Here is a 55,093-nt window from a genome sequence, read left to right as displayed (position 1 = left end):
CCGTTTTCATCGACAGTGACGATCACGACCGTATTCGCCCATTGCGGGCCGCGCTGGATATGCTCGATCAGCGTCGCGATGTGACGGTCGCCCGATTCGACGTCGGCATAGCCCGCGTGCATATTCAGATCGCCCTGCGGCTTGTAGAACGTGACGGTGGGCAAGCGCCCCGCATCGATATCCGCGATCAGCCGGTTCGTCGACGCGTCGTTGCCGAGACCGCCGTCGCGCAGATGCCTGCGCCGCGCCGCCGTGCCCGGCGCGTAATTGGCGAAGTAGTTGAACGGCTGGTGGTGATACTGGAAGTCGGGCACCGCGCCAGTATCCTGGTGCTCCAAAGCGTATTGCCACGCGCCGCTGTACCACGCCCAATCGACGCCTTTGTCCGTCAACCGGTCGCCAATCGTCGCGTAGTTTTGCGGTTGCAGCACGCGCGGATTCGTGAGGTCCGAGAACGCTGGGTCGCCGCCTTCGGGCGCCCGCACGTTGCTCGGCTGATAGGGCGGCGCCATCGTGTTGACCGCGTAACCGTCGGCGGTGAAGGCGCCGTCGTTGACGAATTTCGGCGGACCGTCGAGCGCGGACGCGGGCGAGTCCGCCGCCATCTTCAGGCGCGTGCCGGTCGGATCGTCGCCTTCTACCACCGACACCAGTTTCTTCGCCGGGCTGTTGTGGATGTCGGGATAGAACGGCGCCTGCGCCGAGATCAAAAAGATGTGGTTTAGCCACGAGCCGCCGAAAGCCGCCATGAAGAAGTTGTCGCACAGCGTGTATTGCTGCGCGAGATTCCACAGACGCAGCGAGTCGGCGGAATTGCGGTAATGCCCCATGACGAGTCCGCCGGAGTCGCCCCACGCGGCGAACTGGTTGTTGCGGCCGGTGTTGATCTGCATCTGGTTCTGATAGAAGCGATGCACCAGATCGCGCGTGATCACGCCGGTCGGCAGCGGCGCGCCGTGCGCATCGACGATGCGGAAAGGACGGTTGTGCAGATGGTCCAGATCGTTCTGGCCGATCATGAAGCGCCGGCCGTCCACTTCCTGCGCTTGTGGCACGAGCCCGCCCCAGATCGGGGGCAAGTGGGGCAACGGCGTTTTGCCGTCGCGGTCGAGTTGCAGATAGCGCTCGGCGCTCACCGCGTCGAGCGGATGCTGGACGCCGGGGAAGTTGCCGTACAGATTGGCGAAGCTGCGATTCTCCGCATAGATCACCACGATGTGTTTGACCTGATCGTGCAGCGCGGCGTCGAGGCGCATGTCGGCCGCACTGCGCGGTGTGCCGTCGCTCGCCGTGAGCTGACCGGTTTTGCAGCCCGTCAGCGCGAGGCCGAGGCCGACCGCCGCGAGCCCGGTGAGGACGCGGCGGCGGTCGGGATCGTCGGGGGTGTCGGCGGGGTTGTGAGCAGTATTGTCGGCGTTTGGCGGCAGGCTGGAATCGTGGTCGGTCATCAGTGAGTTCCGAAGTGGGCGTGACGGACGCATAACCGGCGCTCGGGGCGGCGCGCGGCACCGGTTTGCGGATTCGAGGAGGCGGGTGGCCTCGCGGGCTAAGGCAGTCGACGCTTCACGCGCCAACTATTGTGCGTTGCATCGACGGCGAGCAGCAGCCAATGCCGCGCATCCACGGGATGACGCCGTTGCGTTGCATAGCGGTCGACGTTCAATTCAAGCTCGTCATGCGAACGCCGGCGACACGTGGCATGCGCGCCCGAGCCGTCCGCAAATTCGACGATCGCAGCGGCCGCTCCGTCCGGCGCGGGCAGATGCGCGATGCTGACTGCGCAGCCCGGATAAAGATGCGAGTCCGCAACCTGGATCTGAATGGAATCGGACATGATCATGGCCTCCATACGCTTGGGCGGAGCGAGAGCGCCGCAGTGATGCTCAGCGCAATGGACCGGATCAAAGAATAGCACCGCGTAGCCGTTGCGCAATGGGTCACGGCGACGATAGTCGCGGCGCATCAAACCAGCGGCCGCCGCTCGTTAATGAGCGCCGCACGCTTCGCGCTATCATGCTGATCTGACCATGATGAACAGCATAAAACGGCAGCCCAAGATGGCAAAAGAAGAGCAGACAGGAGCGGGACGCAAACTCACGAAGCCGCGTAGCGCGGCAGCGTCGTCATCGAGCGTCGATGGCTCGGTTATGCGCTGAGCGAGGCGTCGTTCGAGCGTGGCATTTCGGTGGTGAGCGCGCCGGTGCGCGATCAGAGCGGCAAGATCGTGGCCGCGTTGACCGTCACGATTCCACGTTCGGATATTGGTAAAGCCGAAGAGCGCGAACCGCTCGTCATCGCCGTTTGCCAGGCGGCGCTCGAACTGTCCGAGCGTCTCAGCTATCGTCCCCGGCCGGATGATCCGACCGCGGCCCAGGCGCGTCGCAAGCAGGTCGCGGCAAGTTGAGTCAGCGCTGACGTTGCCGTCGGCGCTGGTTGGCAAGTCCCGTTGCGCGTGCAGCCGGACCGTGTAGTTCACATCACCCGCACCATCCGTTCAGCAGTTCAGAATGAATGATGGATGCCGGTCAGAACCATCGTCTGGTTCCGTCCGCTCGACACGCCCGCAGTGAAGAACGCGGCGTTGGTGTCCGAACCCGCGCGCTGATACAGCGCATTCACGTACACCTGCGTCGCCTTCGACAGCGCATAGATATCGCCGATCATGAACTGCGTCCAGCGATGCCCCGCCAACGTCGTCGTCGCGGCGCCGCCGGCTACGGTGTTGAACGGCGTGAACTGGTAATTCGCGCCCGCGTCGTAGCTCTGATACGTGTCCGAATGTCCCGCCGATTCCAGCTTCACACGTGTGTACAGCGCGTGCACCAGCAGCTTGCCGAACTGGTACGACGCGCCTGCGCCCATGTTCTGCACCTTGTCGGCGACGTGGTTGGCGGCGGGCACGCCCTGGAACGTGGTGACGCTGGTGCCGGAATCGCCGCGCTGGCTCGCCGAGCGCGATCGGATGGCCGATGCCGACGCCGCCGTGCATGCGTTCGAACGCGCCAGCAAAGGTCCGTTGCCGCCGGTGGTTCATGCGGCTGAGTTCGACGCGATGGCGAATCGTCATCCGAAGCGCCGCATGGCGGACCTGTTCGGCCCGGCTTATCTGAAGCGCACGCTGGCTGTGGCGATGCTGTGGATCACTTGCGGCTTCATTCAGTACGGTCTGTCGACCTGGCTGCCGACGATCTATCGCACGATTTATCACGCGCCGCTGCAACTCGCGCTGAATCTGGCGGTGGCGGCCTCGGTGCTCGGCGTGCTGGGATCACTGACCTGCGCGTTGCTGGTCGACAAGGTGGGACGCAAGCCGATCATCAACGTGTCGTTTATCGCGTGCGCGCTTTCTCTGGTGCTGGCAGGCGTGTTCCACGGCTCGTCGGTGTATGTGGTGGCGACGTTCTGCGCGTTGGCGCTGGGCTTCCTCGCGTGCGGTTTCATTACCGCTTACGTGTACACGCCGGAGCTGTATCCGACCAGCATCCGCGCGATGGGCTGCGGTGTCGGCGGCGCGTGGCTCAAGGTGGCGGCGATTTTCGCCCCGGCGATCGTGTCGAAGACGATGATCGGCGGCAACCTGCAGGTGGCGTTTTATATTCTCGCGGCAGTGCCGTTTCTGGCGGCGATGGCGGTGCATTTTCTCGGCATCGAGACCAAAGGGAAGGTGCTGGAGCAACTGGAGGCTTGAGAGGGTAACGGGTTGCGTGGGCGTTGAGGGGCGGCGAGGTCGTGTCGCGCTGTCCGGGCCCAAAGCCAGCTCGCCACTCCTCACAATGCTTTGCGATAGACCACAAACCCCGACTTATCCGCGACCCCGTCATAAAGCTTCATTGCCGTCTGATTCGTCTCGTGCGTTTGCCAATAGACGCGCTGCGCCGCATCCGCTTTGGCCCGCGCATAAACTGCTTCGATCAGCGCCCGTCCCACGCCCTTGCCGCGCTCGGATTCGAGCGTATAGAGATCTTGCAGATAGCAGACCGGCCCCGCCATCGTCGTGTGACGGTGATACAGGAAATGCACGATGCCGACCAACTGATCGTTGCGTTCGGCGACCATCGCATGCATCGGCTCATAGCCGTCGAAGAAACGTCCCCACGTGATGTGCGTGATTTCGCGCGGCAAGGCCGTTTCGCCGGAGCGGCCGTAGAACGCGTTGTAGGCGTCCCATAGCGGCAGCCAAGCGTCGAAATCTTCGCGGGTGACAGGGCGGATCTCAATCGAGTGCGACATCAGTGCGTTTCCTTGTTGAGTGATGGCAGCAAATGCTTGAGTCACCACGGCGTGAGCGCGGCTCGCGTCATCGCGGCTTCGTCGATCTCGTCGTGCTGCGGAATAAACAGGGCGTGGGCGCCGGACATCGCGATGGCAATCGAATCGCTCAAACCATCTCGGCTCTGAGCCAACGGGCGAGCGTTGTGTCGTCGTCGGTCGTCAGCGCTTGTGCGACGCGCCGGCCCACCGCCGCGCCGAATTTATAACCGTGCCCCGAGCACGCCGACACCACCAGCGTATTGCCGATGCGCCTCGAAAAGAAGCGCCTGTCAGCCGTGAATGTGTAGGCGCAGGTCTTTACTTCGGTCACCGTATATTCGTCGATGCGCCTGAACGGCGGCGCAAACAGCCGGCGTATCTGCTCGCCTTCGTCGAGGCATGCGGCGCGATCGGCGTCGGGGTCCGGCGCGCGCGCCTTATGGACGCCAGCGCCAAACTTCAGGCCGATGCCGTCGAGCGGCGGCAGCACATAGCCATCGTTCTGGCCGCCAATGTCGACGATCGCAGGCGCGTTCGACCACGCCTCTTCGAGATCCGCAGGCGGTTCCAGGTAGGCGACGGCGTTGCGGTACGTCATCAGGGTGTCGGCAAGCGCGGGAAACAGCTGCAGGGTCCACGCGCCGGTGGCGACCACCAGCCGGTCGGCGCGCACGATCGTGTCGTCGCCGAGCCGCACCGACGCCGTGCGCGGATCGACCGCAAGCGCCTTGGTATGCATGCGAATGTCCGCGCCGTGCATTCTGAGCCACGCCTTCATGTCGCGCGCGATGCGTTCGCTAAAGAGCGCGCCGCCGTCACGATCGAGGTACGCGTAGCGAAACGTATCGGGGTCGAGAAACGGATAACGCGCGGCCGCGTCGTGCGCGTCGAGCCGTTCGTATTCGAAGCCCATTCGGTCGAGGCCCGCGCGGAACTGTTCGGCGCCGTCGTCGGCGAATTGCGAAATGCCGAGCACGCCGCAGTTGGCATAGTGCGACACGCCAAGGTCGTTCCACAGCAGGTCCCAACTATCCAGGGCTTCGGCGATGCTGCGCGCGTAGCCGTCGGCATCGCCATATGCGCGACGGATCATGCGATGGCGGTCGCCCGACGCGCCGAGCGGATTCGGAATCGAGCCCTGCTCGATCAGGGTGATGTCGTGCCCGAGTTTGGTGAGCGACCACGCCGTACTCAAGCCCGCGATACCCGCGCCTACGATTGTCACGCGCATTCAGATCCCCCGAGTCATGGTTCAGGCTCAGAGTCTAGCAGCGGGAAAATATCTTCGATACGCGTTCGCGAGAATCGGCGCGCAAGGCGAGGAGCCGATGCGAAACGTCGTCACAAGCGTCGTCACAAGCGTCGTGGTGAAAGGCGGTGGTCTCCGCACGCCACCGCGTCAATGTTTTTGATTCGAGCTACTGCGAAGCTGATTGCGGACCTTCTTCGCGGCGAATAGCGGCACGTAATCGAATACGCGCGCATCGAGCCGGTAATCGGCCAGCGTGTCCGCATACATGCGGGAAACTGTTTCGGTCGGCGTGTCGGTTTCTTCAGCGATGCTTCTCACCACTTCGTTGACATCAGGCTCGGGCTGCGACATAAATTTCTCCGGATAAGACCGATGGGTTGGACGGACGGAACGCGGACAGCAGGAAATTCATTACAGGATGCGATCCGCGTGCATGCCAATTGAATCGGTCTATCGTACGATCCGATTCACAGAGATTTTTTTCTTGCACTGCGGCAAGTGTCCGCGCAGCGGGGCGATGCGCGAAATCAACGGCTATGCCGATGCTTATGCGTCGCCGAATAACCGCTCGGACAGAAAATCCACAAACGCCCGCAGCTTCGGCGAGAGCTGGCGGTTCGACGGCCACACCACCGAGAACTGTCCCGCGTGTGCGAGATGCTCGGCGAGCACGCTGCGCAGCGTGCCCGCGCGGATCGCCTCGCGGGCCAGGAAGTCGGGCATGTACCCGATGCCGAGGCCGAGTTCCGCCGCGGCGCGCAGTGCTTCCATGTTGTTGCAGGTCAGCGCGCTCGGAAAGTGCGCGGCGGCATCGTCCGGCAAGCCGCGCAACGCCCAGGCTTGCAGCTTGCCCGAGGTCGGAAAGCGAAAGCGCAGGCACGCGTGCTGGGCGAGATCGGCGGGCATGAGCGGCACGCCGCGCCGCTGCAGATAGGCCGGCGACGCGCATAGCACGAAGCGGAACGGGCCGAGCCGCCGCGCCATCAGTTGCGAGTCGGGCAGCTCGCCGCTGCGGATCGCGGCGTCGAAGCCGCCTTCGATCACGTCGACGAGACGGTCGTTGAAATCCAGTTCGAGGTCGATCTCCGGGTAGCGCCCCGCGAATTCCGGCAGGATCGGCAGCAGGAAGCGATAGCCGATGGTCGGCAAGCTCACCCGCAGGCGCCCGCGCGGCGTGGCGTTGGCTTGCAGCATCATCGATTCGGCTTCGCTCAGTGCGTCGAGAATCTGCCGGCAGCGCTCGTAGAAACTTTCGCCGTCCTCGGTCAGGCTGACGCGCCGCGTGCTTCGCTGCAACAGACGTACGCCGAGATGCTGTTCGAGCCGCGCGACGCTTTTGCCGACCGCCGACGCCGACAGGCCGAGCCGCTGCGATGCGCCCACGAAGCTGGACGCCTCGGCCGTGTGGACGAATGCGACGATGCCGCTCAGGTTTTCCATGCGCTTGATTCAGGAGCTGAAGTCCGGAGTGCGATCAATGTAGCATTATTGGCGGGTTTTATTCCGTTATTCGCGCTGGGTTGGGCCGGTCGGTTATCCGGGTAAAAACCTCGGCAGGATCTTTGCGCGCGAGCCCGACATCAACGACGACACCTATCGCGCGCAGCTCGGCCGGCTGGATGCAATAGGCTACGACATGACGCGTTTCAGGCGCGTGCCGCAGCGCTGACGCACCACCCCCGCCGAAACAGTCAGAATACGCAGTTAAGCGTCTGGAGGAATAAAACGGCACACTGAGGCGTTAGCTTGATACCGGCTGGCGCGTTTGAACGTGTGACGTGCGACCGCACTGGATCTTCAGACAGCTTTCGCAGCAACGTAACGTAGTACTCGTGGACAAAACCACCATGAACACTCACGCCGATTCCCTGACCGATTCGACCGGCGCGCTGCTGCCGACGCGCTACACCCGCACGGCGATCACACTGCACTGGCTGATCGCGCTGCTGATGATCGGCAACGTCATGCTCGGCCTGAGCGCCGATTCATTGCCCGACGACTGGGTGCGTCCGGTGATCGATACGCACAAGTCGATCGGCATCACGGTGCTCGGTCTTGCGCTGCTGCGCATCCTATGGCGCGCGTCGCACAAGCCGCCGCCGTTGCCGCGCGAGTTTCCGTCATGGGAGAAGGTCGCCGCGCACCTCGCGCATTTCCTGCTGTATCTGCTGATGATTGCACTGCCGCTGTCCGGCTGGCTGCACGACTCCGCATGGAAAGACGCGGCGACGCATCCGATGCATCTGTTCAACGTGATTCCATGGCCGCGCATCGGCTATGTGATGAACCTCGATCCGGCGCTCAAGGAGACCTTGCACGACCGCTTCGGCACGCTGCATACGTGGCTCGGCTATGCGCTCTACGCATTGCTGGCGATGCATATCGGCGGCGCGCTCAAGCATCAGTGGATCGATCGCAAGTCGGTACTCCGGCGCATGGCGCCGTGAGGCTTCCAGGCGCTGTTTTCCTTTCCCGATAACCGCGGCATCGACGCACCCAAACCCGGCAGTCATTTTGAAAAACACTCTGGAACAGGCATTTGCACTCGCCTCGCCGCGCATCTTGCCGCGTCCCGCGACCTTGTCGAGCACGCTGATTCACTTCAGCGTCGTCGCCGTGTGGCTGCTGCTGTTCGCGCGCGCGTTCTTTCTGAAAGGGGCGTTGGCGTGGTCGACCGGGATTGCGTATGTCGTGTATGACACACTGCTGCTCGCGTTCGTCACGTGGAAGTCGCTGCCGCTGATGCGGCGCCCGGCGCCGCTCGAAGCCGACTACGAGCAGCGCCGTTTGCCGAGCATGGGCGTGATCGTCGCATCGCACAACGAAGCGGCGGTGTTGCCGGTGACGCTCGCCGCGCTGCTGCGTCAGACGCACGGCCCGGCGCAGATCGTGATTGCCGACGACGGCTCGACCGACGCCACCCGCGCGCTGCTCACCGAACGCTTCGGCCTCACGGCCGCCGCCGACGGCATGCTGAGCGCGGCGAGTTCGCTGCATCCGAACCTGTTCTGGCTGCGCGTGCCGCACGGCGGCAAGGCGCGCGCGCTGAACGCCGCGATCAGCGTGATGACGACAGACACCGTGATGACCGTCGACGCCGACACGCTGCTCGACGACGACGCCACCTACGCGATGCGCGCCGCGTTCGCGAGCGAGCCGAAGCTGGTCGCGGCGGCCGGCATTCTGGTGCCGGTCTGCGGCAAGTCGCTCTCGGGCCGCGTATTCCAGTGGTTCCAGACCTACGAGTACATGCGCAACTTCATCGCCCGTTTTGCGTGGATGCGCGCGGACAGTCTGCTGCTGATCTCGGGCGCGTTCGCGTCGTTCAGGCGCGACGCGCTGCTCGACGTGGGCGGCTTCGATCCGCAATGTCTGGTCGAAGACTACGAGCTGATTCACCGGCTGCGCCGCTATTCGGTCGATCGCGGCCTCGGCTGGGACGTGCGGGTGGTCGGCGATGCGCATGCGCACACCGACGCGCCGGACAACCTCGGCAGTTTTCTGCGGCAACGCCGGCGCTGGTTCGCGGGCTTCCTGCAAACGCAGTACTGGAACCGCGACATGACCGGCAATCGGCGCTACGGCACGCTCGGCATGCTGATGCTGCCGGTCAAGGCCCTCGACACGATGCAGCCGATTTACGGCCTGACCGCGTTCGCGCTGCTGCTCGGGTTTCTGTTCGGCGGGCATGGCGCGATTGTCGTGTCGATCTTCAGCGTGATCGGCCTGAAGACCGCGATCGATCTCGCGTTCTATTTGTGGAGCATTCATCTGTATCGGCGCTGGACCGGCGAGCGCACCGGCAACAGCCTGTGGATGGCGACGCTCGCGGCGATTGCCGAGCCGTTCACGTTTCAACTCGTGCGGCACGCCGGGGCGGCGCTCGGCTGGCTGCACTTTCTGCGCGGCGGACGCTCGTGGGGCGTGCAACGCCGCTCCGGCCTGGTGGCGCGCGACGAGAGCTGACGGCGCGCCGCCTGTGCGGCACTTTCGGCAGCGCGCGCTCAGGCGGGCGCGACGCGGCGTCGCGAGGCGCGGGGCGACCTCCTCCGACCCGGACGGCGGTCGCATCTAGTAGACTGGCGTCGATGCCGGCCTCAAGATATGCAGGGCGGCGACCTTCTATCTGCTGGTGCATGGAGGCTTCACGTATGCATGCTGTTCCCCCGCTCGAACAAGACACCGTCGATGCAACCGTCGATGCGGCGCCTGCTCAAGCAGCGCCGCAGAATGCCGCGCATGCGGCCGCTCCGGCAGCAGCCCACGCGCATGCGCCGGGCCACGCCGCCCACGACGCACCGGTGCGCGATCTGCGCCGCGTCGGCATTCACCCGGACTACTGGTATCCGCTCGCGTGGTCGCATGAAGTGAAGCGGGGCAAGACGCATGGCGTGACGTTCGCCGGCGATCCGATCGTGCTGGCGCGCGCGGAGTCCGGCAAGGTGTTTGCGCTGGAAGACCGCTGCGCGCATCGGCAAGTGCCGTTGCATCAAGGCGTGGTCGAGGGAGAGTCGATTCGTTGCGGCTACCACGGCTGGACCTACGACTGCTCGGGCAAGTGCACCGACGTGCCCTATCTCGGGCGCGACCGTTTGCCGAACGGCGTGCGTTCCTATCCGTGTCAGGAAGTCGAAGGGTTGATCTTCGTGTTTCCGGGCGATGCCGAACTGGCCGAACAGCGGCCGCTGCCCAAGCTCGGTTCGGTGGGCGACAAGAAGTACAAGACGCGCCGTTTCGGCCGTCCGGTGAACTGTCACTATTCGTTCATGCACGAAAATCTGATGGATATGAACCATCAGTTCCTGCATCGCAAGCAGATGGGACAGATGCGCGCGCGTTCGCTGGGGCGGCGTAAAGGCGAAGGCTGGGTGGAAGTCGATTACACGTTTGCGCGCATGGCCGGCCAGCAGCCGATCGGCGAAGCGATCGTGTTCGGCCAGAGCCGCAAGACCGGCGGCGACAACGACAAGGACGTGATGACGATCCGCACCGAGTATCCGTATCAGACGTTGCAGATCCGCACGTCCGAGCAGACGCTGGTGATGGACCTGTGGATCGTCTATGTGCCGCTCGATCGCGAACAGCGCACCAATCGCACGTTCGGTTTGCTGTCGATCCGCAAGCCCGGCATTCCCGGTGTGCTGAATCTCGCGTGGCCGCTGCTCGTGTGGTTCACCGAGCGCATCTTCAAGGAAGATCGCGAAATCGTCGAAGCCGAACAGCGCGCGCACGACTCGCAGGGCGCGGACTGGAATCACGAGGTGTTTCCGGTCATCAACGAACTGCGCGCGTTGCTGCGCGAGGGCGGCGCGGCCGATCAGGTGGTGGGCGCCGGCACCGGCGACACGTCGGTGATCCGCTTCTGGGATTCGCGTCAGGGCAATCCGTTGGCGAAGTCCTGAGATTCGGGCTGAGGTGCCGCGCACGTCGAGGCGCGGCGCATCGCATCAGTCATATCCGCCTGAGCGCGCTGATGGCTTGAGCCTGCGGCGCTAGCCGGAATTGCCGCCGCAGTCGCCCGACATGCGGGCACGGCGCCGCATTCACAGGACAAACCCGGCAAAACGCGCCGGCGCACGCTCGTTTCCCCTTCCCAGCGAATTAATCCATCTCCACCCGGTAGGCAATGCGGCGCGCGCGAGCGGCGATAATGTCGTCCGATACGCGCGGGTTTGCGCCAATCGGCATGAGCCGCGCTCACATCCGTGTACCATTTCGCTTTTTCCAACTTTCAAGAATCTCTAGTGACCACGCAACAAGCCTCCACCGCACCGCGTAAATCGCTCACCTTGATGCAATTGCTTGGCCTCATCGGCGCCGCCGGCCTGATCGCCTCCATCCTGCTGAATCATCTGATCTAGTTCCATCGCCCTCGCATCATGCGTGCGGCTCCACGCCGGCACTCGCTGCCGGCTTCATCGATATTCCGAGTGCCATGTACAAGAAGGGCGTAGCCGTAGAAATCCAGTTTTCACCCGAGCGGCTCAACGATGGCGCGGGCGATCCTTACTGGATCGATCTGACGCAGGACGAAGCGCGGCGCTTGCTGGAAAGCCTGCAGGCGCGCCTTGCCGCGGGCGGCGGCACTGTCGCGCCGCTGGTCGTGAGTCTTGATGAGACGCCCTCGCAGCCAGCTGTGGTAGGCGCGGCGGAGGCGTCTGGTCATGGCGTGTCGGCGGACGACTTCAAGCAGTGGGTCTGCGTGATCTGCGGCTGGGTCTACGACGAGGCGGCCGGCTTGCCGGATGAAGGTATCGCGCCGGGCACGCGCTGGGCGGACGTCCCGGCCGACTGGCGCTGCCCGCTGTGCGACGTCGGCAAGGAAGATTTCGCGTTGGTCGAGTTTTAAAAAAACCGGCCAACGGGTTTGAACGCATCAGACCGTTCAGGCCATCCATTGCCGCGGCATGGTCCCCGCTTCCGGCGTGATCAGGCGCTCCCCGCCGGATAATCCGCGCCCTCGGTCGTCGCTTTCCATGCGTCGAAGTCGCCGCGCATGAAGTCGAGCTTCTTGTACGCGAGCTCGAGCGCGATCTTGCCGAGCAGCAGACGCAGCGGCGGCTGGTCCGACAGCGCGGCGTCGATGATCGCCTGCGCGGCGCGCACTGGATCTCCCGCCTGCTTGCCGCTGCGCGCTTCGGTCTGCTGGCGGCGTTCGCCCGCCGTGCCCGCGTAGTCGTCGATCACGGTGGCCGACTGCTTCATCGACGGTCCCGCCCAGTTCGTGCGGAACGGGCCGGGTTCGACGATCAGCACGCCGATGCCGAGCGGCTTCACCTCGAGCGCCAGTGATTCGGACAAGCCTTCCACCGCGTATTTGGTCGCGTGGTAATAGCCGGTCGCCGCGAAACTCGCAATGCCGCCAATCGACGACACGTTGACGATCAACCCGCTGCGCTGCTTGCGCATGACCGGCAGCACCGCTTTCGTGATGTCGATCAAACCGAATACATTGGTCTCGAACATCGCGCGGACTTCGTCGTCCTCGCCTTCCTCGATCGCGGCCAGATAGCCGTAACCCGCGTTGTTCACGAGCGCGTCGATGCGGCCGAAACGCTGCTTCGCCTGTGCGACCACCTCTTCGATCTGGGCGCGGTTCGTCACGTCGAGCGGCAGAGCGAGCGCTCGCTCGCCGTGCGCCTCGGCGATATCTTTCACTTTCGACACATCGCGTGCGGTCACCACCGCGCGCCAGCCACGCTCCAGCACCAGCTTCGCCAGTTCACGGCCGAAGCCGGTGGAACAGCCGGTAATCAGCCAGACGGGGTTGTCTCGATTCATCATTTGGGAAACTCCTGTTGATGGGCTACGACGAGTGAAGAGTGCGCTACGGCACAAGGCGCGCCGTTCGCGTGCGCGATCGGTGCGCTAGTGGTGTTCTGGGTGTTGCGTGCGCGGCGTTGTCGGCGCAGGGCATCCGCGACGGCTCGCCCGAGTGTGGGCCGTGTGCCGGGCGGCGTCGTTATGGGCGCCGCTGTCCGGTATGGTTTTTCAATTGTAGCCGCAGCACGGCGGCTTCGCTTTGCAGCGCCTTGACGAACGCAGCGGCCAGCGGGTGGCCTGGACGATGCTCCGGATGTATCACGCTCACGCGGAACGGCAACGATACGGTGAGCGGCCGGATATGCAGATGGCGGTCCGCGAAATCGACGGCGGTCAGCGGATTGACGATCGCGATGCCGAGACGCTGGCGCACGAAGCTGCACACGGAAACAGCGGTCGGTGTCTCGATCAGCTGGCGGCGCGCGATGCCCGCTTGCGCGAACACTTCGTCGATCTGAAGCCGGTAGGGATCGCTCGACGACAGGCTGATGAAAGCCTGATCCGCGAAATCCTTCAACTCGATCGCGCGCTTCTTCAGCAACGGATGCCGGTCGGGCAACACGCACACCTCGTCCACTTCGAGCAACGGCGTCAGCCGCGTGCCGGGCGGTGGCGCGCCGTGTTCGGTCAGACCGAGGTCGTAGCGCTGCGCGCTCAGCCATTCTTCGAGGAACGGCGACTCCTGCGGCAATTCGCGCTGGTCGATGCGGGCTTCAACGACCTCGTGCGGCCGTCGTTGTACGGCAGCCACCACCGGATGAGCGTAGTGAAACGCGACGGCGTGCCGAGCGACGCGCCGCTTGACGCGTTCACGGTAGCCGGCCCGCTGTGCGAAGCCGGCGACGTGTTCACGCAGGCCGAAGGCGGCATTGTCACGAGCCGCTCGATGCCCGCGCCCGAAGTGGGTGACTTCATCGTGTTCCATGACGCGGGCGCGTACGGCGCGTCGATGTCATCGAACTACAACAGCCGGCCGCTCGCGCCCGAGGTGTTGCTCGACGCGGGCGAGGCGCGATTGATCCGGCGCCGTCAAAGCATCGGCGAATTGATCGCGCTCGAAACCGTGGCCTGACGCATCGACTGACATCGCGCCGAAGTCAGCGCGCCCGCACCGTGCGCGTGTATGACGCAATCATCGTCGCGAGTTCCTGTGCGGCGGGCGTGAGCGGGATCGCCGCGCGCTGCAGCAGGCAGACGTTCTGGTCGACCGCCCGCTCGCGCACGGCGATCGCCGTGAGCGCGCTGGCAAACGGCCCGCGTTTCGCCACGATCGACGACTCCAGCGACAGGCAGTCCGTCGCGCCGACCAGATGCAGCGTCTCGTACAGGCCCTCCACTGTGGCGATGACTTTCGGCGGCGGGAGGCCGTGGCTTTCGAACAGATGGCTCAGCCGGTTGACGTGCGGATCTTCGGTCAGATTCGGCGAGCGCGTCGCCACCCACGTGCAGTCGACCAGTTCGGCGAGCGATGTCGCCCCTGCTTTCGGATGACCCTGGCGGCACACGATCACCGGATCGGACGGATACAACGGCGTGACCGACAGATCGGCCGTGTCGGTATGCTTCGACACGAGCGCGACTGCGAAGTCGAGCGTGCCTTCGCGAATCCACGAAATCATCATGCGCGACGTGCCGGTGCGCAAATGCACCGCGACCCGCTCGAAGCGCGCGCGAAATTCCATCAGCACCGGCGCGAACGCGTCGACGAGCGGCTCGGTCGTCATGCCGAACGTGACCTCGCCGACATAGTCGCCGCGCACTTGCCGCACTTCCTGCTCGGCGCGCTCGCACTCGCCGATGATCGCGCCGGCCCGCTGCAACAGCCGCTGGCCGAGCGCGGTCAGCGCAATGCCGCGATTCGTGCGGATGAACAGCGTGGCGCCGAGCATCGATTCGAGGTTCTGCAACTGCTGGGTGATGCCGCTCTGCGCGATGCCGAGCGCGCGCGAGGCCGCGCGGATGCTGCCGTGCTCGGCGACCGCCGTGAAGGCGCGCAGCTGGGAGATCGTCAACGCCATGAGGGTTCCAGTTCGCTGATCCGGTGATCGGTAAAAGTGATCATGATAGTTCGAACGGGGCTTCTTGGAGGCGCGGCGGCGTCATACGATGGCACTGTCGTCATTCGTCCCCTCACACTTCGACTCCCATGAAAATTCCGCTGATGATCCTGAGCGCCGCGCTGACTTTCAGCAGCGGCGCGTTTGCCGCCGAAGCCGGCACGCTGCGCCTCGGCATCGATCCGAGCTATCCACCGATGGACGCCAAGGCGCCCGACGGCAGCTTCAAGGGTTTCGACGTCGATCTCGGCAACGAAATCTGCCGGCGCATTCACGCGCGCTGCCAATGGGTGGAACTCGAATTCTCGGGGATGATTCCGGCGCTTCAGGCGCGCAAGATCGACGCGATTGTGTCGTCGATGGCGATCACGGAAAAGCGCGAGCAGCAGATCCTGTTTTCGTCGAAGCTCTTCCAGTTCAAGTCGCGGCTGATTGCGCGTCAAGGCTCGCCGCTCGCGGGCGGTGTGAACGCACTGGCCGGCAAGCAGATCGGCGTGCAGTCGGGCACGCAGTTCGAAGGCTACGCGTTGAAGAACTGGGCGCCGCTCGGCGCGCACGTGACTGCGTACAAGAGTCAGGACGAAGTGTTCGCCGACTTGCAGAACGGACGGCTCGACGGCGCATTGCTCGGGTCGGTGGAAGGGGACATCGGCTTTCTGCGCACGCCGGCGGGCAAGGGCTTTGCGTTTGTCGGCGAACCGCTATCGATGGGCGATCGCGGCGTGGGCATCGGCTTGCGCAAGGACGAGACCGCGGTGCAGGCGTCGATCAATGCGGCGATTGCTTCGATGCTCAAGGACGGCACGTACGCACAGATCGCGAAGAAGTACTTCGACTTCGATCCGTACGGCAATTGATTCTTTTACTCCCGACTCTTCTTCCCCAGGCTTTCCCCTCATGAACAGGCAATCGATTCCGCTTCTTTCGCCGGCTATCGGCACGCACCGCGAACTGGTGTCGTTCCATTTCGGCCCGGCGAATAGCGGGCAGAAGATTTATATCCAGTCGTCGCTGCATGCCGACGAGACGCCCGCGATGTTGACGACCGTGTTGCTCAAGCGCCGCCTGCTGGAACTGGAGAAGCAGGGCGCGTTGAATGCGGAAATCGTGCTGGTGCCGGTGGCGAATCCGGTCGGGCTCGGTCAGTACGTGCTCGGTCAGTTTCTCGGACGCTTTGATCTCGGCAGCGGCAAGAACTTCAATCGGCACTTCCTGCAGTTCTCGAAGCTGGTCGCACGCGCGAAGGATGCGTTGGGTTCGGATGCGGCGGAGAACCGGCGCATCGTACGCGAGTTGATCGCGGCTGAACTGGCCGAGCAGAAGCCGTTGACCGAATTCGAGTCGCTGCAACTGGCGATGCTCAAACTCTCGTTCGATGCGGACGTCGTGATCGATCTGCATTGTTCGCTCGAAGCGGCGATGCATCTGTACACGAGCGAAGCGGCGTGGCCCGAGTTCGAGCCCTTGTCGCGCTATCTCGGCGCAGAGGCCTCGCTGCTCGCGACCAACTCGGGCGGCGAGTCGTTCGACGAAACGCATAGCCTGTTGTGGTGGACCTTGCAGCAAGCCATGCCCGCTAGCAAACCGGTGTCCACCGGCACGATTGCGGTGACGGTGGAATGCCGCGGTCAGCGCGACGTCTCGTACGAAGTGGCGCAACGGGATGCCGACGCGATAGTCGATTATCTTGCGTGGCGCAAGGCGATCCGGCTGGACGCGCGGCCTTTGCCGCCGCTGCTTGCGCCTGCGACGCCGCTCGCGGGCAGCGAGCAGTTTTACGCACCTGTCAGCGGGATTCTGATTCATCGCGCGAAGATCGGCGAGACGATTCGCGTCGGGCAGGCCCTGTTCGATATCGTCGATCCGCTCACCGACGAGACGACCACGATCACCAGCAGCACCGAAGGCGTGCTTTATATGCGTCGCGCGATTCGCTTCGTGACGGCGGGGGCGCCGTTGGGACGGGTGACGGGGACCAGGCCGTTCAGGACCGGCGTGTTGCTGGGGGCTTGAGTTTTTTCGCGGGCGGCGCGCACGCGTTGTTTTGTGCAGGGCCCTTGGGGGATACGCATGACGATAGTCTCCCTGCGCAGCGGAGTACTTTCGACAGGGCTCCGCCTCGACGGCGAAGCCCCGCTGCTTCACCTCACACCAACACCGGCGCAACCGCCGCCGGATCGCTGATACTCGGCCGCCCATTCTCAACGTGACCCGCAAAGCGGCGCGAGAAACTCGGATCGTCATTGCTCGTCACCGTCAGGTCGTACCAGTGATGGCTCGCCGCCAGCACCCACACCTCTTCGAGATGCAAGCCGGCCGGCACCAGCACCGGACGCGTGCGCGCCCCATACGCGTTATCCGTCACCGTCAAACGCGCGATGCCGCCACCGCTGTTGCTGAACTTCAGGAACACGTTGCCGTTTGCGACGTCGTATTGCGCGTTCACTTCGGGCAGCGCCGGCTTGTTGCCAGACAGGCCCAGACCGTGCGCGTTGTGCGTCTTCGTCGGCTGCGCATTGCCCGCGAACTTGCGCACGAAGCCGTTCGGCCCGAACACTTCGAACGCGTACACGCCGTTCGTCGTCGTCAGATCGAAGGTCTCGCCGAGCGATTTGCCCGCTTCGACGGTGTAACGCCACGGACCATCGGTGCGATTGCTCGAGTACACATAGAAATGCGCACCCTGGTCGCCCGTGTTGGCGATCGAGATCTCGAACATGTTGCGGTTCACATCCGCTTCGCCATTCACATGCAGTTCGTACGGCAATGCACGCGCGAAACGAATCCCGCTTTCCTGCGAATCGATCGCGCCCGGCGTCGCGGGCACGGTCGGCTTCGGCTGCGTTGCGCACTGGTTATCGGCGATGCTCTTGTAGTTGCTCGTGTCCGGCAGCGGCGGCACTTTCGAGTCCGGCGTGTGGAAGTCGAATGCGGTGGTCAGGTCGCCGCACACTGCGCGGCGCCACGGCGTGATGTTCGGTTCGTGAACGCCGAAACGTGTTTCGATGAAGCGAATCACCGACGTGTGATCGAACACCTGCGAGCACACGAAACCGCCCTTGCTCCACGGCGACACGATCGTCATCGGCACGCGGGGGCCGAGGCCGTACGGCAAGCCGTCGGCGGTATAACTGCCGCCGCGCGCGGGATTGACTACGTTGTGAATTTCGCCTTCGGTGCTGACCGTCGACTTGCCTTGCGCAGGCGTCGTCGCCGGTTGCGGCGGCACGATGTGATCGAAGAAGCCGTCGTTCTCGTCGTACATGATGAAGAGCACGGTCTTGCTCCACACCTCGGGATTCGACGTCAACGCATCGAGAATCTGCGACGTGTATTCGGCGCCGTATGCGGGCGTATATTGCGGATGCTCGGAGTACGCGGCCGGCGGGCACAACCACGACACTTGCGGCAGCTTGTTCGCGAGCACGTCGGCCTTCAGGTCGTCGATGGTGCGCACGGTTTGTGCGCGCTCATACAACGGCGAGCCCGGCTGCGCGTTGATGAAGTTCGTGAAGTTCTGCAGGATGTTGGTGCCGTAGTTGCCGTTCAACGGATCGGAGCCCGTCGTACCCTGCTGGTACACCTGCCACGAAATGCCAGCGGCTTGCAGGCGCTCCGGATACGTGGTCCACGAGAGCAACTGGTAATTCGGCGGACCGTCGCCGTCGACGAAATCGTTGTTGTCGAGGAGCGGTCCGCCGAGCGTGCCGGTCGGATCGACCGTGCCGGTCATCAGATACGAGCGGTTCGGATGCGTGGGTCCGGGCAGCGAGCAGAAGTATGCGTCGCAGGTGGTGAACGCATCGGCCAGCGCGTAGTGAAACGGAATGTCGCTGCGCAGGTGATAGCCCATCGTCATGTCGGTCTTGTTGGCCGGCCACTGATCGTAGCGACCGCCGTCGATCGCGGCGTGGGTCTTGTACCAGGAATGGTCCAGATCGCCGACGCATTGCGCGCTGGTGGTCGAGGTGTCCAGATGGAACGGCAGCACCGGCTTGGTGGCGTCCGCTTTCGACGGCTGATACCACACCGGCTTGCCGTTCGGCAGCGGAATCGGGAAGCGGTCGTTGTAGCCGCGCACGCCGCGCATATGGCCGAAGTAGTGGTCGAACGAGCGGTTCTCCTGCATGAACACGACGATGTGCTCGACATCGCGGATCGTGCCCGTGCGCGAGAACGCGGGCACGGCCAACGCATTGCGGATCGACTCGGGCAGCGCGGTCAGGGCGGCGGCAGCGCCGGCGGAAGAAGCCACGGTCTGCAGGAAACGGCGACGGCTAGTTGATGTCATCGAATATCACCTTCTGCGGGGGGAAAGAATAGCGCGCCTCTGCGCGCCGTGAAAAGCAGGTCAGTTGTTGCTGGCGCTGTCGCTGGGGGCGTAGTGCATGACCGGTGCGACTTGCTGGCTGTCGGCAGCGAGACTGGCTTGCATGTTCTGCGTGATCGAATCGGACGCGGCGGCGGGGTTCGCCGCGAGCGGGGCGGATGCGTCGGGCAGCGCAGCCGACAAGGTCGCCGCACGTTGCGTGGCTTCGTCAGCGGTAGGCGCCGAAGACGTTGCCGTCGATGGAGAGTCATCCGCGCCGCAAGCGCTCGACCCAATAGTGGCGAGTGCGAGCAAGGCGGCGCTCGCGAGGCGTTTGTCTCTTCTCATGTCTGCATCCGGTTTGGTGAAAGCGAGTGCAGTCTCTGTTCCTTTCAAGAAATAATTGTGAAACGTTTGCGAGCAGCATAACTTTCGTTAATTCGTTTGTTTTTCGAAAGAAAGTGGAAAGCAACAAGAAGGACAATAGTCACCGCCATGCCATTTGCCTGATGCTTTTGGCATACCGAATGATTCACGGCTTTGCATAACGGTTAGTCCATGACACGCATCGAACGACCCTTCGACATTACGCGTCTCGAAGATGAATGGCTGGAAGCGGACGGCTTCGGCGGTTTCGCATCGGGCACCGTGGGCATGTCGCGCACGCGCCGTTATCACGCGTTGCTGTTGAACGCGACGCGCGCGCCGGGCGGCCGTGTCGTGCTCGTCAACGGTGTGGAGGCGTGGCTGGAAGCGGGAGGGCGGCGTTATCCGTTGAGCTCGCAGCGCTATGTGCCGAACGTGATCTATCCGGATTTGAGTGCGAGCCTCACCGGCTTCGATACTGCGCCGTGGCCGACCTGGCGCATTCAACTCGATACGTTGAACGTATTGATTGCCGAAGTGTTCGTCAGTCGAGCGACGCGAGAAACGGTTTTGCGTTGGCGGCTGGACAGCGCTGAGGTGGCAGGCGAAATGAGCGCGCGCGTGTTGAAGGTCAGGCCGTTGTTGTCGGGGCGCGATTATCACGCGCTGCATCATGAAAACGCGGCATTCAATTTCGACGCGCGGATCAGCGACGATCGCGCATGCGTCAGTTGGCAACCGTATGGCGACCTGCCGGTCGTTCATGCGGCGACGAATGGCGTCTATATGCACGCGCCTGACTGGTATCGGAACTTCTGCTACGTGCGCGAGCAGGAACGCGGTCTCGACTTCAGCGAAGATCTCGCGACGCCTGGGGTGTTCAGCTTCGATCTGGGCGACGGTGAAGCGGTGATGGTTCTCAGCGCGTCGAAGGCAGCGGGCGCGGCAGCGCCCACCTACGCAACCGCCACCCACGCAGCCGAGCTCGCCCACTTCGAACAACAACGCCGCAACGCACTGGGCTCGCGCCTGCAACGCTCCGCCGATGCCTACGTGGTCTCGCGCAACGAAGGCCGCACGATTCTCGCGGGCTTTCCGTGGTTTACCGACTGGGGCCGCGACACCTTCATCGCGATGCGCGGCCTGTTGATCGCTTCGAACCGTCTCGACGAAGCCGAGTCGATCCTGCTCGAATGGTCGGGCACGCTGTCCGAAGGCATGCTGCCGAACCGCTTCCCCGATTACGGCGACACGCCGGAATACAACTCCGTCGACGCGTCCTTGTGGTTCATCGTCGCGGTGTACGACTACCTGGCCACAGGTCATGCGGGCGCCGCGACCCGCGCGCGTCTGCAACAGGCCGCCGACGCGATCCTCACCGGCTACATGAACGGCACGCGCTTCAACATCCGCGCCTGCGCCGACGATGGTCTCCTGAGCGCGGGCGTCGCCGGTGTGCAACTCACGTGGATGGACGCGAAAGTCGGCGACTGGGTCGTCACACCGCGCATCGGCAAACCGGTTGAAGTACAGGCGCTGTGGAGTAACGCGTTGCGCATTGCGGCAGCATGGAACCCAAAGTGGCAACAACCGGCCGGGCGAGTGTTGCAAGCGTTTCGTGAACGCTTCGTCGATCCGTCCACACAGGCATTGTTCGATAACGTCGATGTCGATCACGTAAAAGGCGCGATAGATCGCGCGATCCGGCCGAACCAGATTTTCGCGGTGGGCGGCCTGCCGTTCCCGCTAGTCGACGGCGCGGCGGCGCGCGCGGTGCTTGACCAGGTCGAAGCGCTGTTGCTCACGCCGCTCGGTCTGAGAACGCTCGCACCGTCCGATCCCGCGTATCGCGGACACTACGGCGGCTCTCCCTTGCAGCGCGATGGCGCCTATCATCAGGGAACGGTCTGGCCGTGGCTGCTCGGGCCGTTCGTCGAAGCGTGGCTGCGGGTTCACGGCGCGACGGAGGAGACCCGCGCGCAAGCCAAAGCGCGCTTTCTCGACCCGCTCTACGCGCATCTCGATCACGCGGGTCTCGACCACCTCTCTGAAATCGCCGACGGCGACGCGCCGCATGCGCCTGCCGGCACGCCGTTTCAGGCATGGTCGCTCGGGGAGTTGCTGCGCATCGAGAATCTGCTTGCCCGGTTGGCGCCCATCGCCGCGTAAACCGCGCTACGATGTGTGTCCCACCGCCAGGCCCGAAGCAAGGACGACGTTATGCCACCGCTGCGCGCTGCCAATCTGCTCGCCACTCTCGAAGGCGCCCGCCTGCACTCGGCCGATTGCGCCCACTGGCAGCGCTGGGGCCCGTATCTGAGCGAACGTCAATGGGGTACGGTGCGCGAGGACTACAGCGCGGACGGCACCGCCTGGGACTCCTTTCCGCACGATCATGCGCGCAGCCGCGCGTATCGCTGGGGCGAAGACGGCATCGCCGGTTTTGGCGACGACAAGCTGAGCTGGTGTGTATCGCTCGCGCTATGGAACCGCAAGGACCCGATCCTCAAGGAACGCCTGTTCGGCCTCACCAACGCGCAGGGCAATCACGGCGAGGACGTGAAGGAACTGTACTTCTACCTCGACGGCACGCCGACGCATTCGTACATGCGGATGCTCTACAAGTACCCGCACGCCGCTTTCCCGTATGAAGATCTGGTGCAGGAAAACGCGCGCCGTGGCGGCGACATGCCGGAGTACGAGGTTTTGGATACCGGCGCGTTCGACGATCTGCGCTATTTCGACGTGCAGGTCGAATACGCGAAACACGCGCCCGACGACATCGTGATGCGCGTGACGATCGAGAATCGCGCGGACGAGTCCGCGTCGCTCGACGTGCTGCCGCAAATCTGGGCGCGCAATTCGTGGTCGTGGAAGGAGAACAAGGACAAGCCGTCGCTGGTCGCCGGCACGGACCACAACGGTGAGGCGCATTTGATCGGGCGTCAGCATGGCCAGGAGCCAATTGTCGTGACGGCTTGGTCGAAGGACGCGCCGCAGCTCGCGTGGCTTTTCTGTGAGAACAACACCAACGTCAAGCGTCTGTTCAACATGGACGGCACGGGCCCGTTCAAGGACGGCTTCAACGACTATCTCGTGCACGGCGACCAGCACGCGGTACGTCACGACGCCGGCACCAAGGCCGGCGCGCATGCGGCACTCGAATTCGGCCCGCACGGGCGTGCCGTGGTGTACCTGCGCTGGCGTGCGCAGTCGTCGCCCGACGACGGGCAGTTCGACGCGGAGGCGCTGTTCGCGCGCCGCATCGCCGAGGCCGACGAATTCTATGGCGCGCTGCAACACGAAATCGCCGATCCCGACGCGCGCCTCGTGCAGCGCCAGGCGCTCGCCGGCATGCTGTGGTCCAAGCAGTACTACCAGTACGACGTGCAACGCTGGTTCCAGGGCGATCCGCTGCAACCCGCACCGCCCGCGAGCCGCAAGCACGGCCGCAATGCGGACTGGCGGCACCTGTGCAATGCGGACATCGTGTCGATGCCCGACAAGTGGGAATACCCGTGGTACGCCTCGTGGGATCTCGCGTTTCATGCGGCCGCGTTTGCACTGATCGATCCGGCGTTCGCGAAGCGTCAGTTGCTGCTGCTGGTGAAGGACCGCTATCAGCATCCGAACGGGCAACTGCCTGCCTACGAATGGGCGCTCAGCGACGCCAACCCGCCGGTGCATGCATGGGCCGCGTGGCGCGTGTATGAGATCGATCGTGCGATGACCGGCAAGGCGGACCGTGATTTTCTCGAACTCGTGTTCCATAAGCTGTTGCTGAACTTCTCCTGGTGGGTGAACCGCAAGGACGCCGACGGCCGCAATATTTTTCAGGGCGGCTTTCTCGGGCTGGACAACGTCGGCATCTTCGACCGCTCGTCGCCCCTGCCGACCGGCGGCCACATCGACCAGGCCGACGGCACCGCATGGATGGCCGCGTATGCGCTCGACCTGATGCGCATCGCGCTCGAACTCGCGTATGCGAACCACGTGTTCGTCGATATCGGCGTGAAGTTTTTCGAGCACTTCCTGTATATCGCCGAAGCCGTGAGTTGCGACGACGGCTGCGATACGGGCCTGTGGGACAGCGAAGACGAGTTTTTCTACGACAAGCTGCGTCTGCCCGACGGCAGCAATGTGCCGATGCGGGTGCGCTCGATCGTCGGTCTGATTCCGCTGTTCGCCGTGCACGTGCTCGAAGAGCGTCTGCATGGCGAGCTGCCGTGCCTGCGCGAGCGGCTCGTGTGGTTCCTCGAGCATCGGCCGGATCTGGCGAGGCTGGTGTCGCGCTGGAACGAGCCCGGCAAGGGCAATGCGTTGCTGCTGTCGGTGCTGCGCGGCCATCGGATGAAAGCGTTGCTGCGGCGCGCGCTCGACGAAAGCGAGTTCCTGTCCGATCACGGTGTGCGGGCACTGTCGCGTTTTCATCGCGATCAGCCGTTCGTGTTCAATCACAACGGCAACAGCTTTTGCGTCAAGTATCTGCCGGCGGAGTCGGACACGCGCGTGTTCGGCGGCAATTCGAACTGGCGTGGTCCGGTGTGGATGCCGGTCAACTATCTGCTGATCGAATCGCTCTACGAATTTCACCGCTATTACGGCGACGAGTTCCGCGTCGAGTATCCGACCGGTTCGGGGCAAAAGTTCTCGCTGAGCGAGATCGCTGACGAACTCGCGCGCCGCGCGACCACGCTGTTCCTGAAGAACAAGGACGGCGAGCGGCCGGTGATGGCCGCGTATCCGCTGTTGCAGGCCGACCCGAAGTCGGCTGATCTGGTCCTGTTCCACGAGTATTTTCACGGCGATAACGGGCGCGGCGTCGGCGCTTCGCACCAGACCGGCTGGAGCGGGCTGGTCGCGTTGCTGCTGCAGCCGCGTGCGATGGCGGCATCGGGCAACGTGCCGCTGGCGGGCGAGCCGGAGCGGGCGCCGATCCCCGTGTCGGCCGGGGAGGCGGTTGGGGCCGCGGCACACACCGCCGCCCCGGCACGCGTGCTCAAGCCAGAACCCGCACCCGAGCCCGCGGTCGCAGTTCCCGTAACCAAGTAACGGGCCGCGGCCGACCCGCACGCGGCGGGTGACATTCGCCCTGCAACGCCGCGCGTCTTGCCATTGGCGTGATCGTTTTTGAACTGTGTGGGTTCAAGCGTGGTCTTTCATGTACCGCCACGTCCGTTCCATTGGCTTCCTCAAGTGAATCCCATGTCGACTACACCGAACACCCAGGCTTCAGATCACCCCGCCGCCGCTCAGGCGCCGAGCTGCAAGGTCAGCGCGAGTCCGCACGATGCGCCGGCGTCGCCACCCGGCAAGCGGCCCGCGCCGCCTTGCACGCTCGTGATCTTCGGCGCCGGCGGCGACCTCACCAAACGGCTGCTGATGCCCGCGCTGTACAACCTCGCGGTGGACGGCCTGCTCGACGGCGCGATGAAGATCATCGGCGTCAATCACGGCGAGCGCGAGACGCCCGAGTGGCGCGAAGACCTGCACAAGTCGCTCCAGCAATTCGCCGCCGACAAAGCCAGCACCTTCCATGCCGGCAAGCTCGACGACCAGGCATGGGACTGGGTCGCGCAACGCCTCGAATACATGGCGGGCGAATTCGAAACCGACGACACCTTCGCGAAGCTCAAGCAGAAGCTCGCGCAGTCGCCCGGCGGCAACGTGATCTTCTACCTCGCGGTGGGTTCGCGCTTTTTCAAGCCGATCGTCGAGCATCTCGGCAAAGCGGGCTTGTTGAAGGAAGGCGAGGGGAATGACGGCGCCGGCTTTCGCCGTCTCGTGGTCGAGAAGCCGTTCGGCACCGATCTCGCCTCGGCGCGCGATCTGAACGCGCACATCCTGTCGTACGCAAAAGAAGAGCAGGTGTATCGCATCGATCACTTTCTCGGTAAGGACACCGTGCAGAGCATTCTCGCCGTGCGTTTCGCGAATGCGCTGTTCGAACCGGTATGGCGGCGCGAATATATCGACAGTGTGCAGATCACTGCGGCGGAAACGATCGGCGTGGAAGGGCGCGGCAAGTTCTACGAACAGACCGGCGCGTTTCGCGACATGGTGCCGAACCACCTGTTCCAGCTGCTCGGCATGGTCGCGATGGAGCCGCCCAATTCATTCGACGCCGAAGCCGTGCGCGACAAGAAGGCCGAAATCTTCGACGCGATCCAGCCGCTCAAACCCGACGACGTCGTGTTCGGGCAATACGAAAAGGGTCCGGCGGGCGTCGGCTATCGTGAGGAGCCGGACGTCGCGCCCGGCAGCACGACCGAGACCTACGCAGCGGCGCGCGTGTTCGTCGAGAACTGGCGCTGGGCCGGGGTGCCGTTTTATCTGCGTACCGGCAAGCGCCTCGCCGCGCGCCGCACGGAAATCTCGGTGCAACTGAAGCCGGTGCCGTTCCGTCTGTTCCGCGATACGCCGGTCGACGCGCTCACGCCGAACGTGCTGACCTTGCGCATCGATCCCGCGCACGGCACGAGCTTCGACTTCAACGTGAAAACGCCGGGGCCGGTGATGCAGATCGGTGGGGTGCAGTCGTCGTTCAACTATGCGGACTTCTTCGCGGCGAGCGCGAACGTCGGCTATGAGACGCTGCTGTACGACTGCATGCTCGGCGACGAGACTTTGTTCCAGCGCGCCGACAGCATCGAAACGAGCTGGTGCGCGGTGGACGATGTGCTGCATCCGAAAGGCGGCGGCGCCATGCCAGTGCACGGATATGCGGCCGGCAGCGAGGGCCCCGCGCAGGCCGACGCGCTGCTCGCACGCGATGGCCATGCATGGCGGCCGTTGAACAGGAATCCAGTCGGGAAGAAGTAAGACCAACAGCGCACCAACTCAACGGGGGGGACACCGTGGCTAAACGTACGGCAGCAAGCAAGACAGCAGGCAAGACAGCAGGCAAGACAGCAGGCAAGACAGCCGGCAAGACGAAAGTGGCGGGCAGCGCCGAGCGGATTCTGGCCATCGACGTCGGCGGCACCGGCCTGAAGGCCTCGATCATCGACGCGGACGGCCAGATGAAAACCGAGCGTGTGCGAGTGGCCACACCGCATCCGTGCACGCCGGATCAGTTGGTGGATACGCTGGCGAAGCTGGTCGCACCGCTCGTCGACGAAGCGCCGCCCACGCTCATGTCGATCGGCTTTCCGGGCGTGGTGCGCAACAACCGCATTCTGACCGCGCCGCACTTCGGGCTCGAAGGCTGGCACGATATCCCGCTCGCCGACGCGCTCGCGCAGCGCCTGGGCGGCTTGCCGGTGCGCATGATCAACGACGCCGAGATGCAAGGCTTTGCCGCAATCGAAGGACATGGCCTCGAATTCGTGTTGACGCTCGGCACCGGCGCCGGCACCGCAATGTTCCGCGACGGCGAGTTGATGCCGCATCTCGAACTCGCGCATCATCCGGTCAGCAAGAAGGGCGTCGCGTACGACGAGTACATCGGCGAGGCCGCGCGCGCGAAGGCGGGGAATAAGCGCTGGAACCGGCGCGTTTACAAGGTGATCGGGATTCTGGCGTCGCTGGTGAACTACGACAAGTTGTGGATCGGCGGCGGCAACGCGGCGCGTCTCGACTTCGATCTGCCGTCGAACGTGGCGACCGTCTCGAACGATGCCGGTATCGAAGGCGGCGCGCGCTTATGGCATCCGCGCTCGGTGCGCGAAACGCGGCAGTTGCCCGAAGCGAATCAACGCAGCGGACCGTTCAAGTGATGCCGGGCCGAAGAAGCCCTGGCGAGGAGCGATTCACAATGAAGCAAAACGGCTTTGCAAGACATTTGCGCTGCGCCAGTGTCTGCGCAGTGTTCGCGTTGGCGAGCGCGCAGGCGTACGCGGCGCAAGCGTTCGCGGTCGCGTCGCCGGGTCTGGCCGACGGCGGCGCGCTCGATTCGAGCCATGCGGCAAGCGCCAACAATTGCGGCGGCGGCAACGTGTCGCCGGCGCTGCAATGGCGCAATGCGCCTGCGGGTACGAAGAGTTTCGCGGTCACGATCTTCGATCCCGACGGTGCGAAGGGGTTGGGCATCGTGCATTGGGTGCTGTACGGCATCGCGCCGTCGACGACGGGGCTGGCAGCGGGTGCCGCCATGCCGCCCGGCAGTATCGCCGGTACGAATAGCACGGGCGCTACCGGTTACCACGGGCCGTGTCCGCCGATCGGGGAGGTGCCGCATCACTACGTCGCCCAGGTCTACGCGCTCGATCTGCCGCCCGATGCATTGCCAACCGGCTTGACCCGCGATGCGTTGCTTGCGGCGATCAAGGATCACGTCATTGCCGCGACGAGCACGGTGCTGCGATACGGACGCTGACGCCGCCCGATTCGCGGTGTGGCGGCGCTGGTTCGCGCCGCCACACCGCCGCGAAACTGCAGTGAACTGGCGCCGCTTATCGGGCCGCATCCCCCCAGCGATATTGCACGCTGGCCTCATCGAGTTGCGTCTTGAGCTGCGTATCGAGCACGAGTTCGGATGCCGCGAGCGTATCGCTCAATTGCTCCGCGCGGCTCGCGCCGATAATCGCCGACGTCACGAGTGGATTGGCCAGCACCCACGCAAGAGAAACCCGCGTCAACGATTCGCCGGTCTGCGCCGCGATCGCCTTGAGTTGTTCGATCGTCTCGAACTCGCGCTTATGCCAGTACCGCTCCTGGTACATCGCGCCGGCCTTGCCGACGCTTTCGGTAAAGCGCCCGCTCGCCGGCGCGGCATCCAGTTGGTGCTTGCCTGTCAGCAAACCGCCCGCCAGCGGGTTGTACGGCATCACGGCCAACTGCTCCTCGGCGGCCAGCGGCAGCAGCTCCCGTTCGATCTGACGGAACAGCAGGTTGTAGCGCGGCTGGACCGACACGAAGCGCGCGACGCGCAACACGTCGGCGCGTCCTAACGCGCGCGCGAGCCGGTACGCGAGAAAGTTCGATACGCCGACATAGCGCGCTTTCCCTGAGCGCACGATCGTATCCAGTGCTTCGAGCGTTTCGTCGAGGGGCGTGTTCGCGTCGTCGGAGTGGAGCTGGTAGAGGTCCACGTAGTCGGTGCCGAGCCGACGCAGCGACGCGTCGATCGCATCGAGCAGATGCTTGCGCGACGCACCCTGGTCCCACGCCGACGGCCCCATCTTGCCCACTGCCTTCGTCGCGAGAATGAAGCGCTCGCGCTTGCCCTTCAGCCAGCGTCCGACGATCTCCTCCGTGCGCCCGGCAATCTGCTCGCCGCCGCCGAGCGGATAAACATTGGCCGTGTCGATGAAGTTCACGCCGGCGTGCGCCGCGGTGTCGAGGATGCGATGCGAGACTTCTTCCTCGGTCTGGAGGCCGAAGGTCATCGTGCCGAGGCACAGACGCGAAACGGTCAGGCCGGTGCGGCCGAATTGACGGTATTGCATGGATAACGACTCCGAAATGAACGGGATAGGAGGTGGGCAGAAAGCGTTGCAAAAAGGATAAACCGTATTGCAAATAAATGTTGACTGTGGGCGTCCACATTTTGTTATTAAATTGAAAGTATTCAATTGAAGACCAATAGGCATATTGGCTTGCTGTAGCTTGAAGTCCGCGAATGGTGAATTACATGTCGTAATAAAAGGCTATGCTCAGTGGAATAAAAATTACGAATTCCATACGTTCGTAAAAGACGGACACAATCCCATTACGCGAGGTAAGACCTCGCGCGATTGATGCGCGCTGGGACATATGGAATGATACTGATTCTCATTTAACGACCACCACTAGCCAGCAATCCCGTCACTGCTGCCTCAGTTCAGGCGACCGGAAGCCAGCCAAAGGCAGCTTGCCACTTATTCCATGAGAGACATGCGAATCGGGTAGGCGCACACCTGACGGGATTTCCAATGTTCAACCACACGCCGCTTGCGACTGCGTTAGCGCTAGCTTTTGCGATTCCTTTTGCGACACCGGCTGTCGCGCAGACTGCTCCTCAAACCGCGTCGCAACCGGCGGCCGATAAAAATCCGCCAAACGCACCCGCAAACGCATCGACCAACGCCGTCGCCGACAGCGGCACACTGCCGGCCATCGGCGTCGCGGCGCAGGCCGAGCAGCAGGACTTCCAGGCGGAACGTTCGACGGTCGGTGCGAAGACGCCGACCGCATTGCGCGATATTCCGCAGACCGTCACCGTCATCAATAGAGACCTGCTCGCCTCGCAAGGCGCGACGTCGTTGACGGATGCGCTGCGCAACGCGCCCGGTGTGACGATCGGCGCGGCCGAAGGCGGCCAGATCGGCAACAACATCAACCTGCGCGGCTTCACCGCACAGAACGACATCTATCTGGACGGCTTTCGCGACCGCAATCAGTACTATCGCGACACCTTCGATCTGGAGTCGCTCGAAGTGCTGTACGGCCCGTCGTCGATGCTGTTCGGCCGCGGCTCGACGGGCGGCGTGATCAATCAGGTGACCAAGAAGGCGCAGCTGAAAGACTTCGCGGAAGTCTCGGGCATGGTCGGCACCGACGACCGCTACCGCACCACCGTCGACGTAAATCACAAGCTCACGGATACCGCGGCGATTCGCCTGAACGCGTTCGGCCAAAGCCTCGGTTCGACGCGCGACGTGATGAAGAACAAGGACTTCGGCATCGCGCCGGAAGTCCGCTTCGGCATCGGCACGCCGACCGAGGTGACGCTGTCCGCGCTGATCCAGCATAACCACGACATGCCCGACTACGGCATCCAGGCGTTGAACGGCCGCCCGTCGCCGGTGCCGAGAAACACCTTCTACGGCCTGACCGACGACCGCACGATCCAGGACGTGCAGATCTTCACCGCCGGGATCAAGCACAAATTCTCGGACGCGCTCACGCTGACCAACCAGACGCAGTTCTCGCACTCGGAGACCGATGCGCGCGAAACCGCGCCGCAGGCGGTGCTGACGGGGCCGCTGTCGTCGAGCACCGCGTTGACCAACGGCAACTTCACGACGCTGTCGCCGTCGCAGCTGTTCATCAAACTGCAGAGCCATGACCGTGTGATCGAGAACCGCGCGATCTACAACGACACGATGCTCGAATACAAATTCAACACCGGGCCGATCAAGCACGACCTGATCGCCGGCTTCGAGATCGGTCACGACAGCTATTCGAACCAGGCATACACGCGCAACAACCTGCCGATCGTGCCGATGCTGAATCCGCCGATCATGGATACGCCGTCCAACGTGACGACCTCGGTCGGCAACCACGCCGACTCCGGCGCGACCGAAATCGGCGCGTACCTGAACGACACCGTCTCCCTGAACCAGCACTGGAAGGTGATTGGCGGCTTGCGCTGGGATCGTTTCCAGGCATCGATCACCAACTCGATCAACGCGCCGGGTTACGCCAGTCAGACCAACTTCTTCACGAGCGTGCGCGCGGGCGTGATCTACCAGCCGACCGACTGGCAGTCGTACTACGTCTCGTACGGCACGTCGTTCAACCCGTCGCTCGAAAACCTGACGGTGACGAACCTGACGCAAAACCTCGCGCCGGAATCGACCAAGTCGTATGAAGTCGGCGGCAAGTGGGATCTGTTCGGCGGCAATATCTCCGTGACCTCCGCGTTCTTCCGCGAGGAAATGGACAATGCCCGCACGCAGGTCTCGCCGACCGAGTACGAACTCGCCGGCGACATCCGCGTGGACGGTTTCCAGGCGGGCGTGACCGGCCACATCACCGACAAGTGGCAGGTGTTCGGCGGCTACACGTACATGGACGCGGTGATCCTCAAGGCGCTCGACGGCACGCAAGGCCACACCCCGGCCAACACGCCGCGCAACACGCTGACGCTCTGGACGACTTACGCGATCACGCCGCATTGGGAGATCGGCGGCGGCCCGATCTACATGTCGCCGCGTTATGCGTCGAACACCAACTACGTGCGGGTGCCGGGCTACACGCGCTGGGACGCGACCGCGGCCTATCACGCGAAAAAGTTCGACGTGCGTCTGAACCTGCTGAACCTGACCAACAAGGCGTACTTCGACGCGCTGATTCCGTCGGACGGTGGCCGCTCGGTGCCGGGTATCGGACGCACGCTGCTCGCGACGTTCGACTATCGCTTCTGATACGGACGGGGCGAATACGGTAGGCTTGGCGGTTTTTGCAAAACCGCCGAGCCCGACGCAAAGGAAACATCATGTTGCTGCAGATTCCGAAAGTACTGGACGCCGAACGCTTGCGCTTCGTGCGCGAACGGCTCGAGCAGGCCGGCGACGCCTGGGTCGACGGCCGCGCGACCGCCGGTTATCAGGGCGCGCCGGTCAAGCGCAACCAGCAGATCGCCGAGCACACGCCGGTGGCGCGCGAGCTTGGCGACGTGATTCTCGCGGCGATCGAGCGCAATCCGCTCTTCATCAGCGCGGTGTTGCCCAACCAGGTGTATCCGCCGCTGTTCAACCGCTACGAAGGCGGCATGCAGTTCGGCAGCCATGTCGACGGCGCGGTGCGCGTGCTGCCCAACGGCGTGAAGCTGCGCACCGATGTCTCGGTGACGCTGTTCCTTTCCGGACCGGACGAATACGACGGCGGCGAACTCGTAATCGAAGACACCTATGGTGTGCAGCAGGTGAAACTGCCGGCGGGCGACATGATCGTCTATCCGGCCACCAGTCTGCATCAGGTCACGCCGGTCACGCGCGGCGCGCGCATCGCCAGTTTCTTCTGGGTGCAAAGCCTCGTGCGCAACGATACGCAACGTGCGCTGCTGTTCGACATGGACACCGCAATTCAACGCCTGAATGCCACCCACGCCGACGACACCGCACGCCGCAGCCTCGTCGGCTGTTATCACAATCTACTGCGTACCTGGAGCGAAACGTGAGCGTCCCCGACACTATCGACAGACAATCGACGGCGGGCGTGGATCGCGCCGCGCGCGAGCCGCAACGGCTCGACAGCGGCGAACTGAAGTCGCGGCAGCAGCGCTCGCGCCGCGCGAGCTTCATCAAATGGCTGCGCAAGATGCATGGCTGGGTGGGTTTGTGGGGCGCGGCGCTCGGCCTGCTGTTCGGCACCACGGGGTTCTTTCTGAACCATCGCGGCGGCCCGCTGCGAGTGTCGACGGGCGAGCCGCAAGTGTCGGTGTTGCAGGTGCCGTTGCCGCAACCGGCGCCGGACACGCCGCGTGAGTTGGGCAAGTGGCTCAAGCACGAACTGAAGATCGCCGGCAACCCGGGGCGCGTGCAGAAGGAGCCTGCGCATCCGGTTGCGTGGGGCGAGCGCAGCGTCGTCCAGCCCGAGCGCTGGCAGCTGAATTTCGCATCCCCCATGAAAACACGTCGGCCGAATACTGGGTCGGCAATGGCTATGTGACCGTCAGGCGCAGCGAAAACACGTTCCTCGCAATGCTGACGAATCTGCACAAGGGCGTCGGCTTGAGCGTCGGCTGGGTGCTGCTGATCGACACGCTCGCGGGCAGCCTCATTCTGCTGTCGCTCACCGGCGTGCTGCTGTGGACGGAGTTGAACCAGCGCAAGACGGTGGGTGTGGTGCTGGTGCTAGGCTCGATTGCCGCCGCGGTGTGCCTGAGTTTGATGTGACGCAGGCCTTGCCTGTCTGAAGGAAGCTGAAGGAAACCGGTCGGGCGGCGCTCGCCGCCCGACCGTGAAGGCAGCCTTGGGCGCAGCCTGCGTCGGGGTACGTTTTGCCTACGTTTTACTGGCATTGCCCGCGCCGCATTGCATCATTGACCGATGCCATCCGCTGGCCGACCCATGCGTCGGCGCGCGGCGCTCAAACCTCCGCTGTTTCGAGTCCTGGCGCTCAGCTCTTCTTCCTCCGGCAACCCGCCGCATGCGAGAATCGCGCTACTACGAGTGCGCCGTCATCGTTAGTCATCCGTCGTATCGGGCACTGCTTTCGCAATAGCGGTCACACGCATTTTGACCTGCCGCGCCGAGGAGATCGCGTTGAAAGAGCCGGACCGCTTCCTGCCGGATGTACCGCACGCCGGTCCGGCCGCGCCGTCGTTTCTTGCCGGCGGCGGCGAACTCGGTGCGCTGATCCGCGCCTACGACTGGAGCCGCACCGCGCTCGGTGCGCCCGACACCTGGCCGCAAGGCCTGAAGATCGCGATCCGCATCATGCTCACGTCGCGGCAGCCGATCTGGATCGGCTGGGGGCGACGAGCTGCTCTATTTTTACAACGATCCGTCATGTTGCCGCCTCTGCCGGAATCCGCCGATGCCCACACCTGCCAATCCCGTCGAAGCCGCGCTCATGACGCGGCGTTCGATTCGCGCGTTTCTTCCCGAACCGGTGCCGCGCGCCGATATCGAGGCCATTCTCGAAGCCGCCAGCCGCGCGCCCTCGCGCACCAACACGCAGCCCTGGAAAGTGTATGTCGTGACGGGCGAGTCGCTCGCGCGTCTGTCGCGCGATCTGCTCGCCGCCTACGACGATCCGCAGCGCGACGCGCTGTATCACGAGGAATATCCGTACTATCCGCAGCGGTGGGCGTCGCCGTATCTCGACCGGCGCCGCAAGATCGGCTGGGATCTGTATGGTCTGCTCGGCATCGAAAAGGGTGACAAGGCGCGCATGCATGAACAGCATGCGCAGAACTATCGTTTTTTCGGCGCGCCGGTGGGTTTGTTCTTCACGATCGATCGCGTGATGGAGCGCGGCAGTTGGCTCGACTACGGCATGTTCCTGCAGGCGATCATGACGGCCGCGCGCGGGCGTGGTCTCCATACCTGCCCACAGGCCGCGTTCACGCAGTTCCATCGAGTGATTGCGGAGCATCTCGGCTTGCCGGAAGACGAGCAGCTAGTGTGCGGCATGTCGCTCGGTCTCGCCGACGAAGCCGCTCTCGTCAATACGCTGCGCACCGAGCGCGAACCGGTCGAACGGTTCACGCGATTTCTCGATTGATCGACAAATAAAAACGTCTGGTTAGCGTCCCCACTTTCCACCGGAACATCATGAAAACATCACGCCGCCATTTTCTGCTGCTGAGCGCAGGCGTCGGCTCATCGCTCGTGCTATCGCAAGCCGCTTTTGCCGACACCGTGAACCGGCTCGGGGAAACCGATCCCAAGGCACAAGCCGTGGGTTATGTGGAAGACGCCTCGAAGGTCGACAAAGCGAAATTCCCCGGCTTCGCTGCGGGACAAACGTGCGCCAACTGCTCGCTGTTCCAGGGCGCGGCGACCGACGCCTATGGCGGCTGCACGCTATTCGGCGACAAGCAGGTCGCCGCGCGCGGCTGGTGCAGTTCGTATTCGACTATGTGAGCACTTGAGCGTGCGGGTCGGTATGGCGCCGCTCACATCAGCGACTTCAACACCAGTTCGTATGAGCGGCCGATCCACACGGCCGCGTCGCGGTGATCGCGCAGCGCGTCGCCGGTATTCGGATGCAGGAAAACGTCGAGCGCGCCGTGATTCAGCGTGAGCCAGCCGACCACGTCGGCGAACTGCGCCTGCGTGAAGCCGAGCTGATACGACCACATCGGATGCGGGCCGACCGGGCGTTCGTGAAAGCGGCCGATCTGCAACTGGCCGCCCCAGCGCGCTTCGATCTGCTCGCGAAAGGTCCACGCAGCGTCGCGGCTGTTCGCATCGAAATAGATATGGGCGTGCCAGCTGTCGATGGCGGAGGTGTCGCGGAAGGTCATATCAGGGTCCATCACATAGAGTCGGTATCGGCCGGCATCAGTCTTTATCCGACATTCATTCTGCTTCGGTGTCCGTGCACGCGCGCACTGCGCGCCTCATGTAAAACTGTGCATCATCCTTGCCGACGATCTCGAAGCCGAGCCGATCGTACAGACGTCTCGCGGGATTGCCCTTGAGCACCTTCAACGCGACCGGCAACGCGTCGTTCTGAGCGGCGCGCAAGACCGTACGCAGCGCGCGTCCGCCGATGCCGCGCCCTTGCAGCGCCGGCGTGATCTGCAATTGCACGACCACCCATTCGGTGTCGGTGCGATGCGCCTTCAGCAGGCCGGCCGGCGCCCCGTCGATACAGATGACCCGCGCCGTGTCATACCGATGCAGCAGACGCGCGCGATGTTCGACGTCGTGCGTCGGTTCGCCGGCGCGCGCAAGGTGTTCCGTCATGGTGGCCTTGCGCAGTTCGAACAGAAAGCTCTCGTCGTCGCCAAGCGCAGGGCGCAGGGTCAGGGCAGGTTCTTGAACGGACATGTCGGTAACGTTGCCACGCGCACGTTTCCCGCGCGGGCGGTGAGTAAGAATGGTCGTGAATTGTCGCGCCAGCAGCGCTTTTTTACCACGCGGCTATGTTTTCGTCTTTCGACCTCCGTGATCCATGCGAACGCTCGCTCTTGCGGACAGGCGTTCGTCCGACTGGGAAGCGGGCTGGTCGAGCTGCGCTGTTTCAGGCGCGGCCGATGTTTGCGAGCCGACATGTTGGGCGCGCGCGTGGCGGGCCTGGATCGCTCGGCCGGCAGCGTGAGGCGGGCAACGGTGGTTGGCATGTGCTTTGCTTTTGTCTCATCCGCGTCATGCTGGCCCGAGCCGGTTCCGCTTCTCCCGGGGCAGGCGCCGGAACGCAGGGAAGCGGTGCCGGTTGGCATAAGAACGAAAAATGCGGGACCCGAAATCACACGCTGTCATGCGCGGAGTCGATGGCGAAGCCGTCACGTCCGTCTTTTGTCCTGACACAGGTTGTTTGCGCTTTGCGCAGACGTGTGGCGTTTGCCGCGAGCGGTGGTCGCCGCATGCATGACGGCTCGTCCGCCTGTTTATGGGCCGCTGTGATGGGTGATCACGTGCGGTGGCGGGTTTTCGTTTCATTCGGGTTTTTCGGTGACGTTCGTTCAATACGGCGAACGGTTTAACGAACTTTGCGAGGTGAGCCATGGAAGTTGTCGAACTTGAACCCAGCGTCTCTGCGGACGGACGTGCGGTGATTTTCCAGCTTTCGACGCGAGGACGGGACCTCGAATGCGCCGTCACGCGTGAGGCGTTGGAAGAGCATTTCTGGCTGCAACGCGGCGCGGCCGAGGCGCGCGTTCTGAAGACATTTGCGGACGGACGCAAACGCATCACAGCGGTCGCGGAGAGAAAACTGCTCGCGCGCCCCGGCGAAAAGGTGTTGTTGACGATCAGCGATTTTGCCGCGCGCGGTTGATGTTCTTCGAGTCGATCTCATGCGTGCGGTGCGGTGGCCTGCTTGGGAGCCCGCTTTGCGCGCGCGTTTGAACTGAAAGCGTGCGACGGCGATCGTGCCGTCGCACGTGTGTTTGTTGTCGTACTCCTTTGCGCCTGCCCGGTCCCATCGCTGCTGCCAGTCGCCGTCTGCGCCAGAGCGCCGACCGTCGCTTACCTCCGACGAAAACCCCCTGTTACATCGATTCGCCAAATTAGGCCGGCAAAGCCCCTCGCTTCGCGCAATTGCGTGCGGATGCACTCGCATACACTGTTTTCCATGGCGCGACAAAACACCGAGCCCATCGACGCGGTCATCCCCCGCGTTGTTTTGAACCGTACCGTTGATGGCAGTTTGCCGTGGTCGTCGAACGCGGCAGGGCAGTAAGGCAGTAGGCAGTAGAAGCAATGCAACAACGCGCAATCCGCACGATATGCGCGAAGCAGCAGGGGGTTTGCAGCCAGGAGTAGTCGAAGTCGAAGGACCGGGCTGTGATGCGGTAGTCGTTCAGACAGCATCAGCAGTGGCAGTGAAAGTCGCAGTGGAAACAACGATAGCAAAAGCAATAACGCTGGTGATTGGAGCGGCAGCATCCTGAAGTAACAGCGGTTCACGCAGCACCGGCATTGGCGGTAAGACAGCAATTTACGTAGCAACAGCTCTATAAGGTTTAGGTGGTTAGAGGTCGACAGGCATCCACGCGCATGTACGACTGTTCCATCCTGTCCGGCCCTGTTCCTTCACGGGAACAGGGTTTTTTTTCGCCGGTAGGCATCGCGCACTTGTATTTGCGGGCTTCGAACCGACATGCGGGCATTGCAGTTCGAAATGCAGTTCGCAATGCGGTTCGGCATCGGTCCGCCGCGCGTCGCGAGCCGCCGCGCGCAATCCGACGTAGGATTGCGGCACGTAAGACGAAAAGTTGCTTGCCACGATGGCGATGCAGACTCACATTAGAGCCTGTCGAGCCGCAAGCGCATCGGTGGTTGATGACCGGAGCGCGAGAATTCGGTGGCGAAGCGCGAAGTGAGTGAAGGAGGTTGAATCGATATGTCCAGTAAATCGCGAGCCCGCAAACACGCCCAGTCGCCCATGTCCCCGCTGTTGCGTGCGCTGACCTTTAGCCGTACGGCGCACGAACCGGTCACCGCGGCCATGCTGCTGCAGGGCTATGCGGCCCTCGACGCGTTCCGGCGCGGCCAGGGTTCGCGGGCGCTCCACACGACGTTGAGCCGGCATCTGCTGGTGTCGCAGGAATTGGCGCGTCTTGGCGTCGGCGAGGATGTGCTTGCGGACATCGAGAGCGCCCATGCAGCGATGGTTCGGCTCGACGCGCGCGAACGCGAAGGCGGTAAGTGGACTCTTGAGGACCACGAATACGCGCGGCTCTGTACGGCGCTGGCGATTCTCGACGGGCAACTGTCGGCTGCCTCGCTGAGCGAGATTGCGAGCGCGGAAGCAAGAATGATCGAAGGCTTGATGCGCTCCGCGCAGGCGCAGTTTGTGGCGGAAGCGGCGGTCTGAAAGTCGGAGACGCCGTAGCGCTCCCTGCAAAGCAGAGCACGGCACAGCAAAAAAAACGCCCCATGGGGCGTTTTTTGCATTCGGCAATTGCATTACCCTGCGCTCGACGCGCATCAGTCGTCGTACCTCAGATCTGCGTACGCGCTACCGCTCTGGCCGCTACGAGTCTCCGTAACGAGCACGCCGAACGGCGGTGTGCGCGGCGCATTCGGTTTGCGGGTGTCATCCGCGCTTGCTAGACTGGCTCTCCCCTCTTTGCCGCCAGCGCGTGTGTTGCCACCCGGCTCCCGCCGGAGGGTGCCGTGAGCGGTGTGATCAATCGGAGACACCATGTCTTACATGTTGCTCATCGTCGAACCCCCGAATCAGCGTGTCGAGCGCGGTGAAGCGGCGGGGCGCGAAGTCTATGACCGGATGGTGCATTTCGCCGCCGACCTCAAGGAGCGCGGCAAACTGCTCGCGGTCGAATCCCTCACTTCCCAGAGCGATGCCGTGCGCGTGCAGGTCCGTGACGGACAGCCGAAACTGCTCGACGGCCCGTTCGCCGAAGCGAAGGAAATGATCGGCGGCTTCTTCCTGCTCAATTGTGAAACCCGCGAAGAAGCGGTGGCGATCGCGCAAGCCTGCCCGGCGGCGTCGTGGTGTACGGTGGAAGTCCGCAAGCTCGGACCGTGTTTCATGTAATCGACAACGTCTCGCGCCTGCGTGGTGCCCGGGGTTTTCCCTGGAGTGTCGGCAACAGTGTCGATCTTGCCGCGTATTGCTCGTCGTGTGTGTAAGGAGCCGGCCATGCACAAGGCTCTTCACCCGACAAAAAAGGAGCAACGGCGATGCGATTCATGATCCTGGTTAAAGCGACGGCCGCCAGCGAAGCGGGCGAAATGCCGGAACCATCCTTGATGGCCGTGATGGGCGCGTATCACGAAGAACTCGCCAAAGCCGGTGTGCTGCTCGACGCCACCGGTTTGCAGCCCAGTTCCAAAGGCTGGCGGATCCGCTACAGCGGCGGCAGCCGCACGGTCGTCGACGGCCCGTTCACCGAGAGCAAGGAACTGATCGCGGGCTATACGCTGATCCAGGTGCGCTCGCGAGAAGAGGCGATGGAATGGGCGCGGCGTTTTCCCGCGCCGTTCGGCGAGCAGGCCGATGGTGAAATCGAAGTGCGGCAACTGTTCGAACTCGACGATTTCGAACCCGGTCCCGAGGTGGATCGGTTTCGTGATCTGGAAGCGTCGCGGCGCTGAGCCGCGAGCCGGCGTGCTTGCCGATCGGCGCGCCGCTCCTGTGCGAATTCCGCATCGAGCCGAACAACGCCTCCGAAAGGAACCATCATGCTCAAGAACTCGCCGCTCGTCGTGCTTGTGGCAGTGGCCCTGCTGCTCGCTTACGCGGCGACCCGGCCCGACAGCTTCCGGATCGAACGCAGCGTGCGCATTCAGGCGCCGCCCGAGCGGATCTATGCGCTGATCGACGACCTGCACCGGTTCAACCTGTGGAATCCGTTTCTGCGCAAGGACCCCACAGCGCAAGGCACGTACAGCGGCACGCCGGACGGCAAGGGCGCGCGCTATGCGTGGCAGGGCGAAAAGCTCGGCGAGGGGCAGATGGAAATCGTCGATACGACGGCCGCGTCGAACGTGACGATGAAGCTCGATATCATCACGCCATTCGAAGCGCACAACGTGGCCGAGTTCACCTTGAGGCCGGAGGGCGACGCCACCGAGGTGACCTGGGCGATGCACGGTCCCGCGCCGTATCTGTCGAAGCTGGCGCAGGTGTTCGTCAGCATGGACCGGATGGTCGGCAAGGACTTCGAGAATGGCCTGCGCCATCTGAAGACGCTGGCCGAGGCGAGCTGAGTCGAACGGGGCCGGCTGATTCGCTGCACTGGGCGGCCCGGTCCACAAAGCATTAAGAGGACTTCGTTATGCACAAGCAGATTTACGTGAATCTCGCCGTCGACGATCTCGAACGGTCGAAGGCCTTCTTCAACACGATCGGCTTCAGCTTCGAGCCGCAGTTCACGAACGAGCAGGCGGCCTGTCTGATCCTCGGCGACAACATCTACGCGATGCTGCTGGTCAAGGACCTGTTCAAATCCTTCACGCGCAAGTCGCTTTGCAATCCAAAGGAAAGCACCGAGGCGCTGGTGGGTCTGTCGTGCGAGAGCCGGGGCGAGGTGGATGCGCTGGTCGCCAAGGCACTCGCCGCCGGCGGCACGGTGCCGCGCGCGCCACAGGACTACGGTTTCATGTATGGGCATGGCTTTGAAGACATCGACGGGCATATCTGGGAGCTAATCTACATGGACCCGAACGCGCAGGCAGCGGGTTGAGGCCGTGACGACGCAGGCCACCCATCGTGCCATCGAGGCAGTCTGGCGGATCGAGTCCGCCAAGGTCATCGCCCACGTCGCGCGGATCGTGCGCGACGTGGGCCTTGCCGAAGAACTCGCGCAGGACGCGCTCGTGGCCGCGCTCGAACATTGGCCCGCTGCGGGCGTGCCCGACAATCCGGGAGCGTGGCTGATGGCGACCGCGAAGAACCGTGCGCTCGACCGCTTGCGGCAGGAAGCGCTGCATGCGCGCAAGCGCGAGGAGCTGGGCCACGATCTCGACGCGCGCGAGGCGCACGTCGTGCCGGATTTCGTCGATAGCCTCGATGCCGCGCGCGCCGACGATATCGGCGACGATCTGCTGCGGCTGGTGTTCACCGCGTGCCATCCGGTGCTGTCGACCGACGCGCGCGTTGCGCTCACGCTGCGCCTGCTCGGCGGCCTGACCACCGACGAAATCGCGCGCGCGTTTCTCGTGCCCGAGCCGACCATCGCCCAGCGGATCGTGCGTGCGAAGCGCACGCTGTCCGCGGCGAAGGTGCCGTTCGAGGTGCCGCAAGCGGACGCGCGCGCGCCGCGGCTTGCGTCGGTGCTGCAGGTGATCTACCTGATCTTTAACGAAGGCTATTCGGCCACGGCCGGTGACGACTGGATGCGTCCGGCGTTATGCGAGGAAGCGTTGCGGCTCGGACGCGTGCTCGTCGGGCTCGTGCCTGGCGAGAGCGAAGTGTACGGCCTCGTTGCGTTGATGGAGGTCCAAGCCTCGCGCACGCACGCGCGCACCGATGCGCAGGGCCGTCCGGTGCTGCTGCTCGATCAGGATCGCAGCCGCTGGGACCCGTTGCTGATCCGCCGTGGACTCGCCGCGCTCGACCACTCGCACGCGCTGGGCGGCGCGAGCGGTCCGTACGCGTTGCAGGCCGCGCTGGCCGCATGTCATGCGCGCGCGCGCCGCGCCGAAGATACCGATTGGGCGCAGATCGTCGCGCTATATGACGCGCTTGCACAGGTGGCGCCGTCGCCGGTGGTCGAGTTGAATCGCGCGGTCGCGGTGGGGATGGCGTTCGGACCGGCTGCCGGTCTTGAGATCGTCGACGCGCTTGCCGCCGATGCGGCGCTCGCGAACTATCACTGGCTGCCCAGCGTGCGCGGCGATCTGCTGATGAAACTCGGGCGCGTTGAAGAAGCGCGCGCCGAGTTCGAACGCGCCGCCGCGATGACGCGCAACGCACGCGAGCGCGACTTGCTGCTCGAACGCGCGCGCGGCCTCGCGCATTGAAACCGTATTGAAGCGTCGGCGAGCGGGCTAGCGGATCAACTGACGCACGCCCAGTGCAACGATCAGACCGCCGCACACTCGATCGACCCACGCCTTGCTGCGCCGGTATGCCGACGCGATTCGCGCATGCGACAGCGTCAGCGCGACAAAGCCGTACCAGCTGCTCGCGACGACGCACACCATGCCGAGCATCGCGGCAAACGTGCCGACGCTCACATGCGCGGGCGCCGCCGATGAGAACACCGCGGCGAAGAATGCCATCGATTTCGGATTCGCGATGTTGGTCGCGAAACCTTGCGCGAATGCCTGGCGGAAGCCGCCTGCCGGCGCATCCAGCGTGGGGGCCGGCTTGCCCGCCGACGCATTGACGATCAACCGTCCGCCGAACCAGATCAGGTAAGCGGCGCCGGCCACCTTGACCGCGAGCGCGAGCCACGGGAACGCGGCGAACACGATGCCGACGCCGAGGATCGCGCAAGTCGCCCAGAACAGATTCACCAGCACGATGCCGGCGACTACAGCCAGCGCCTCGAGACGCGTAGCTGACGCGGCCTTGTGCGCGACCGCGACGAAGTTCGGGCCGGGAATCACCACGCCGGCGATGTACACCGAGAAAACGCCGAGAACGGCGGAGCCATCAACCATACGACACTCCCGATTGCGCACCTGTGGCACGGCGCGCTGAGCGAACCACGCGCGCGCGGCGCAGGCCCGTGTGTAGTTCAAGCTGCCAGAAATGCGACGCCGGCAGTCACCACACCCGCCGCCGCCACGGCGAACGACAGATTGCGCAGCCAGTTCTTGCGCGTCAGCAAGGTGATCGCGGATAGCGCAATCGCCACCTGGATCAGCAGGGTAGCCTGCGCCCAGCGATGATGGCCGTGCAGCAGCGTTTCGCTTCGGCTGTCATTGTCCACGACCTCCTTTTCGATCGCTTCGGCCTTCTCGCGGATCGGCGCTTTCTGCTGCTTGTATTTGTCGACGTCGGCGAGGAATTTCGCGTGGGCGTCGCTATTGCCCGCCGAGAGCGCCGCGCCGAGTTCGGCGAGGTTCTGTTTCTCGCCCTTCGCCTGGTAGTAATTCCACTGGTTCGACGCTTCGGTCTTTTTGATCGCGGCTTCGTTCTTGTAGAACAGCGCCAGGTTTTCGCTGTTGCCGCTCTGGTACGCACACAGCGCGCCGATCGTCGCGAGGATCGCCGTCATCACGGCCATGCGGCTTGCAAACGGGTCCGCGTCGTGGCGGCCGGCGTGTTCGACGGCATGGTCGTGCGGGCCATGCACTTCATATTCTGCTGACATCCAGTTCTCCGGGGCAATCCCTTTCTTCGTCACCGGGCCGGGCGCCGGCGCAAGGGGCTCAATCTTAACGTGTGGCGCGCGGCGACGGAAAAGGGATGGGTGTCAGCACAGGCGCAAGCGCTCTAGTGAATACCCGACGCGAGCCACGTCCGCACGAGTGGAATCACATGCTCACCGCCGAGCATGCCGAGCAGCCCGACCAGCGCGACGGCCGGCGGCGCGGGCGACTTCACTTCCATCATGCTGTAGAGCAGCCCGACCACCACCCCGGCGGCGAGCGAGAGCAAATAGGCTTTCATGTCCGTTGTCCTTCTGTGGGAGGCGGGCCGCAATGGCGCTCACATGCGGATGACGACGCGGCCCCGCGTACCGCCGGCCACTGCCTGATAGGCTTCGCGCGCCCGTTCGAGCGGAAACTCCTGCGCGATGGCCGGCCCGGTCAGCTTGCCGCTTTCGAAGCCTTCGACGAGTGCCGTCATCAACGGCGCCGATTCCGCGACACCGAGCTTCGCGCTGTCCACACCGAGCAATTGGGTCTCGTTGTGATAGAAATCGATCAGATCGAACTCGACGCGACGCTTGCCCGTCCCGCTGATTTCCAGCACGCGGCCGCGCCGTTTGACGAGACTCAGCGCGGTCTCGAACGCGACGCCACCTACCGTGTCGTAGACCACGTCCGCGCCCGCGCCGCCGGTCAACTCACGCAGGCGCTCGGTGACGTGTTCGTCGAACGGCACGTAGTCGTCGCTCAGGCGGCCTGCCGGCGTGTTCGGGTCGAGCGGATGACGATCGACGGCGATCACGCGCGCGCCGCGCGCTTTCGCGATCTGCGCCACCGCGCCGCCGACGCCGCCGCCCGCGCCGATCACCGCGATGGTTTCGCCCGCCTGCAATTGCGCGTACTCGACGGTGCCGAGCCATGCGACCACGAAGTTCACGCCGATCGCGGACGCTTCGGCATGAGTCAGCGCGGTCGGTTTGCGCGACAGCCCGGCGAGCGGGATGCGGATGAACTCCGCGTGCGTGCCGTCGCGCGTGAAGCCGATGTCGCCGCCGGTGCCCCACACGTCGGCGCCGAGCCACGCCGGCGGACCATCGACCACCACGCCGCTGAAGTCGCGCCCCGGCGTGCGCGGCAGGACCGTGTGCTCGAAATGGCCTGACACGTTCTTGACGTCGCTCGGATTCACCGAGGCCGCCATGATGCGCACGACGGCGCTGCCTGCGTCGGCTTGCGGCGTCGGCAGGTCGACGTAGTCGAGCACCTCCGGATTGCCAAAAGACTTGAACTGAATCGCTTTCATCGTGGTTCGCTCCAGGTGGGTATTTACGCTGCGCCGTGCGGCGGGATGAGCGTAGTCTAGGTGACTGGCACGCGTGCGTCAGGACAAGCGCTTTCGAATTTCGGACAATGGGTGGTTGTGGTGGTGTGCAGGGCGCGGCCTCTTCAACGCTTGCTGTTGCCCGCCTCTTCCCGCGACTCCTCGGCTGCCGCCTCACTCAATGTCCCGCCAGGACCGAAGCCGGTCGGCGGTGCGCCCAGTTCACGCCGGAACATGTCGCTGAAGCTGCTTGGCTGGAATCCAAGCGAGCGCGCGATGCTGCTAACCGGGCGTCCCTCGGCGAGCCCCGACACCGCCACCGCCAGTTGCACCTGGCGCCGCCATTGCGCAAAGCCCACGCCGAGTTCACGCGTGAAGAGCCGTGCGAGCGTGCGCACGCTCGCGCCGACCAACGCCGCGTGCTGCTCGAAGCTGATCGCGATCGACGGGTTGTCGATCACCGCGCGGCATAGTGCTTCGAGCCGCCGGTCCGACGCATCGGGCAGCGCGATGCGCAGCGACGAGCGCGGCGCGTGCGCGAGTTCCAGCATGGCGAGACGGTAGGCGGCGTCGAGATAGGTTTGATCGCGCGCGCGGGTGCGCTCATGTTCGGCAATCGACGTGATCAGCTCGCGCAGCAGGCCGTTGACCTCGAACACGTCGCTGCGCCGGCTCAGATGACCGACATTGCGCTCATGCAGATAGAGGTTGCGCATCTCCACGTCGTTCATCATGTGGATCGAGTGGACCGTGCCGGCCGGCAGCCAGACCGCGCGCTGCGGCGGCACGACGAGCGCTTCGCGGCCGGCTTCGACCCACATCACGCCGGATACCGCATACAGCACTTGTGCCCACGTGTGCGAGTGCGGGTCGATGCGCAGGCCGCGCGGATAGTGACGCGCGAGCGAGCGGGCGTCGGCGTCGTCGTGGAGTTCGGGTGGGCGGGCTTTGGGCACGGCGGGTCGGGGAGGTCGCGCTTCGCGTGTCGGGATCGCGGGCCTGGCCGGCCCGTGTGCGAAGCATAGCGCGAGGTGGGGGCGAGGTGTACGTCGTCGCAGGAACCGCGTGGCGCCTGCCGGCGGGAGCGCGAGGGCGATAGCGTCGGCGTGTTGCGCTTAGGTGCGCGTGCCGCCGATCTGCGTACCAGTTGAGCCCGTGCTTCGATTGACGGCGAGCAGGATTCACGCGCCGTACGCTGCGGCTCAGGTGCGATGGCCCATCACCAGCAGCAGCAACGACAACGTCACCACCGACCCCACCGTCGATAGCAAAATGGTTCGCGACGTGATGTGCGCTTCACGCCGGTAGAACTCCGCGAGCATGAACGGTCCCGTGCCGGTTGGCAGCGCGGCCAGCACGACCGCCATTTCCACCAGCATCGACGATAGCCCGAACACACGCGCCGCGAGCCACCATGTCAGCGCGGGCTGCACCAGCAGCTTGACGCCGGTCAGCAGCAGCGAAACGCCGCCAGTACCAGCACCAGCACCAGCACCAGCACCAGCACCAGCACCAGCACCAGCACCAGCACCAGCACCAGCACCAGCACCAGCACCAGCACCAGCACCAGCACCAGCACCAGCACCAGCACCAGCACCAGCACCAGCACCAGCACCAGCACCAGCACCAGCACCAGCACCAGCACCAGCACCAGCACCAGCACCAGCGCCAGCACCAGCACCAGCACCAGCACCAGCACCAGCGCCAGCACCAGCGCCAGCACCAGCACCAGCACCAGCGCCAGCACCAGCACCAGCACCCGATGGCCGCTTCTCCGCGAGGAACAGGCCGAGGCTCACCAACGCGCACGGACTCGCCGCGCCGGCCAGCAGTTTCAGAAATGTCTCCGCGCTCGCCGGCATCGCGACGTGCAGGCTCGCAAACAGCACGCCCGCGATCGGCGACACGATCAGCGGATTGCGCGCGAGCGAGCCCAGCACTTTCAGGCCGAGCTTGTGCGGTGTGCGTTCGGTCTGCAAGCCGACTTCGATCAGCACGATCGCCAACGCGAACAGCACGCAGGCGACGAGAATCGTCGCGATCGTGGTCGGCGTCAGGCTCGCCTGGCCGAACGCGATCATGCCGAGCGGAAAGCCGATATAGCCGGTGTTCGGATACGACGCCGCAATCGCATCGACGCTGGCGTCGGCGAGATGCTGGCCGCTCAGCAGCCGCGTTGTGAGGATCAGCACGAACACGCTGACGCACGCAATCGAAAAGGTCGCGACGAAGGCGGGTTGATACAACTGCCGCCAGGTGGCGTGCGCCATCGTGTCGAACAGCAGGGCGGGCAGCGCGAGCCAGACGACGAAGCGATTCAGTTCCGACGCAGAGTTCGGTCCGAGCACGCCGCTGCGGCGGCATGCAAAGCCCGCGAAAATCAGGCCGAAGACGGGAAGCAGAATCTCGAGGGTGGCTAACATCGGTGCGGAAAGTGTGATCGGACAGACAATCCGCGAGCGTAGTGGCTCGCGTTGATACAATCCAATACTGTTTTCTGGCTCCGATAATACCTTTTTTGCATCGCCATCCGGCGGGAGTGCATCGTGATCGACATCAAGCCGCTGCGCTACTTCGTGACGCTGGCCGAGACGCGCCATTTCGGCCGTGCGGCGGCGCGTCTGAACCTGTCGCAGCCGCCGTTGAGCCGGCAACTGGCGGCGCTGGAGGCGAATCTCGGCGTGACGTTGATCGAGCGCAGCCCGCGCAGCGTCACGCTGACCGCGGCCGGCGAGCGCTTTTACGCCGACGCGAAGGCGATTCTCGCGTCGGTGGAACAGGCGGTCAGTAATGCGCAGGCCGCCGCGCACGGCGACGCGGGCAAGCTCTCGATCGGCTTCACGATGTGTTCCGCGTATAGCGTCGTGCCCGGCTATGCGCGGGTCTTCGGCGTCGCGTATCCGGAGGTTGCGTTGAATCTGCGCGAAGTCGTGTCGAACGATCTCGCCGCCCAGGTGCTCGCCGGTCACATCGACGCGGCCATCATGTTCCCGAACGTGCCCGACAAGGGCCTCGCCACCCGCACGATTCTCAGCGAGCCGTTGTGCGTCGCGCTGTCGCGCAGCCATCCACGCGCCCGCGCGCGGCGTCTGAAGATCGGGCAACTGGCGGGCGAGCCGTTCGTGCTCGCGTCCGAGGACGTCGCGCCGAGTCTGCGCGCGACGATCCTCGAACATTGCCGCTCGGGCGGCTTCGAGCCGGATATCCGCTTCGAGGTGCAATTGCAGCAGACGGTGCTGAGTCTCGTCGATGAAGGCGTGGGCGTCGCGTTGGTGCCGTCGTCGATGCGCAAGGCGCAACTCGCGGGCGTGGTGTTCAGGCCGTTGGTCGACGCGCCGCTGATCGAACAGGTGCTGGCGTGGTCGCCCGCGAATCGCAATCCTTGTCTCGCGCGCTTTCTTGAACTGGCGTGACGGTGAAGTTCAAGGGCTGGCGAGCGGACTGCCGGGGGCTTCGTCATCGCGCGGATAACGCAGCGCGTCCTGCTTGATGCGGCGGCGCAGCCAGAAGGTCCACAGCGTCAGCGCGGCATAGACGCCGTAACGCAGCAGGTTGGAGGCGAGCGCCGAACGCGGATCGTTCGGCCATTGCCACACGACGGCGCTGCGCAAGAGATTCTCGCCGACCATGCCGATGCCCCACACGAGCGTCATCAGGCGGATATAGGCGGCGAGCGTCGGGCGCTCGCGCCAGTGCCGCTCGAAGCTCTCGGCGCTGCGATGGTCTTCGCGCGACATCGTCGAGCGGGCCAGATAGAACACCAGCGGCCGCCGCAATGCGAGCGATGCGAGGAACGACGCGCCGACGAGTCCCGACACCATCGGGTCTTCGATCAGCTGCATGCGGGCACCGCCGCCGATGAGCCGCGCCAGCAGAGATAGCGCGATGCCCACCAGTACGAGTGCGCTGAGTGCGTCGAAATGACGGTAGCGCAGCAGGTCCCAGCTCATCCAGGCGATCAGCGGCAGCGCCGACGCGCTCAGCGCGCCGAGCTGGCCCCAGTGCGGGAGCGCGAGCCGGTAGGCGAGCCAGGGCAGGGCGACGTTGATGAGCAGTGCGCTGAGGTAGCGCAGGCGGGATTTCATCGGCTGGGGTGGTGACGGACGTGGCCAGGAGGCGCGAGACGCGCTCACGCAAACTCGTGCAAACGTATCGGCGCAGTGTAGGGCGAAGTCCGTTCGCCTGCCATGCTTTGCGGCGTGCAGCGTGCGCCGCCACCCGTTATGCTGGCATCACCACCGCGTGCGTCAACGCTCAGCCACCCGCCGCCCGCTCCCGCCCGATCAGATCCACCAACCGCTCAACCTGCCGCCCCTGCGCATCGAAATTGCCCGTGTCGAGCCAACGCGTATAGCTGGCTCGCAGCGCGGGCCATTCACCATCGATGATCGAGAACCACGCGGTGTCGCGATTGCGTTCGCGATACACGATCGCCTGGCGGAAGATCCCCTCGAACGTGAAGCCGTAGCGCAACGCGGCGGCGCGCGAGGGCTCGTTCAGCGAATCGCATTTCCATTCGAAGCGCCGGTAGCCGAGCGCATCGAACACGTGGTTCATCAGCAGGAACATCGCTTCGGTGGCAATGCGCGTGCGCTTCAGGCGCGGTGAATACGTGACGTGGCCGACTTCGATCACGCCGTTCGCCCGGTCGATGCGCATCAGCGCCAGCGTGCCGACCGCCTTGCCGGTCGCGAGGTCGATGACCGCGTAATGCAGCGGGTCCGTCGACGCGGCGGCGCGCGTCAGATGCTCGCGGTACGCGGCGAGGCTGTCGAACGGACCCACCGCGAGGTAGGTCCAGTCGCGGCCATCGGCGGCCGAGCTGTACGCGTCGTACAGATCTTCGGCATGACGCTCGACGTTCACCGGCTCGATCCGGCAATAGCGGCCGACCAGCGGTTCGCGGCCGGGCGCCCGGGCGCCGTTCCAGTTCGGCACGGGCGTGCCGATCGGTTGGTCGAACGCGTTACGTCTGGGTTCCATGTCTGCTCTCCGTAGTTCGTGAAGGTTCGTGCGTGCGTGTCAATAATCATGAACGATACGGCAAACGTGGTATGTTAAAAAGATCCACGACAAGCCCATTCGATAGGTCCAGCCCGCGATGATCGAGATCATAGGCCCGCTTGCTCACCCGCCCGAAGCTGGCACCGCCGACGGCGGCGCGACGAAGCCCGCGCCGCTGCAAAAGCAGTTGATCGAGCGCTTGCAGCAGGCGATCCTCACGGGGCGCCTGGCCGCCGGCTCCCTGCTGCCATCGTCACGCTTGCTCGCCGCGGAATTGGGCGTGTCGCGCAACACGGTAGTGATCGCTTACGAGCATCTGGCCGCCGTCGGGTACGTGGTCGCGGACAAGAAGGGCACCCGCGTGAGCCCGCTTTCCAGCCCGGCCGCGCGCGGCGAAGCGCCGGTTCGATCGGCCGCGCCCGAAGTGGCTTACGCGGCGCGCGTCGCGCAGTTCGCGGCGACCCGCACCCATGCCGACAACACTTTTCCGCTGACGCCGGGCATGCCCGCGCTGGACCGCTTCCCACTGGGCGCGTGGCGGCGCGCGCTCGAACGTTCGATGGAGCGCGCATTGCCGCTCGCCCTTGGCTACGGCACGCCGGCCGGCGAACCGGCGCTGCGCGACGCGATCGCCGCGCATGTGCGCATGGCGCGCGGCGTGCGCTGCGACGGCGCGCAGGTGGTGATTACCGAGGGTGCGCAGGAGGCGCTGAACCTGTGCGTACGGCTCTTCACCAATCCCGGCGACCTCGCGTGGGTCGAGGACCCCGGCTATCGCGGCGCGAAGGCCGCGTTCAATCTCGGCGATCTGCGCACGCTGCCAATGCCCGTCGACGCCGAAGGCATGGCCGCGCCTGCCAGCGCGTGGCTCGCGCAGCCGCCGAAACTGATCTACACGTCACCTGCGCATCAGTATCCGACGGGGGCGGTGTTGTCGGTGGCGCGCCGTCTGGAGCTGATCGCGCAGGCGCGGCGCGGCGGCGCGTGGCTGATCGAGGACGACTACGACGGCGAATTCCGCCACACCGGCGAGCCGATCGCCAGCATGCAAGGCCTCGTCGACGACGCCCCGGTGCTGTACGTCGGCTCGTTCAGCAAGACGATGTTTCCGGCGCTGCGCATCGGCTTCGTGGTGTTGCCGCGGGCGATTGCGGAGCACACCGCCGTCGCGTTGCAGGAGATGCTGCGCGGCGGGCATCGGCTGGAACAACTGGCGCTCGCGCATTTCATCGACAGCGGCGAGTTCGGGCGGCATCTCGGGCGGATGCGGCGTCTATACCGCGAGCGCCAGCAGGCGCTGCGCGATGCGCTCACCGCGCACTTCGCGCGGGCACGGATTCTGGGCGGCGATTGCGGCATGCATCTGACGTTGCGCCTGCCTGCGCAGGTGGCCGATCGAACCCTCGTCGAACGCGCGCTCGCTAAGGGGCTCAATCCGCGCGCCCTTTCCGGTTTCGCATTGCAGCAGCGGGTTGAAACGAACGGACTGGTGATCGGCTACGGCAACACGCCCGCCGAGCGGCTGGCGCCCGCTGTCGACACGCTGGCCACGCTCGCTCGCGAGCTGGAAGGCAAGCCGCGGCGCGCGTTGAAACGTGGGTCAAAGACCGTGTCGACAGCCGCCTGACGGGCCTCTCGACGGTCGTGCCGGCCGCCATCTCGTGCAAGTGAGTTTTTGCGTTTGTCCGCGCGCCCCATGTCGCGCTATCGTGTCGTTTATGCGCGGCGATTTCGACGCGTCGGACATTGTCCGGCGTTGGCGGATCGCCCGCAGGACATGCCCGGTGCGCAGCATCGCACCATCGCGCGAGCGGCGCGTCGCGGGCCGCTGTCAGGCTCGGGCGTGAGGAAAGCTTTTTGTTGTTGGTAATCTTTGACGATTCATCTGACCGGAGACGACATGAAGGAAATCGAACCGACCCCGTGGTTTGAGCTTGCCGCCCACGCACCCGTCCGTGACGGCTGGTACGAGGTGCAGTTGACGAGCGGGGACACGGCGTTTGCGAAGTTTGGCGAAGGCACGTGGACCGAAAAACCGTTGCTGGTGTTCACGCACTGGCGCGGCTTGTCCGCAGACCCATCGGGAGCCGCCGAGGGCGAGACCGAATCGATCGCCGCCGAAGCCACCGCGGCCCAGGGCGTGCGTGCCGCATGGAACGCGTTCTTCCCGGGACTCGGCGAAGAACAGCACAAACCGCTCGACGCGGTGCCCAACGGTAAAGCGCCGCATTGATTGACGCGCGGGGCGGCGGCTCGTGGGCTGCCGTCCTGAGCGGTTTGGATTGTCTTTACTTCGGTTCGACTGCCTCGGCGGCGAGCGCGGCTGCTGCCATGGCGGCGGCGAGGCCCGATTGCGGACTGGTAAGCGGTATCGCGCCGCGCGTGACGCGCTCCGCCGCACCCGTCATCGATGCTTGCGCCAGCGCGATGACATCTGCGCCATCTGCGTAAGCGGCGTCCGCTGCGGCGGCGACCGCCGAGAAATACGCCGGCAAAGCTCCTTCCTTGAACAGATCCCACGCGCCGCTGATCAGGCGAACGTCGACCTTCGCGGCGGTCCCCTTTGCGGCTTCGATAAAAAGGCTCGCAGTGGGTTCGAGCGTAGTCGAGGCGGTGCATAGCACGACGACTTTGCCGCCGTGCGCGACCGCGCGCTGCGCGAGGGCCGCATCGGTTCGCACGACGGGCACCGGTGCGCATTGTTTGGCGAGCGCGTCATCCACGGCTGGACCGAGCGTCGAGCAGGTGAGCAACACAGCATGCGAGCCGCTGCGCAGCGCGAGCAGCGATGCCCGTGTTTGCATCGCGATGGCTTCCGTCAAGCCGCCGGCTTGCTCCGCGGCTGCGAGCAGGTCCGCGCGCACCTCATGCATCAATTCGAGCGTGGGCGAGACGGCGCGCGCGGTCGCGTCGAACAGGGCGATATGGCTGTCGGCGGTATGCAGGCAGGCGATGCGCATGGCGTCTCTCTAGTTGCGGGTGGTGGCACATTCTCGCCTGGAACCGGGGGCCTGAAAGAGGCTCGACAGACCATGCAGTGCCCCACTCCCGCACCCCATGACCCCGCTACAATTCCCGTCATCCCAGTTCGACAGAAACAAGGACGTATGAAAGTCACCCGAGAACCCGTAGCGTTGTCGCGGGCCACGCAGTTGCTGAATCATGGACCGGTCACGATCATCACCAGTGCGCACGGCGGCCGCTCCAACGTGATGGCGGCGTCGTGGGCGATGCCGCTCGACTTCAACCCGCCGAAGGTGGTCGTCGTGGTCGACAGCCGTACGCTCACGCGGCAATTGATCGAAGCGAGCGGCGTGTTCGGGCTGCAACTGCCGAGCCGCGGATTCGCCGCGCAGACGCTGGCAGTGGGCAGCAACGCGGGCGCCGACGTCGACAGGTTTTCCGCATTCGACCTCGACACCTTTCCCGCGCATAATATCGACGTGCCGATGCTGGCCGGCTGTATCACGTGGATGGAGTGCAAGGTGATTCCGGACGATAGCCAACGGCACGACCTGATCATCGGCGAAGTGGTCGCCGCGTATGCGGACAGCCGCGTGTACTCGAATAACCGCTGGCATTTCGGCGACGACCCCGATCTGCGCACCTGTCATTACGTGACCGGTGGAACGTTCTTCGCCACTGGCGACGCGTTCGAAGTGACGCCGGCGAGCGGTTCGGCGCAGTGATGTTCGACCGGCGGCGTTGGCTCGCCGCCTGTTTGCATCGCAGACACTTTCCCGTCTTCTGCTACGCGTCGCCTTCGGCGAACGCCTTCAGCGCGTCGCCGGCCAGGCGGTAGCGCACCCATTCGCTTTGCGCGCTCGCGCCGATCGATTCATAGAAGCCGATGGCCGGCTCGTTCCAGTCGAGCACGCTCCATTCGAAGCGGCCGCAGCCGGTGTCGCACGCAATCTGCGCGAGGTGGCGCAGCATCTGTTTGCCCGCGCCGCCGCCGCGCGATGCCGGCGATACGTACAGGTCTTCCAGATAAAGCCCCTGCTTGCCGAGCCACGTGGAGTACGAAAGGAAGTAGACGCAGAAGCCGACCGGCTCGCCGTTCATTTCGCAAATGAGCGACTTCGCCGGTGCATCGGCGGAGAACAGAGTCGCTTCGATATCTTTGACGTTGGCGACGACTTCGTGTTCGGCCTTCTCGTACACCGCGAGTTCGGTGATGAAGCGAAGAATCAAGGCAGCGTCGGCTGCGGTCGCGGGGCGGATGTGGATAGTCAAGGCAACGCTCGATGAAGTGAGGGGGATGGCGGATCAAACGCATATCGTAGCGTCTATCGCATGGTTGTGGCCAGCGCGTGCCGCGATGGCGATTGACGTGCCGTCGCAAGATGGATGAGTTGCCCTTGCCATGTGCAGGTGTTCAATCAGCGCGTGCGTTCGGGAGTTCCATCTGACGGACAGCCGCGCGCGAAGCTGGCAATGCGGCACGATCCAGCTCGACTTCGTGCTGCCCGAGCGGCTCGACGCGGAATTCGTCACCGAGCGCAATGAACGCGAGCGGCCCGTGTTGATCCATCACGCGGTGCTCGGCAGCATGGAGCGCTTCATCGCGATTGCTGCTCGAACATCAAAGGCCGGCTGCCGCTGTGGCTCGCGCCCGAGCAGGTTGCGATCGCGACGATTAGCGATGCCAACCTCGCCAGGTTCGAGCCACACGCCGCGCGTGAGCGGCGCGACCCACGCGCCGGTGGCTCCGCTCGAGACAACCTCAACGATAGCGCTTAAAAATCAGCCTTGCGCCACAGCGACATCTTCAACGATCGGCTTGCGAGCCATGAACCAGTAGAACGGCGCCGCACAGCCGACGATGATGCCGCCCGAGATGAAGGCGAGCGCATAAGAGCCCGTCGTGTCGACGATAAAGCCCGCGACGAGCGGCGAAAACGCTCCGCCGAAATAGCCACCGAAGTTCTGAATCGCGCTCACCGACGCCACCATCGACGACGGCGCGATATCTGCCGCGAGCGCCCATGCCGAGCCGATCATCGCGGCAAGGAAGGCGAGGCCTACGGTGAACAGCGCGAGCGTCGCATTCAGCGAGTGGGAAAAAGGCAGCGCCATCGCGCACACGCCGGCACCCACCGCGCAGCACGCGATCAATAGCCGCTTCGCGCCGATCGGCGACGCGAGCTGGCGATCAACGAGCTTCTTCGCCAGATAGCCCACCGCGATTTCGCCCAGTGCGCCACCCACCCAAGGAATGCCCGCGACGACGCCGAGTTGCGCGAACGAGATATGAAAGCGGTCGAGAAGATACAGAGGCAGAAACACGAGGAAGATGTTCCAGAGCCAGATCACGCAGAAATAGCCGAGAATCATGCCCCACACGCTGCGGCGCACGAATAGCCAGCGCCACTTGAGCGAAGAACTCGCCAGCGAGCGTTCGTGACCGCCGCCGCCCGCCTCGATATACGCGAGTTCGCCTTTCGATAAACGTTTGCTGTCGCGTGGATTGCGATACAGCACGAGGAACAGGAGCGCAAACGCGATCCCGAATGCGCCCGTCACGTGAAATAGCGAGCGCCAGCCGAACGCGATCATCAGAGCGACGAGCACGGCGGGCGCGAGCGCGGGTCCCCACTTCGATGACGAGTCCCAGATGCCCGTTGCGAAACCGCGCTCTTTGGCCGGGAA

52 protein-coding genes and 9 pseudogenes (1 of these 61 cut by a window edge) are annotated in these 55,093 nt (G+C 64.4%); 32 read left to right on the top strand and 29 right to left on the bottom strand.

The genetic code is table 11. The features are described from left to right. On the bottom strand, window positions 1-1,448 hold the 5' portion of the coding sequence (locus B0G69_RS17665) for an acid phosphatase (protein WP_121319612.1). The gene continues 259 nt to the left of window position 1, outside the view; the window shows 1,448 of its 1,707 coding nt (coding positions 1-1,448); it begins with the start codon at window positions 1,446-1,448; the stop codon falls past the left edge of the window. A gap of 98 nt (window positions 1,449-1,546) precedes the next feature. Beyond that, window positions 1,547-1,834, bottom strand: a complete 288-nt coding sequence (locus B0G69_RS17660; RefSeq protein ID WP_121323756.1) for a hypothetical protein — start codon at window positions 1,832-1,834, stop codon at window positions 1,547-1,549. Between the two features lie 306 nt (window positions 1,835-2,140). On the opposite strand from B0G69_RS17660, the pseudogene B0G69_RS17655 reads away from it, so the two are divergent. Continuing rightward, window positions 2,141-2,404, top strand: a pseudogene (locus tag B0G69_RS17655) (IclR family transcriptional regulator C-terminal domain-containing protein); the annotation flags it as partial. Window positions 2,405-2,502: 98 nt separating this feature from the next. Here the strand turns inward: B0G69_RS17655 and B0G69_RS17650 are convergent. Further along, window positions 2,503-2,913, bottom strand: a pseudogene (locus B0G69_RS17650) (porin); the annotation flags it as partial. Window positions 2,914-2,920: 7 nt separating this feature from the next. Here B0G69_RS17650 and B0G69_RS17645 point away from each other — a divergent pair. Further along, window positions 2,921-3,688 (top strand): annotated as a pseudogene (locus tag B0G69_RS17645) (MFS transporter); the annotation flags it as partial. An 80-nt stretch (window positions 3,689-3,768) separates the two neighbouring features. Here B0G69_RS17645 and B0G69_RS17640 read toward each other — a convergent pair. The 4 genes from B0G69_RS17640 to B0G69_RS17625 all read right to left on the bottom strand — a co-directional run bounded on the left by B0G69_RS17640 (window position 3,769) and on the right by B0G69_RS17625 (window position 6,943). Then, window positions 3,769-4,230, bottom strand: a complete 462-nt coding sequence (locus B0G69_RS17640) for a GNAT family N-acetyltransferase (protein WP_121319610.1) — start codon at window positions 4,228-4,230, stop codon at window positions 3,769-3,771. A 148-nt stretch (window positions 4,231-4,378) separates the two neighbouring features. After that, window positions 4,379-5,482, bottom strand: a complete 1,104-nt coding sequence (locus B0G69_RS17635) for an FAD-dependent oxidoreductase (RefSeq protein WP_121319608.1) — start codon at window positions 5,480-5,482, stop codon at window positions 4,379-4,381. Between the two features lie 168 nt (window positions 5,483-5,650). Beyond that, window positions 5,651-5,854, bottom strand: coding sequence for a DUF3562 domain-containing protein (locus B0G69_RS17630; protein WP_121319606.1), 204 nt, complete (start codon window positions 5,852-5,854; stop codon window positions 5,651-5,653). A gap of 195 nt (window positions 5,855-6,049) precedes the next feature. Next, the gene (locus B0G69_RS17625) at window positions 6,050-6,943 is read right to left on the bottom strand and encodes a LysR family transcriptional regulator (RefSeq protein ID WP_121319603.1); all 894 of its coding nucleotides are present in this window, start codon (window positions 6,941-6,943) and stop codon (window positions 6,050-6,052) included. 88 nt (window positions 6,944-7,031) lie between these two features. Between B0G69_RS17625 and B0G69_RS17620 the strand changes: the two are divergent. From B0G69_RS17620 to B0G69_RS17600, 5 genes and pseudogenes are all read left to right on the top strand, one after another. Next, window positions 7,032-7,172: pseudogene (locus B0G69_RS17620) on the top strand (lipocalin family protein); the annotation flags it as partial. Window positions 7,173-7,350: 178 nt separating this feature from the next. After that, entirely contained in the window at window positions 7,351-7,950 is a 600-nt protein-coding gene (locus B0G69_RS17615) for a cytochrome b (protein ID WP_121319601.1), read from the top strand. A 67-nt stretch (window positions 7,951-8,017) separates the two neighbouring features. Beyond that, window positions 8,018-9,469 carry a glycosyltransferase gene (locus B0G69_RS17610; protein ID WP_121319599.1) on the top strand — a complete coding sequence of 484 codons (1,452 nt, stop codon included), beginning with the start codon at window positions 8,018-8,020 and terminating at the stop codon, window positions 9,467-9,469. Window positions 9,470-9,654: 185 nt separating this feature from the next. After that, entirely contained in the window at window positions 9,655-10,905 is a 1,251-nt protein-coding gene (locus tag B0G69_RS17605) for an aromatic ring-hydroxylating dioxygenase subunit alpha (RefSeq protein WP_121319597.1), read from the top strand. Window positions 10,906-11,438: 533 nt separating this feature from the next. Then, entirely contained in the window at window positions 11,439-11,852 is a 414-nt protein-coding gene (locus B0G69_RS17600; protein WP_121319595.1) for a rubredoxin, read from the top strand. 80 nt (window positions 11,853-11,932) lie between these two features. Here the strand turns inward: B0G69_RS17600 and B0G69_RS17595 are convergent, their stop codons facing one another. Next, on the bottom strand, window positions 11,933-12,787 hold the full coding sequence (locus B0G69_RS17595; RefSeq protein WP_121319593.1) for an oxidoreductase: 855 nt from the start codon (window positions 12,785-12,787) through the stop codon (window positions 11,933-11,935). Between the two features lie 178 nt (window positions 12,788-12,965). Continuing rightward, a pseudogene (locus tag B0G69_RS17590) lies at window positions 12,966-13,511 on the bottom strand (LysR substrate-binding domain-containing protein); the annotation flags it as partial. A gap of 6 nt (window positions 13,512-13,517) precedes the next feature. On the opposite strand from B0G69_RS17590, the pseudogene B0G69_RS17585 reads away from it, so the two are divergent. After that, a pseudogene (locus B0G69_RS17585) lies at window positions 13,518-13,898 on the top strand (diaminopimelate decarboxylase); the annotation flags it as partial. 25 nt (window positions 13,899-13,923) lie between these two features. Here B0G69_RS17585 and B0G69_RS17580 read toward each other — a convergent pair. Continuing rightward, window positions 13,924-14,844, bottom strand: coding sequence for a LysR substrate-binding domain-containing protein (locus tag B0G69_RS17580; protein ID WP_121319591.1), 921 nt, complete (start codon window positions 14,842-14,844; stop codon window positions 13,924-13,926). Window positions 14,845-14,972: 128 nt separating this feature from the next. Here B0G69_RS17580 and B0G69_RS17575 point away from each other — a divergent pair, with 128 nt between their 5' ends. Then, the gene (locus B0G69_RS17575) at window positions 14,973-15,740 is read left to right on the top strand and encodes a transporter substrate-binding domain-containing protein (protein ID WP_121319589.1); all 768 of its coding nucleotides are present in this window, start codon (window positions 14,973-14,975) and stop codon (window positions 15,738-15,740) included. Window positions 15,741-15,780: 40 nt separating this feature from the next. Further along, a complete protein-coding gene (locus B0G69_RS17570) occupies window positions 15,781-16,896 on the top strand; it encodes a succinylglutamate desuccinylase/aspartoacylase family protein (RefSeq protein WP_121319586.1) in 1,116 nt (371 codons plus the stop codon). Window positions 16,897-17,029: 133 nt separating this feature from the next. On the opposite strand, the gene B0G69_RS17565 is transcribed toward B0G69_RS17570, so the two are convergent. Both B0G69_RS17565 and B0G69_RS17560 read right to left on the bottom strand, forming a co-directional pair. Then, on the bottom strand, window positions 17,030-19,174 hold the full coding sequence (locus tag B0G69_RS17565) for a phospholipase C, phosphocholine-specific (RefSeq protein ID WP_121319584.1): 2,145 nt from the start codon (window positions 19,172-19,174) through the stop codon (window positions 17,030-17,032). Between the two features lie 60 nt (window positions 19,175-19,234). Continuing rightward, a complete protein-coding gene (locus B0G69_RS17560) occupies window positions 19,235-19,540 on the bottom strand; it encodes a hypothetical protein (protein ID WP_121319582.1) in 306 nt (101 codons plus the stop codon). 210 nt (window positions 19,541-19,750) lie between these two features. Here B0G69_RS17560 and B0G69_RS17555 point away from each other — a divergent pair, with 210 nt between their 5' ends. The 5 genes from B0G69_RS17555 (at window position 19,751) to B0G69_RS17535 (ending at window position 27,875) form a co-directional block, all read left to right on the top strand. Continuing rightward, the gene (locus tag B0G69_RS17555) at window positions 19,751-21,727 is read left to right on the top strand and encodes an amylo-alpha-1,6-glucosidase (protein ID WP_121319580.1); all 1,977 of its coding nucleotides are present in this window, start codon (window positions 19,751-19,753) and stop codon (window positions 21,725-21,727) included. 51 nt (window positions 21,728-21,778) lie between these two features. Then, window positions 21,779-24,610 carry a glucosidase gene (locus B0G69_RS17550; protein ID WP_121319579.1) on the top strand — a complete coding sequence of 944 codons (2,832 nt, stop codon included), beginning with the start codon at window positions 21,779-21,781 and terminating at the stop codon, window positions 24,608-24,610. Window positions 24,611-24,763: 153 nt separating this feature from the next. Further along, window positions 24,764-26,380 (top strand): glucose-6-phosphate dehydrogenase, encoded by a 1,617-nt coding sequence (gene zwf, locus B0G69_RS17545; protein ID WP_121319577.1) that lies wholly within the window; start codon window positions 24,764-24,766, stop codon window positions 26,378-26,380. Between the two features lie 116 nt (window positions 26,381-26,496). Further along, a complete protein-coding gene (locus tag B0G69_RS17540) occupies window positions 26,497-27,276 on the top strand; it encodes an ROK family protein (protein WP_121319575.1) in 780 nt (259 codons plus the stop codon). A 38-nt stretch (window positions 27,277-27,314) separates the two neighbouring features. Beyond that, the gene (locus B0G69_RS17535) at window positions 27,315-27,875 is read left to right on the top strand and encodes a YbhB/YbcL family Raf kinase inhibitor-like protein (RefSeq protein ID WP_121319573.1); all 561 of its coding nucleotides are present in this window, start codon (window positions 27,315-27,317) and stop codon (window positions 27,873-27,875) included. Window positions 27,876-27,951: 76 nt separating this feature from the next. On the opposite strand, the gene B0G69_RS17530 is transcribed toward B0G69_RS17535, so the two are convergent. Further along, complete coding sequence (locus B0G69_RS17530; RefSeq protein ID WP_121319571.1) at window positions 27,952-28,947, bottom strand: aldo/keto reductase; 996 nt, start codon at window positions 28,945-28,947, stop codon at window positions 27,952-27,954. A gap of 465 nt (window positions 28,948-29,412) precedes the next feature. Here B0G69_RS17530 and B0G69_RS17525 point away from each other — a divergent pair, with 465 nt between their 5' ends. From B0G69_RS17525 to B0G69_RS17500, 5 genes and pseudogenes are all read left to right on the top strand, one after another. Next, window positions 29,413-31,629 (top strand): TonB-dependent siderophore receptor, encoded by a 2,217-nt coding sequence (locus B0G69_RS17525; RefSeq protein ID WP_121319569.1) that lies wholly within the window; start codon window positions 29,413-29,415, stop codon window positions 31,627-31,629. 71 nt (window positions 31,630-31,700) lie between these two features. Next, window positions 31,701-32,384, top strand: a complete 684-nt coding sequence (locus tag B0G69_RS17520; RefSeq protein ID WP_121319567.1) for a Fe2+-dependent dioxygenase — start codon at window positions 31,701-31,703, stop codon at window positions 32,382-32,384. Beyond that, window positions 32,381-33,102, top strand: a pseudogene (locus B0G69_RS17515) (PepSY-associated TM helix domain-containing protein). Before B0G69_RS17520 ends, B0G69_RS17515 begins: the two are co-directional and overlap by 4 nt. 643 nt (window positions 33,103-33,745) lie before the next feature. Then, entirely contained in the window at window positions 33,746-34,435 is a 690-nt protein-coding gene (locus B0G69_RS17505; protein ID WP_121323755.1) for a nitroreductase, read from the top strand. A gap of 50 nt (window positions 34,436-34,485) precedes the next feature. Next, window positions 34,486-34,797, top strand: a complete 312-nt coding sequence (locus B0G69_RS17500) for a high-potential iron-sulfur protein (RefSeq protein ID WP_121319565.1) — start codon at window positions 34,486-34,488, stop codon at window positions 34,795-34,797. A 32-nt stretch (window positions 34,798-34,829) separates the two neighbouring features. Here the strand turns inward: B0G69_RS17500 and B0G69_RS17495 are convergent, their stop codons facing one another. Beyond that, on the bottom strand, window positions 34,830-35,180 hold the full coding sequence (locus B0G69_RS17495; RefSeq protein ID WP_121319563.1) for a DOPA 4,5-dioxygenase family protein: 351 nt from the start codon (window positions 35,178-35,180) through the stop codon (window positions 34,830-34,832). Between the two features lie 55 nt (window positions 35,181-35,235). Continuing rightward, window positions 35,236-35,709: a GNAT family N-acetyltransferase gene (locus B0G69_RS17490; RefSeq protein WP_121319561.1), complete on the bottom strand. Its 474-nt coding sequence runs from the start codon at window positions 35,707-35,709 to the stop codon at window positions 35,236-35,238. 676 nt (window positions 35,710-36,385) lie between these two features. On the opposite strand from B0G69_RS17490, the gene B0G69_RS17485 reads away from it, so the two are divergent. The 7 genes from B0G69_RS17485 (at window position 36,386) to B0G69_RS17455 (ending at window position 41,814) form a co-directional block, all read left to right on the top strand. Further along, window positions 36,386-36,658: a DUF1488 domain-containing protein gene (locus B0G69_RS17485; RefSeq protein ID WP_121319559.1), complete on the top strand. Its 273-nt coding sequence runs from the start codon at window positions 36,386-36,388 to the stop codon at window positions 36,656-36,658. A 1,068-nt stretch (window positions 36,659-37,726) separates the two neighbouring features. Further along, complete coding sequence (locus B0G69_RS17480; RefSeq protein WP_121319557.1) at window positions 37,727-38,200, top strand: hypothetical protein; 474 nt, start codon at window positions 37,727-37,729, stop codon at window positions 38,198-38,200. Window positions 38,201-38,530: 330 nt separating this feature from the next. Continuing rightward, window positions 38,531-38,884, top strand: coding sequence for a YciI family protein (locus B0G69_RS17475; protein ID WP_121319555.1), 354 nt, complete (start codon window positions 38,531-38,533; stop codon window positions 38,882-38,884). A 146-nt stretch (window positions 38,885-39,030) separates the two neighbouring features. Then, window positions 39,031-39,444, top strand: a complete 414-nt coding sequence (locus tag B0G69_RS17470; RefSeq protein WP_121319553.1) for a YciI family protein — start codon at window positions 39,031-39,033, stop codon at window positions 39,442-39,444. Window positions 39,445-39,531: 87 nt separating this feature from the next. Beyond that, window positions 39,532-40,059: an SRPBCC family protein gene (locus B0G69_RS17465; RefSeq protein WP_121319551.1), complete on the top strand. Its 528-nt coding sequence runs from the start codon at window positions 39,532-39,534 to the stop codon at window positions 40,057-40,059. A gap of 68 nt (window positions 40,060-40,127) precedes the next feature. Next, window positions 40,128-40,535 carry a VOC family protein gene (locus B0G69_RS17460; RefSeq protein WP_121319549.1) on the top strand — a complete coding sequence of 136 codons (408 nt, stop codon included), beginning with the start codon at window positions 40,128-40,130 and terminating at the stop codon, window positions 40,533-40,535. Between the two features lie 4 nt (window positions 40,536-40,539). Continuing rightward, window positions 40,540-41,814: an RNA polymerase sigma factor gene (locus B0G69_RS17455; RefSeq protein ID WP_121319547.1), complete on the top strand. Its 1,275-nt coding sequence runs from the start codon at window positions 40,540-40,542 to the stop codon at window positions 41,812-41,814. Window positions 41,815-41,841: 27 nt separating this feature from the next. Here B0G69_RS17455 and B0G69_RS17450 read toward each other — a convergent pair whose 3' ends face one another. From B0G69_RS17450 to B0G69_RS17415, 8 genes and pseudogenes are all read right to left on the bottom strand, one after another. Next, window positions 41,842-42,459: a LysE family translocator gene (locus tag B0G69_RS17450; protein ID WP_121319545.1), complete on the bottom strand. Its 618-nt coding sequence runs from the start codon at window positions 42,457-42,459 to the stop codon at window positions 41,842-41,844. 77 nt (window positions 42,460-42,536) lie between these two features. Then, on the bottom strand, window positions 42,537-43,115 hold the full coding sequence (locus tag B0G69_RS17445; RefSeq protein WP_121319543.1) for a DUF4337 domain-containing protein: 579 nt from the start codon (window positions 43,113-43,115) through the stop codon (window positions 42,537-42,539). A 122-nt stretch (window positions 43,116-43,237) separates the two neighbouring features. After that, window positions 43,238-43,414: a DUF1427 family protein gene (locus tag B0G69_RS17440; protein ID WP_121319541.1), complete on the bottom strand. Its 177-nt coding sequence runs from the start codon at window positions 43,412-43,414 to the stop codon at window positions 43,238-43,240. Window positions 43,415-43,453: 39 nt separating this feature from the next. Next, a complete protein-coding gene (locus tag B0G69_RS17435; RefSeq protein WP_121319539.1) occupies window positions 43,454-44,419 on the bottom strand; it encodes a zinc-binding alcohol dehydrogenase family protein in 966 nt (321 codons plus the stop codon). A 143-nt stretch (window positions 44,420-44,562) separates the two neighbouring features. After that, a complete protein-coding gene (locus tag B0G69_RS17430; RefSeq protein WP_121319537.1) occupies window positions 44,563-45,393 on the bottom strand; it encodes a helix-turn-helix transcriptional regulator in 831 nt (276 codons plus the stop codon). 246 nt (window positions 45,394-45,639) lie between these two features. Then, a pseudogene (locus B0G69_RS17425) lies at window positions 45,640-45,906 on the bottom strand (AEC family transporter); the annotation flags it as partial. Beyond that, a complete protein-coding gene (locus tag B0G69_RS41425; RefSeq protein ID WP_199731432.1) occupies window positions 45,888-46,196 on the bottom strand; it encodes a hypothetical protein in 309 nt (102 codons plus the stop codon). The pseudogene B0G69_RS17425 and the gene B0G69_RS41425, both read right to left, overlap by 19 nt. Next, window positions 46,186-46,860, bottom strand: a pseudogene (locus tag B0G69_RS17415) (AEC family transporter); the annotation flags it as partial. The pseudogene B0G69_RS17415 and the gene B0G69_RS41425, both read right to left, overlap by 11 nt. Window positions 46,861-46,983: 123 nt before the next feature. Here B0G69_RS17415 and B0G69_RS17410 point away from each other — a divergent pair. Beyond that, window positions 46,984-47,850: a LysR family transcriptional regulator gene (locus tag B0G69_RS17410; RefSeq protein WP_121319535.1), complete on the top strand. Its 867-nt coding sequence runs from the start codon at window positions 46,984-46,986 to the stop codon at window positions 47,848-47,850. 9 nt (window positions 47,851-47,859) lie between these two features. On the opposite strand, the gene B0G69_RS17405 is transcribed toward B0G69_RS17410, so the two are convergent. Further along, a complete protein-coding gene (locus B0G69_RS17405; protein ID WP_121319532.1) occupies window positions 47,860-48,522 on the bottom strand; it encodes a VC0807 family protein in 663 nt (220 codons plus the stop codon). 169 nt (window positions 48,523-48,691) lie between these two features. Next, entirely contained in the window at window positions 48,692-49,420 is a 729-nt protein-coding gene (locus tag B0G69_RS17400) for a GNAT family protein (RefSeq protein ID WP_121319530.1), read from the bottom strand. A 118-nt stretch (window positions 49,421-49,538) separates the two neighbouring features. On the opposite strand from B0G69_RS17400, the gene B0G69_RS17395 reads away from it, so the two are divergent. Both B0G69_RS17395 and B0G69_RS17390 read left to right on the top strand, forming a co-directional pair. Then, window positions 49,539-51,068: a PLP-dependent aminotransferase family protein gene (locus B0G69_RS17395; RefSeq protein WP_121319528.1), complete on the top strand. Its 1,530-nt coding sequence runs from the start codon at window positions 49,539-49,541 to the stop codon at window positions 51,066-51,068. Window positions 51,069-51,341: 273 nt separating this feature from the next. Continuing rightward, window positions 51,342-51,674, top strand: a complete 333-nt coding sequence (locus tag B0G69_RS17390) for a hypothetical protein (protein WP_121323754.1) — start codon at window positions 51,342-51,344, stop codon at window positions 51,672-51,674. A 55-nt stretch (window positions 51,675-51,729) separates the two neighbouring features. Here B0G69_RS17390 and B0G69_RS17385 read toward each other — a convergent pair whose 3' ends face one another. Next, on the bottom strand, window positions 51,730-52,401 hold the full coding sequence (locus B0G69_RS17385) for an aspartate/glutamate racemase family protein (protein WP_121319526.1): 672 nt from the start codon (window positions 52,399-52,401) through the stop codon (window positions 51,730-51,732). A 147-nt stretch (window positions 52,402-52,548) separates the two neighbouring features. Between B0G69_RS17385 and B0G69_RS17380 the strand changes: the two genes are divergently transcribed. Continuing rightward, window positions 52,549-53,130: a flavin reductase family protein gene (locus B0G69_RS17380; RefSeq protein WP_121319524.1), complete on the top strand. Its 582-nt coding sequence runs from the start codon at window positions 52,549-52,551 to the stop codon at window positions 53,128-53,130. Window positions 53,131-53,191: 61 nt separating this feature from the next. Here B0G69_RS17380 and B0G69_RS17375 read toward each other — a convergent pair whose 3' ends face one another. Together B0G69_RS17375 and B0G69_RS41850 are read right to left on the bottom strand one after the other, a co-directional pair. Beyond that, window positions 53,192-53,677, bottom strand: a complete 486-nt coding sequence (locus tag B0G69_RS17375) for a GNAT family N-acetyltransferase (RefSeq protein ID WP_121319522.1) — start codon at window positions 53,675-53,677, stop codon at window positions 53,192-53,194. 142 nt (window positions 53,678-53,819) lie between these two features. Next, window positions 53,820-53,978: a hypothetical protein gene (locus tag B0G69_RS41850; protein ID WP_241991566.1), complete on the bottom strand. Its 159-nt coding sequence runs from the start codon at window positions 53,976-53,978 to the stop codon at window positions 53,820-53,822. Here B0G69_RS41850 and B0G69_RS17370 point away from each other — a divergent pair. Continuing rightward, window positions 53,904-54,245: a hypothetical protein gene (locus B0G69_RS17370; RefSeq protein WP_241991381.1), complete on the top strand. Its 342-nt coding sequence runs from the start codon at window positions 53,904-53,906 to the stop codon at window positions 54,243-54,245. The two genes, B0G69_RS41850 and B0G69_RS17370, sit on opposite strands and share 75 nt — an antisense overlap. On the opposite strand, the gene B0G69_RS17365 is transcribed toward B0G69_RS17370, so the two are convergent. Next, window positions 54,188-55,093: MFS transporter (locus B0G69_RS17365; RefSeq protein WP_121319520.1), on the bottom strand; the 906-nt coding region annotated here is incomplete at its 5' end. The genes B0G69_RS17370 and B0G69_RS17365 overlap by 58 nt on opposite strands.

It is taken from the genome of Paraburkholderia sp. RAU2J (assembly GCF_003634845.1).
Taxonomy (GTDB): domain Bacteria; phylum Pseudomonadota; class Gammaproteobacteria; order Burkholderiales; family Burkholderiaceae; genus Paraburkholderia; species Paraburkholderia fynbosensis.
The sequence above is the reverse complement of the archived record's forward strand: the minus strand, read 5'-3'. Positions and strand labels throughout refer to the sequence as shown.

What these genes read in the sequence shown, in the direction of transcription:
- B0G69_RS17435 (WP_121319539.1), bottom strand. Translation starts at nt 44,419, where the DNA reads ATGAAAGCGATTCAGTTCAAGTCTTTTGGCAATCCGGAGGTGCTCGAC.
- B0G69_RS17560 (WP_121319582.1), bottom strand. Translation starts at nt 19,540, where the DNA reads ATGAGAAGAGACAAACGCCTCGCGAGCGCCGCCTTGCTCGCACTCGCC.
- B0G69_RS17580 (WP_121319591.1), bottom strand. Translation starts at nt 14,844, where the DNA reads ATGGCGTTGACGATCTCCCAGCTGCGCGCCTTCACGGCGGTCGCCGAG.
- B0G69_RS17475 (WP_121319555.1), top strand. Translation starts at nt 38,531, where the DNA reads ATGTCTTACATGTTGCTCATCGTCGAACCCCCGAATCAGCGTGTCGAG.
- B0G69_RS17380 (WP_121319524.1), top strand. Translation starts at nt 52,549, where the DNA reads ATGAAAGTCACCCGAGAACCCGTAGCGTTGTCGCGGGCCACGCAGTTG.
- B0G69_RS17495 (WP_121319563.1), bottom strand. Translation starts at nt 35,180, where the DNA reads ATGACCTTCCGCGACACCTCCGCCATCGACAGCTGGCACGCCCATATC.
- B0G69_RS17520 (WP_121319567.1), top strand. Translation starts at nt 31,701, where the DNA reads ATGTTGCTGCAGATTCCGAAAGTACTGGACGCCGAACGCTTGCGCTTC.
- B0G69_RS17500 (WP_121319565.1), top strand. Translation starts at nt 34,486, where the DNA reads ATGAAAACATCACGCCGCCATTTTCTGCTGCTGAGCGCAGGCGTCGGC.
- B0G69_RS17400 (WP_121319530.1), bottom strand. Translation starts at nt 49,420, where the DNA reads ATGGAACCCAGACGTAACGCGTTCGACCAACCGATCGGCACGCCCGTG.
- B0G69_RS17480 (WP_121319557.1), top strand. Translation starts at nt 37,727, where the DNA reads ATGTCCAGTAAATCGCGAGCCCGCAAACACGCCCAGTCGCCCATGTCC.
- B0G69_RS17470 (WP_121319553.1), top strand. Translation starts at nt 39,031, where the DNA reads ATGCGATTCATGATCCTGGTTAAAGCGACGGCCGCCAGCGAAGCGGGC.
- B0G69_RS17600 (WP_121319595.1), top strand. Translation starts at nt 11,439, where the DNA reads ATGTACAAGAAGGGCGTAGCCGTAGAAATCCAGTTTTCACCCGAGCGG.
- B0G69_RS17660 (WP_121323756.1), bottom strand. Translation starts at nt 1,834, where the DNA reads ATGTCCGATTCCATTCAGATCCAGGTTGCGGACTCGCATCTTTATCCG.
- B0G69_RS17525 (WP_121319569.1), top strand. Translation starts at nt 29,413, where the DNA reads ATGTTCAACCACACGCCGCTTGCGACTGCGTTAGCGCTAGCTTTTGCG.
- B0G69_RS17445 (WP_121319543.1), bottom strand. Translation starts at nt 43,115, where the DNA reads ATGTCAGCAGAATATGAAGTGCATGGCCCGCACGACCATGCCGTCGAA.
- B0G69_RS17440 (WP_121319541.1), bottom strand. Translation starts at nt 43,414, where the DNA reads ATGAAAGCCTATTTGCTCTCGCTCGCCGCCGGGGTGGTGGTCGGGCTG.
- B0G69_RS17490 (WP_121319561.1), bottom strand. Translation starts at nt 35,709, where the DNA reads ATGTCCGTTCAAGAACCTGCCCTGACCCTGCGCCCTGCGCTTGGCGAC.
- B0G69_RS17605 (WP_121319597.1), top strand. Translation starts at nt 9,655, where the DNA reads ATGCATGCTGTTCCCCCGCTCGAACAAGACACCGTCGATGCAACCGTC.
- B0G69_RS17460 (WP_121319549.1), top strand. Translation starts at nt 40,128, where the DNA reads ATGCACAAGCAGATTTACGTGAATCTCGCCGTCGACGATCTCGAACGG.
- B0G69_RS17530 (WP_121319571.1), bottom strand. Translation starts at nt 28,947, where the DNA reads ATGCAATACCGTCAATTCGGCCGCACCGGCCTGACCGTTTCGCGTCTG.
- B0G69_RS17595 (WP_121319593.1), bottom strand. Translation starts at nt 12,787, where the DNA reads ATGATGAATCGAGACAACCCCGTCTGGCTGATTACCGGCTGTTCCACC.
- B0G69_RS17405 (WP_121319532.1), bottom strand. Translation starts at nt 48,522, where the DNA reads ATGAAATCCCGCCTGCGCTACCTCAGCGCACTGCTCATCAACGTCGCC.
- zwf (WP_121319577.1), top strand. Translation starts at nt 24,764, where the DNA reads ATGTCGACTACACCGAACACCCAGGCTTCAGATCACCCCGCCGCCGCT.
- B0G69_RS17450 (WP_121319545.1), bottom strand. Translation starts at nt 42,459, where the DNA reads ATGGTTGATGGCTCCGCCGTTCTCGGCGTTTTCTCGGTGTACATCGCC.
- B0G69_RS17565 (WP_121319584.1), bottom strand. Translation starts at nt 19,174, where the DNA reads ATGACATCAACTAGCCGTCGCCGTTTCCTGCAGACCGTGGCTTCTTCC.
- B0G69_RS17385 (WP_121319526.1), bottom strand. Translation starts at nt 52,401, where the DNA reads ATGCGCATCGCCTGCCTGCATACCGCCGACAGCCATATCGCCCTGTTC.
- B0G69_RS17535 (WP_121319573.1), top strand. Translation starts at nt 27,315, where the DNA reads ATGAAGCAAAACGGCTTTGCAAGACATTTGCGCTGCGCCAGTGTCTGC.
- B0G69_RS17635 (WP_121319608.1), bottom strand. Translation starts at nt 5,482, where the DNA reads ATGCGCGTGACAATCGTAGGCGCGGGTATCGCGGGCTTGAGTACGGCG.
- B0G69_RS17485 (WP_121319559.1), top strand. Translation starts at nt 36,386, where the DNA reads ATGGAAGTTGTCGAACTTGAACCCAGCGTCTCTGCGGACGGACGTGCG.
- B0G69_RS17625 (WP_121319603.1), bottom strand. Translation starts at nt 6,943, where the DNA reads ATGGAAAACCTGAGCGGCATCGTCGCATTCGTCCACACGGCCGAGGCG.
- B0G69_RS17395 (WP_121319528.1), top strand. Translation starts at nt 49,539, where the DNA reads ATGATCGAGATCATAGGCCCGCTTGCTCACCCGCCCGAAGCTGGCACC.
- B0G69_RS17550 (WP_121319579.1), top strand. Translation starts at nt 21,779, where the DNA reads ATGCCACCGCTGCGCGCTGCCAATCTGCTCGCCACTCTCGAAGGCGCC.
- B0G69_RS17465 (WP_121319551.1), top strand. Translation starts at nt 39,532, where the DNA reads ATGCTCAAGAACTCGCCGCTCGTCGTGCTTGTGGCAGTGGCCCTGCTG.
- B0G69_RS17505 (WP_121323755.1), top strand. Translation starts at nt 33,746, where the DNA reads ATGCCCACACCTGCCAATCCCGTCGAAGCCGCGCTCATGACGCGGCGT.
- B0G69_RS17570 (WP_121319586.1), top strand. Translation starts at nt 15,781, where the DNA reads ATGAACAGGCAATCGATTCCGCTTCTTTCGCCGGCTATCGGCACGCAC.
- B0G69_RS17555 (WP_121319580.1), top strand. Translation starts at nt 19,751, where the DNA reads ATGACACGCATCGAACGACCCTTCGACATTACGCGTCTCGAAGATGAA.
- B0G69_RS17615 (WP_121319601.1), top strand. Translation starts at nt 7,351, where the DNA reads ATGAACACTCACGCCGATTCCCTGACCGATTCGACCGGCGCGCTGCTG.
- B0G69_RS17640 (WP_121319610.1), bottom strand. Translation starts at nt 4,230, where the DNA reads ATGTCGCACTCGATTGAGATCCGCCCTGTCACCCGCGAAGATTTCGAC.
- B0G69_RS17630 (WP_121319606.1), bottom strand. Translation starts at nt 5,854, where the DNA reads ATGTCGCAGCCCGAGCCTGATGTCAACGAAGTGGTGAGAAGCATCGCT.
- B0G69_RS17575 (WP_121319589.1), top strand. Translation starts at nt 14,973, where the DNA reads ATGAAAATTCCGCTGATGATCCTGAGCGCCGCGCTGACTTTCAGCAGC.
- B0G69_RS17390 (WP_121323754.1), top strand. Translation starts at nt 51,342, where the DNA reads ATGAAGGAAATCGAACCGACCCCGTGGTTTGAGCTTGCCGCCCACGCA.